This is a genomic window from Streptomyces cyaneochromogenes, assembly GCF_003963535.1.
Taxonomy (GTDB): Bacteria; Actinomycetota; Actinomycetes; order Streptomycetales; family Streptomycetaceae; genus Streptomyces; species Streptomyces shaanxiensis.
On sequence record NZ_CP034539.1, the window covers coordinates 9,298,636 to 9,356,306 of the forward strand.

29 protein-coding genes and 1 pseudogene (1 of these 30 running past the window's edge) are annotated in these 57,671 nt (G+C 71.6%); 21 read left to right on the forward strand and 9 right to left on the reverse strand.

The features are described 5' to 3' along the window. The 3 genes from EJ357_RS41955 to EJ357_RS41965 all read right to left on the reverse strand — a co-directional run. Positions 1-361 carry the 5' portion of an Rv1733c family protein gene (locus EJ357_RS41955; protein ID WP_126397232.1) on the reverse strand. 245 nt of this gene lie to the left of the window's left edge, so the window shows 361 of its 606 coding nt (coding positions 1-361); it begins with the start codon at positions 359-361; the stop codon falls past the left edge of the window. Positions 362-541: 180 nt separating this feature from the next. Continuing rightward, positions 542-1,369, reverse strand: a complete 828-nt coding sequence (locus EJ357_RS41960) for an MOSC domain-containing protein (protein WP_126397235.1) — start codon at positions 1,367-1,369, stop codon at positions 542-544. A gap of 44 nt (positions 1,370-1,413) precedes the next feature. Then, positions 1,414-1,848 carry a DUF6643 family protein gene (locus tag EJ357_RS41965; RefSeq protein ID WP_126397237.1) on the reverse strand — a complete coding sequence of 145 codons (435 nt, stop codon included), beginning with the start codon at positions 1,846-1,848 and terminating at the stop codon, positions 1,414-1,416. Positions 1,849-2,147: 299 nt separating this feature from the next. Here EJ357_RS41965 and EJ357_RS41970 point away from each other — a divergent pair, with 299 nt between their 5' ends. Continuing rightward, positions 2,148-3,428: a TerD family protein gene (locus EJ357_RS41970; RefSeq protein ID WP_126400756.1), complete on the forward strand. Its 1,281-nt coding sequence runs from the start codon at positions 2,148-2,150 to the stop codon at positions 3,426-3,428. A 40-nt stretch (positions 3,429-3,468) separates the two neighbouring features. On the opposite strand, the gene EJ357_RS41975 is transcribed toward EJ357_RS41970, so the two are convergent. Then, positions 3,469-4,662, reverse strand: coding sequence for a glycosyltransferase (locus EJ357_RS41975; protein WP_126400759.1), 1,194 nt, complete (start codon positions 4,660-4,662; stop codon positions 3,469-3,471). Positions 4,663-4,701: 39 nt separating this feature from the next. Here EJ357_RS41975 and EJ357_RS41980 point away from each other — a divergent pair, with 39 nt between their 5' ends. Together EJ357_RS41980 and EJ357_RS41985 are read left to right on the forward strand one after the other, a co-directional pair. Further along, on the forward strand, positions 4,702-5,487 hold the full coding sequence (locus EJ357_RS41980; protein ID WP_126397239.1) for a glutamate racemase: 786 nt from the start codon (positions 4,702-4,704) through the stop codon (positions 5,485-5,487). A 105-nt stretch (positions 5,488-5,592) separates the two neighbouring features. Next, complete coding sequence (locus tag EJ357_RS41985; RefSeq protein ID WP_126397241.1) at positions 5,593-6,135, forward strand: hypothetical protein; 543 nt, start codon at positions 5,593-5,595, stop codon at positions 6,133-6,135. Between the two features lie 132 nt (positions 6,136-6,267). Here the strand turns inward: EJ357_RS41985 and EJ357_RS41990 are convergent, their stop codons facing one another. Next, on the reverse strand, positions 6,268-7,335 hold the full coding sequence (locus EJ357_RS41990; protein ID WP_126397243.1) for an O-antigen ligase family protein: 1,068 nt from the start codon (positions 7,333-7,335) through the stop codon (positions 6,268-6,270). 336 nt (positions 7,336-7,671) lie between these two features. Between EJ357_RS41990 and lnt the strand changes: the two genes are divergently transcribed. From lnt to EJ357_RS42010, 4 genes are all read left to right on the forward strand, one after another. Next, on the forward strand, positions 7,672-9,282 hold the full coding sequence (lnt, locus tag EJ357_RS41995) for an apolipoprotein N-acyltransferase (protein ID WP_126397245.1): 1,611 nt from the start codon (positions 7,672-7,674) through the stop codon (positions 9,280-9,282). Between the two features lie 67 nt (positions 9,283-9,349). Continuing rightward, on the forward strand, positions 9,350-9,829 hold the full coding sequence (locus EJ357_RS42000) for an NUDIX hydrolase (RefSeq protein ID WP_126397247.1): 480 nt from the start codon (positions 9,350-9,352) through the stop codon (positions 9,827-9,829). Between the two features lie 54 nt (positions 9,830-9,883). Further along, positions 9,884-10,693, forward strand: coding sequence for a 3-hydroxybutyrate dehydrogenase (locus EJ357_RS42005; RefSeq protein ID WP_126397249.1), 810 nt, complete (start codon positions 9,884-9,886; stop codon positions 10,691-10,693). Positions 10,694-10,775: 82 nt separating this feature from the next. Then, positions 10,776-12,719, forward strand: coding sequence for a helix-turn-helix domain-containing protein (locus EJ357_RS42010; protein WP_126397251.1), 1,944 nt, complete (start codon positions 10,776-10,778; stop codon positions 12,717-12,719). A gap of 58 nt (positions 12,720-12,777) precedes the next feature. On the opposite strand, the gene EJ357_RS42015 is transcribed toward EJ357_RS42010, so the two are convergent. After that, positions 12,778-14,163, reverse strand: coding sequence for an MFS transporter (locus tag EJ357_RS42015; protein WP_126397253.1), 1,386 nt, complete (start codon positions 14,161-14,163; stop codon positions 12,778-12,780). Between the two features lie 318 nt (positions 14,164-14,481). On the opposite strand from EJ357_RS42015, the pseudogene EJ357_RS42020 reads away from it, so the two are divergent. After that, positions 14,482-14,742: pseudogene (locus tag EJ357_RS42020) on the forward strand (integrase core domain-containing protein); the annotation flags it as partial. Positions 14,743-16,193: 1,451 nt separating this feature from the next. Here the strand turns inward: EJ357_RS42020 and EJ357_RS42035 are convergent. Continuing rightward, complete coding sequence (locus tag EJ357_RS42035) at positions 16,194-17,270, reverse strand: mannose-binding protein (RefSeq protein WP_126400765.1); 1,077 nt, start codon at positions 17,268-17,270, stop codon at positions 16,194-16,196. Positions 17,271-17,755: 485 nt separating this feature from the next. On the opposite strand from EJ357_RS42035, the gene EJ357_RS42040 reads away from it, so the two are divergent. The 4 genes from EJ357_RS42040 to EJ357_RS42055 all read left to right on the forward strand — a co-directional run bounded on the left by EJ357_RS42040 (position 17,756) and on the right by EJ357_RS42055 (position 24,382). Continuing rightward, a complete protein-coding gene (locus EJ357_RS42040; RefSeq protein ID WP_126397257.1) occupies positions 17,756-18,508 on the forward strand; it encodes a type VII secretion system-associated protein in 753 nt (250 codons plus the stop codon). Further along, positions 18,505-19,701 carry an RICIN domain-containing protein gene (locus EJ357_RS42045; protein WP_126397259.1) on the forward strand — a complete coding sequence of 399 codons (1,197 nt, stop codon included), beginning with the start codon at positions 18,505-18,507 and terminating at the stop codon, positions 19,699-19,701. The genes EJ357_RS42040 and EJ357_RS42045 overlap by 4 nt, the downstream gene beginning before the upstream one ends. A gap of 158 nt (positions 19,702-19,859) precedes the next feature. Then, complete coding sequence (locus tag EJ357_RS42050) at positions 19,860-23,174, forward strand: right-handed parallel beta-helix repeat-containing protein (protein ID WP_126397262.1); 3,315 nt, start codon at positions 19,860-19,862, stop codon at positions 23,172-23,174. After that, the gene (locus tag EJ357_RS42055; RefSeq protein ID WP_126397264.1) at positions 23,171-24,382 is read left to right on the forward strand and encodes a S8 family serine peptidase; all 1,212 of its coding nucleotides are present in this window, start codon (positions 23,171-23,173) and stop codon (positions 24,380-24,382) included. Before EJ357_RS42050 ends, EJ357_RS42055 begins: the two co-directional genes overlap by 4 nt. Positions 24,383-25,131: 749 nt before the next feature. Here EJ357_RS42055 and eccCa read toward each other — a convergent pair. After that, positions 25,132-29,115 carry a type VII secretion protein EccCa gene (eccCa, locus tag EJ357_RS42060; protein WP_126397266.1) on the reverse strand — a complete coding sequence of 1,328 codons (3,984 nt, stop codon included), beginning with the start codon at positions 29,113-29,115 and terminating at the stop codon, positions 25,132-25,134. 457 nt (positions 29,116-29,572) lie between these two features. Between eccCa and eccD the strand changes: the two genes are divergently transcribed. Next, positions 29,573-30,979 carry a type VII secretion integral membrane protein EccD gene (eccD, locus tag EJ357_RS42065; RefSeq protein WP_126397268.1) on the forward strand — a complete coding sequence of 469 codons (1,407 nt, stop codon included), beginning with the start codon at positions 29,573-29,575 and terminating at the stop codon, positions 30,977-30,979. A gap of 40 nt (positions 30,980-31,019) precedes the next feature. Further along, positions 31,020-32,585, forward strand: a complete 1,566-nt coding sequence (eccB, locus tag EJ357_RS42070; RefSeq protein ID WP_126397270.1) for a type VII secretion protein EccB — start codon at positions 31,020-31,022, stop codon at positions 32,583-32,585. Positions 32,586-32,704: 119 nt separating this feature from the next. Here the strand turns inward: eccB and EJ357_RS42075 are convergent, their stop codons facing one another. Next, positions 32,705-32,989, reverse strand: coding sequence for a hypothetical protein (locus EJ357_RS42075; RefSeq protein ID WP_175647721.1), 285 nt, complete (start codon positions 32,987-32,989; stop codon positions 32,705-32,707). Between the two features lie 64 nt (positions 32,990-33,053). Here EJ357_RS42075 and EJ357_RS42080 point away from each other — a divergent pair, with 64 nt between their 5' ends. The 7 genes from EJ357_RS42080 to EJ357_RS42110 all read left to right on the forward strand — a co-directional run bounded on the left by EJ357_RS42080 (position 33,054) and on the right by EJ357_RS42110 (position 57,408). Continuing rightward, positions 33,054-33,389 carry a hypothetical protein gene (locus tag EJ357_RS42080; RefSeq protein ID WP_126397274.1) on the forward strand — a complete coding sequence of 112 codons (336 nt, stop codon included), beginning with the start codon at positions 33,054-33,056 and terminating at the stop codon, positions 33,387-33,389. 88 nt (positions 33,390-33,477) lie between these two features. Continuing rightward, a complete protein-coding gene (locus tag EJ357_RS42085; RefSeq protein ID WP_126397276.1) occupies positions 33,478-33,786 on the forward strand; it encodes a WXG100 family type VII secretion target in 309 nt (102 codons plus the stop codon). Between the two features lie 195 nt (positions 33,787-33,981). Beyond that, entirely contained in the window at positions 33,982-34,446 is a 465-nt protein-coding gene (locus EJ357_RS42090) for a type VII secretion system-associated protein (RefSeq protein ID WP_126397279.1), read from the forward strand. Between the two features lie 30 nt (positions 34,447-34,476). Further along, on the forward strand, positions 34,477-37,785 hold the full coding sequence (locus EJ357_RS42095) for an AAWKG family protein (protein ID WP_126397281.1): 3,309 nt from the start codon (positions 34,477-34,479) through the stop codon (positions 37,783-37,785). 160 nt (positions 37,786-37,945) lie between these two features. Continuing rightward, complete coding sequence (locus EJ357_RS42100; RefSeq protein WP_126397283.1) at positions 37,946-38,410, forward strand: YbaB/EbfC family nucleoid-associated protein; 465 nt, start codon at positions 37,946-37,948, stop codon at positions 38,408-38,410. A gap of 2 nt (positions 38,411-38,412) precedes the next feature. Then, positions 38,413-38,784: a hypothetical protein gene (locus EJ357_RS42105; RefSeq protein ID WP_126397285.1), complete on the forward strand. Its 372-nt coding sequence runs from the start codon at positions 38,413-38,415 to the stop codon at positions 38,782-38,784. 81 nt (positions 38,785-38,865) lie between these two features. Beyond that, positions 38,866-57,408 carry a WXG100-like domain-containing protein gene (locus tag EJ357_RS42110; protein WP_126397287.1) on the forward strand — a complete coding sequence of 6,181 codons (18,543 nt, stop codon included), beginning with the start codon at positions 38,866-38,868 and terminating at the stop codon, positions 57,406-57,408. The last annotated feature ends 263 nt before the right edge of the window (positions 57,409-57,671 follow it).

Below are 57,671 nucleotides of genomic sequence, written 5' to 3' on the forward strand. Positions count from 1 at the left end.
GCTGGGGGGAGTCCAGGCTCGTCATGACCGCTGCCCGGTGGGCGCTGCCGTCCGGTGCGGTCCAGTCGGCGACGACGCGGGTGCGCATGTCCCGGCCGGTGGAGGCCTCCGGGTCCACGTCCAGCTGGGAGCCCCCCGCCTTGCGGACCACGGTCGCCGTCACCAGGTGCCGGGACGCGCGCTGTTCTCGGACGGACTTCTGCAGGGTGCCCTGGGCGAGGCCGCCGATCAGTGAGCCGGCCAAGGGAGCGACGACCAGGATCAGCAGCAGGGCGCCGAGGGCGACCCAGGCCTCGAGCAGATCGGTCGTACGGCGCAGCGGATTGTGCCGCCAGCGCCAGAGTCCGCTGATCGCCCGCATCGTCCGGCCACCCCCTTCCCGCTCCGTGATAACCCGTGGCAGAGCCGTTCATCCGAGGGCCCGGTGAAGAGAGAGCGAAATCACCTGCGCCCGGGACCTCTCATGAACTTCTCACGCACAGCCCAACGAGCGGGCCCCCGGCCCCGGTTCCCGCATGTCGTCGCTCCGGCGGGATCCTTCTCAGTCGAGGATGGTGACCGGGTCGCCGACCCGGATCGTGCCGCGGGACAGCGGCACCAGGTTCTGGCCGAACACCAGCTTGCCGTCGAGGCGCCGGTGCCTGCCCAGGGTGTGCAGGGGCTCCCTGCCGCGATCGGCGGTGCCCTGGTCGGTCGTGGTCACCACGCACCGGCCGCACTTCTTCGGGACGCGGAAGGCGACCTCGCCGATGGCGACCCGTGACCAGCCGTCCTCGGCCCAGGCCGCGGTGCCCGACACGACCACATTGGGCCGGAAACGGTTCATCGGCAGCGGGCCCTCGCCGGCGTGATCACCCTGAGCGATCAGGGAGTTGAGGGCGTCGAGCGAGCCTGCCGTGGTGAGCAGCAGCGGATAACCGTCGGCGAAGGAGACCGTCTCGCCCGGCAGCGCGTACTCCGGGTCGACCGGGCGGCGCGTGGCGGGGTCGTCCATGTGCGCGAGGCGCACGTCCACGCCGAGGAAGTCACTGAACCAGGCATGCGCGGCGTCGTCCTCGGCGAGAACCGCCTCGACCTTGTCCCGGAAGATCTCCACCGGCACCGTGCCGACCCGCCGGGGTACGGGCACCGTCAGGGGATCCATGCCGGGCGCGGACAGCCGAACGCCGCCACCGGGCAGAAGCTCGGCGGCGGCCAGCGCGAGGCGCGGTCGCTGGCGCTGCGTCACGACCTTTCCCCCGTCGTCGATCAGCGCCCAGCGTCGGTCTCCGGCCAGCCCCCAGGGCTCCACGACGACCTCCCGGGGCGCGATGCCCCGGCATGCCTTGACCGGATGAAGGTGAATCGACTGCAGTTTCGCGTGCCCCATGAGGTCATCGTGCCAGGTGGCGCCGACAGCCCGGGGCACACGGGTCAGTAGCCGCGGTACTGCTGGTTGTTGTACGGGTCCTGGTAGGGAGCCGCGGCGGGGCGGGGAGCCGCGGGGCGCATCGCCTCGTAGCCCGTGCCGCCGGGCGCCACCGGCCGAGGCTGCTGAGCCTGCGGACCCGGATAGCCGCGCGGAGCGGCCGCCTGCTGCGGGATGTACGCAGCGGGTGCCTGCTGTAGCGGAGCGGGCTGCTGCGTCTGCGGATAACCGTAGGAGGGCTGGGAGGGGGCCGCCGGGAGGGCCGGCAGGGCCGTGGGCAGCGCGGGCAGGTTGCCGCCCGGCATGTCGTACGCGGCGGGCACCCGGATCGGTGCGATCTGCGGGGTGCCACGCTCGGCCACGAGCGAGTCGTAGATCGGGGTGTCCGGGAAGGAGGCGGAGTAGTAGCCGCCGCCATAAGTGGAGCGGGGGGAGGTCATGGCGCATACGTTAAGCCCACGATGTGCTGGTTGGGGAGACCGATAAGAGGGTTGTTTTATGTGCCCGCAGTGACGGCGGATCCCCAATGCGAGCGAACTTGTCAAAAAGGGACGCCAATCCGCGTTCGGATCGTGTAAATGCCGAGTTCCGAGCGGGTTACCGGCGGTTGGCCACCGGTCTTCCTGTGCTCCACGTGGGAGTTAGCTGTCGCGGGGAATAGGTTGACTCTGTAGAAGAACCCAATGGGCGGCCGGGACATGCCTGGCGCGGTGATCCGTAAGTGGGGGCGTGCATGTCAATGCCGAAGGGGTCGAATGCACCTGTGCCGACGACGGCACTGAGGGTCGAATTGGGCTGGCGCTCCGGAACGGGTGTGCCCGACGCGGACGCCTCGGCGCTGTTGCTGGTCAGTGGAAAGGTGCGCTCCGACGGGGACTTCGTCTTCTACAACCAGCCCGAGCACTCCTCCGGCGCCGTCCGGCACGAGGGCAAGCGGGACGCCGGCGGCCGGGTGACCGACACCCTGCTCGTCGACCTCGCGCGCGTGGAGCCCGCGATCGAGACCGTCATCCTCGCCGCCTCCGCGGACGGCGGCACGTTCGGCCAGGTGCCGGACCTCTGCATCGAGGTGAAGGACGCCGCTCAGGGCACCGTCGTCGCTCGTTTCGACAGTATGGGCGCCGGCGTGGAAACCGCTTTCGTGCTCGGTGAGTTCTACCGCCGCCAGGGCGCCTGGAAGTTCCGCGCCGTCGGCCAGGGCTACAGCAGCGGCCTCGAGGGCCTCGCCACCGACTACGGCATCACCGTCGACGAGCCCCAGCAGGCGGCCCCCGCCGCGCCGCCCACGGCCCCACCGGTCACGCCCCCGGCGACCATGCCCCCACCCATGGCCCCGCCCGCCGTGCCGCCGGTTCCGCCGCCCGTTACCCAGGCGCCGCCCGTCAGGCTGAGCAAGGTGACGCTCACCAAGACGGCCCCCTCCGTCTCGCTGACCAAGCAGGGCGGCACCTCGGGCGCCATGCGCGTGAACCTCAACTGGCAGGTGCGCAAGCAGTTCTCGGGCTGGGCGAGCAAGCTGGGCCGCCCGGTCGCCATGCACAACGACCTCGACCTCGACCTGTGCGCCCTGTACGAGCTCGCCGACGGCAGCAAGGGCGTCGTCCAGTCCCTGGGCAACGCCTACGGCGCCCTGCGGCAGCCGCCGTACATCCACCTCGACGGCGACGACCGCACCGGCGCGGTGTCCAGCGGCGAGAACCTCACCATCAACCTCGACCACCAGCGGGCCATCCGGCGCATCCTGATCTTCGTGACCATCTACGAGGGGGCGCGTTCCTTCGCCGACCTGCACGCCACGGTCACGCTCACGCCGCAGTTCGGCGCCCCGATCGATTTCTCGCTCGACGAGTGCACGGTGCCCTCGACGGTGTGCGCGCTCGCCCTGATCACCAACACCGGCAGCGACCTCGTCGTCCAGCGCGAGGCCCGCTACCTGGTGCCCGAGCGCGGAGTGAGCCCGCAGCGCACGGTCGACCACGCCTACGGGTGGGGCATGAACTGGACGCCCGGCCGCAAATAGCCCGAGCGCACATCGTCTGATCGTCTGAGAGGGCGGCTGATCAGCCCTCGTCGGGCACGGCGTCCGGACGCGTGTAGGTGCGCCCCTTCCAGGCCGCCCCGCGCCCCCGGTAGTGCTGCACCGCGGAGTCGACCGTCATGAGGAGATAGAGGAACGCGGTGAACGGCAGCAGCGGAGCGAGCCACAGCGGCTGGCTGTAGTAGCGGAGAATGGGCACGTACGTCCCTGCCATCACCAGCCATGCGAGACCGCCGGCGGCCGCGGTCACCCAGTCCCCGCCGACCGCCCCCGTGATCACGGCGGCGGGCGGGACCAGATACACCAGCGCGAGCCCGGCGACCGTCCCGGCGAGCACGAGCGGGTTGTGCCGCAACTGCGCGTACGCGCTGCGCGAGACCATCCGCCACAGGTCGCCCAGCCGCGGATACGGGCGCACGCTGTCCACCCCCTCGGCCAGCCCCAGCCAGATGTGACCGCCGCTGCCTTTGACCGCCCGCGCGAGCGCCACGTCGTCGATGACCGCGTGCCGGATGGCGTCCGGGATCCGCGCCCGCTCCGCGGCCTCCGTGCGCAGCAGGACGCAGCCGCCCGCCGCGGCCGCCGTGCGCGTTCCCTTCCTGCCGATCCGGCGGAACGGATACAGCTGCGCGAAGAAGTACACGAAGGCCGGCACGACCAGCCGCTCCCACAGGCTCTCCACCCGCAGCCGGGCCATCTGCGAGGTGACGTCGAATCCGCCGGTGCGCGCGGCGGCGACCAGTTCCCGCAGGCTGTCGGGCGCGTGCGCGATGTCGGCGTCCGTCAGCAGGAGGTACTCGGGCTCACGCGCGCGTGCCAGGCCGATGCCGTGCCGCACCGCCCAGAGCTTGCCCGTCCAGCCCGCGGGCGGCTCGCCGGGGGAGTCCACCGTCAGGGGAAGCCCGCCGTGCCGCCGCGCGAGGTCGCGCGCCAGATCCCCGGTGCCGTCCGAACTGCCGTCGTCGACGAGGAAGATCTCCGCGCGTCCCGGATAGTCCTGGGCGAGCAGCGACGGCAGGCTCGCGGGCAGCACCGCGGCCTCGTCGCGTGCCGGTACGACGACGCCGACCGACGGCCAGTCGACCGGTTCCGTGCGATGCGGCAGTCTGACGTCCGTACGCCAGAAGAAGCCCTGGCAGAGCAGCAGCCACAGCCAGGCGGCGAGTGATCCGGTGGCGGTCCACGCGATGGCGCTCACGCGCGCAGTCTGCCCCACGGGAGCGGCCCGCAAGGGCCCATCGTCTATCGTGGCCGGGTGAAGATCGCGCTGATGGACTCCGGAATCGGATTGCTGGCGGCAACCGCCGCGGTACGGCGACTGCGTCCCGACGCAGATCTCGTGCTCTCCCTCGACCCGGACGGCATGCCCTGGGGCCCGAGGACCTTCGAGGACCTCACCCAGCGCGCCGTGGACGTCGCGGACGCCGCCGCCGCGCACCGGCCCGACGCTCTGATCATCGGCTGCAACACCGCGACCGTGCACGCCCTGCCCACCCTCCGCGCCCGCCTCGAACCCGCCATTCCGGTCATCGGTACGGTCCCGGCGATCAAGCCGGCCGCGGCCGGCGGTGGCCCCTTCGCGATCTGGGCCACGCCCGCCACCACCGGCAGCCCTTACCAGAGGAACCTCATAAAGGACTTCGCCGACGGCGTGAGCGTCACCGAGGTGCCGTGCTTCGGGCTGGCCGAGGCGGTCGAGCACGCGGACGAGACCGCGATCGAGGCCGCCGTCGCGGCAGCCGCCGCACTGACCCCCGAGGACGTGACGACCGTCGTCCTGGGCTGCACGCACTACGAGCTCGTCGCCGACCGCATCCGCACGGCCGTCCAGCGCCCCGGCTTCCCGCCCCTCGTGCTGCACGGCTCCGCCGGAGCGGTCGCCGCGCAGGCGCTGCGCCGCCTCGGCGAGCAGCCTGCACCCGGCGCCGCACCGAACGGCACCCTGACGGTCCTGCTGAGCGGCCGCGAGGGCCCCCTGCCCGCGCCCGCTCTCGCCTACGAGGAAGGCCGTCTCCTGCAGGCGATCAGCCCCGCACGGTGACCAACGGTCACCAGACGGATGCTGGCGGTCCGGCCTGGACCGGTCGGCGCAGTCACCCTGTGCGACGCGGTACCGGCGCAGCGAAACCTGAGTAGTCTCATAGCTATGAGGGACCATCCCCACGGCGGTAAACCGCACCCCGATGTCTGGACCGGGCGGGCGACCAACCGGGTCCAATGGCTGCTGGCGCTCGTCGGCGCCGCCTGCATGGCGCTCGGGATCGAGCTCGCCGTCGACTCACCGTGGAACGACGGCATCGCCCCGCTCGTCATGGCCGTCGTCGGCTGCATCGCCGCCGGGCTGCTGGTCCTCTTCGGCACTCTGGCCTTCGTGCACGTCGCCCTGAGGGTCGACAAGGAATGCCTCGAGGTGCGCTGCGGCCACATCGGCGTGCCGCGCCGCCGCATCCCCCTCTCCGAGGTCGAGGGCGCCGACTTCGTCGAGCATGTCACTCCGCGCCACTGGGGCGGCTGGGGCTACCGATGGCGGCCCGAGAAGGGCACCGCCGTCGTCGTACGGCGCGGCGAGGGCCTCGTGCTGCGGCTGTGGGACGGCCATACGTTCACGATCACCGTGGACGACGCCGAAGCGGCCGTACGGGTGATCAGGGACCGGCTGCGGGCGCGGGCGCCCGGCGCGGCGCACTGAGCCGTCAAGGGGCGCTGCCCGTCAGGGTGGTGTGAGGCCGTCAGGGCGGACTCACTACAAGGGTCCGGTTGTCACTGTGGGGGAGCGCCACGGGAATCATGTCCGACGGCGGACACTGCGCCGCAGATCGGCTCATGGCGCCAGTCGGTCGCCACGCGCGCGTGCGTCGATCTCGCGCTCCGACGATCCGTCGGCGAGCGGCCGCGCCGTGGCCAGCCCGGCCAGCAGTCCGGCGCCCACCGACACCGAGGTGAAGCTGAGCGCGTTGCCGACGGCGGCGATCGCCGCCACCGCCGTCAGGGCGGCGCCCGCGGTCAGGGCGACCGGGGTGGGGCGCGCGGTACGCCACAGCGCGAACAGCATCCAGCAGAAGGCGGCCGCCAGCAGGATCACGCCGGCGACTCCCTGTTCCGCCGCCTGTTGCAGGGGTGCCGAGTGCGGCTTGCCGTCGGGCAGCGCCGCGTCGGTGACCGTCGTACTGAGCTCCCCGAAGCGTCCCGGACCCACGCCCACGGCGAGGTCCTCGTGCGCCAGGTCCAGGGCGTCCCGCCACAGCTGGATCCGGTGCTGTGTCAGCTGACCCTCCAGCCAGGAGGCGAATCCGTCGGGCACCGCGTTCGCGGCGACCGCCCAGGTCAGGCCGGTGACCGCGGTCGCGGCCAGCGCCAGTCCGGCGATGCCGACGCCGCGATGGCGCAGGTGCCCGGCGGCGAGCGAGCACAGTATGACGGCGGTGCAGGTGACGAAGCCGGTGGTCGAGCCGAGGACGGCCGCCGTCACCGCGATTCCGAGTGCCAGCGCGCGCAGGGCCAGGCGCAGGAGAGCTGCCGAGGCGGCCCAAGCGGCGCAACAGGCGGCACCGACGGCGAGGGTCAGCACGGCGGCGGTGGCCCCGGCCTGTCCGAGCGGGGCGACGATCTGCGGCCCGGGGGACAGCTGCGGGACGGTCAGCGTCAGGCCCACTCCGGCCAGCGCCCCGGCGCAGGGCGCGGCGACCGGCAGGAGCGCCCCGCTGATCCGGCCCGCGGCGTAACCGGCGGCCACGGCGAGGATCGCCAACAAGACACCCTCGGGACGGCCGCCGGTCACGGCAGCCGAGATCAACGACCACGTGGCGCAGGCCCCCAGCACGACCACGCCCGCAGCGTCAGAAACGTTTCGTCTGTCGCTGTCCTCACCTGGACCAACCGCAGACGTCATCCCCGTGACATCCACCCCGCCCCCCGAACCTGGTCCCCCGACCTGTGACGGACCCCGGCCACCCGGACCTGATCGGCCGGTACGACTGAGGCTCCGGCATACCGTAACGGCTTATGGCCGGTTTGTGGACGTGTCGTGCAGGAACGATGAGGCAGGGGCGGGCGGAGGGGGGCGGGAGGCCCGGAGGTTCGGAGGCCCGCGCGCAGTGGAGCCTCGCCGTGGAACCGTTGGGGCATACGCCCACGTGGGGCCTGCGTCGCCTGGGGCCGGCGTCTCAAGATCGCTGCCGTCGGACCGCGCTGTCGGTGCTGAGGCCGACCGCCGTACACTCCCGGAGTGACCGTCACCGCAACTTCCGTGGGCGAGTCGGACCAGCTGCAGCCGCAGATCGCGCCCGCCTCGCGCGCGGCACGGCTCGTGCGCCTGGTTCCGGCCCTCGCCGCGGCGCTCTCCGGAGTGCTGCTCTACGTCAGCTTCCCGCCGCGCACCCTGTGGTGGCTGTCCCTGCCGGCCTTCGCCGTCTTCGGCTGGGTGCTGCGCGGCCGCAGTTGGAAGGCGGGTCTGGGCCTCGGCTATCTCTTCGGCCTCGGCTTCCTGCTGCCGCTGCTGGTGTGGACCGGAGTGGAGGTCGGGCCGGGCCCGTGGCTGGCGCTGGTCGTGATCGAGGCGGTCTTCGTGGCACTGGTGGGCGCGGGAGTCGCCGCGGTGTCGAAGCTGCCGGGCTGGCCGGTGTGGGCGGCGGCACTGTGGATCGCCGGAGAGGCGGCACGCGCGCGTGCGCCGTTCAACGGCTTCCCCTGGGGCAAGATCGCGTTCGGCCAGGCCGACGGCGTCTTCCTGCCGCTCGCCGCGGTGGGCGGCACCCCGGTGCTCGGCTTCGCGGTCGTCCTGTGTGGCTTCGGCCTCTACGAGGTCGTACGTCTGGCCGTGGAGCACAGGCGCACCCGGGCCGTACGGCGGTCCGCCGCGGCCGTGGCCCTGCTGAGCGTGGCCGTACCGGTCGTGGGTGCCGTGGCCGCGCGGCCACTGGTCAGCGACAAGGCCGAGAACGGCACCGCGACCGTCGCGGTCATCCAGGGCAACGTCCCGCGCGCGGGACTGGACTTCAACGCCCAGCGGCGCGCCGTGCTGGACTATCACGCACGGGAGACCGAGCGGCTGGCCGCCGAGGTCAAGGCGGGCAAGGTCGCCCAGCCCGACTTCGTGCTGTGGCCCGAGAACTCCTCCGACATCGACCCCTTCGCCAACCCCGACGCGCGCACCGTCATCGACGGAGCCGCCAAGGCCATCGGTGTGCCCATCTCCGTGGGCGGTGTCGTGGAGCGGGACGGCAAGCTGCTCAACGAGCAGATCCTCTGGGACCCGGTCAAGGGACCGGTCGACACCTACGACAAGCGTCAGATCCAGCCGTTCGGCGAGTACCTGCCGCTGCGCTCGCTCGTCGGGGCGATCAACGAGAACTGGACCTCGATGGTCCGCAAGGACTTCAGCCGCGGCAGCGAGCCGGGCGTGTTCACCATGGACGGCGCCAAGGTCGGCCTCGTCACCTGCTACGAGGCGGCCTTCGACTGGACCGTCCGCTCCGAGGTCGTCGACGGCGCGCAGATGATCTCCGTACCGAGCAACAACGCGACCTTCGACCGCAGCGAGATGACCTACCAGCAGCTCGCCATGTCCCGGGTCCGCGCCGTCGAGCACAGCCGCACCGTCACCGTTCCGGTGACCAGCGGCGTCAGCGCGATCATCATGCCGGACGGCAGGATCACCCAGAAGACCGGCATGTTCGTGGCCGACTCGCTGGTCCAGAAGGTGCCGCTGCGCTCCTCCGAGACCCCCGCCACGCGGCTCGGCATCCTGCCGGAGATCGCCCTGCTGCTGGTCGCTGCCGGCGGACTCGGCTGGGCGATCGGTGCGGGCGTGCGCGGGCGGCGCGCCGCCGAGGTGTAGCCGTACGCCGGTGGCAACGCCCCCGAACTCGCCGGGGCGTTGCCACCGGCCCGTTAGGGTCGGAGTCATGGCTACTCCTGACTTCATTCGTACGATCCGGGCCTCCGCCGGTCACCAACTGCTGTGGCTTCCCGGGGTCAGTGCCGTCGTCTTCGACGACGAGGGCCGGGTCCTGCTGGGGCAGCGCGCGGACAACGGCAAGTGGACGGTGATCAACGGCATCCCGGAGCCCGGCGAGCAGCCCGCCGTCTGCGCGGTGCGGGAGGTGTACGAGGAGACCGGTGTCCGGTGTGTCGCCGAGCGGGTCGTCCTCGTCAGGTCCGGGAACGAGGTCACCTACCCCAATGGCGACACGTGCCAGTTCATGGACATCACCTTCCGCTGCCGGGCCGTCGGTGGCGAGGCACAGGTGAACGACGACGAATCCCTGCAGGTCGGGTGGTACGACGTGGACGCGCTGCCCGCGATGGACGAACGTCAGCTGTTCCGGATCAAGCAGGCACTGTCCGATGAACCCACGTGGTTCGAACCTATGACTTCGGGCTGAAGTATGGGCTGAGCCCATATGTGGGCAGGCGAGGGTGCTGCCTAGGGTCGAGCCATGACCCCGCCCAGCGCTATCCCGCCCCAAGGCTCCTCCAGCACTCCCGCGCTCGACCTCGGCGGCCGCACGGCCCTTGTCACCGGTGCTGCCGGTGGCATCGGCCGTGCCTGTGCGCTTCGGCTCGCTGCCGCCGGGGCCAAGGTGAGAGCGGTCGACCGGGACGGCGCGGGCCTGGAAACACTGGCCGAAGGAGCCCGGACCCTCGCGGGGGCGGTCGAGCCGCACGTCCTGGACCTCACCGACCTGGACGCCGCCGAACTCGCGGCCGCCGGTACCGACATCCTCGTCAACAACGCCGGCCTGCAGCTGGTGCGCCCCATCGAGGAGTTCCCGCCCGACGTCTTCCACACGGTGCTCACCGTGATGCTGGAAGCGCCCTTCCGGCTCATCCGTGGCGCCCTGCCCCATATGTATGGGCAGGGCTGGGGTCGGATCGTCAATGTGTCCTCGGTCCATGGGTTGCGCGCATCGGCATTCAAGTCGGCCTATGTGGCGGCCAAACATGGTCTGGAGGGACTCTCCAAGACCGCCGCCCTGGAGGGAGCGCCTCATGGCGTCACCTCGAACTGTGTGAACCCCGCCTATGTGCGCACCCCGCTGGTCGAGAAGCAGCTCGCCGACCAGGCCCGGGCGCACGGCATCCCCGAGGAGCGGGTGCTGTCCGAGGTGCTGCTGCAGGACAGCGCGGTCAAGCGGCTCATCGAACCCGAGGAGGTCGCCGAGGCCGTGGCGTACCTGTGCGGTCCGCAGGCGTCCTTCGTGACCGGCACCTCACTCGTACTCGACGGTGGCTGGACCGCTCACTGAACGTGGTGCGTCGAACTTCGGTCGACTTCCGGGTTATCCACAGGGCTGACGGGCTGGCGGTGCGATGAGCAATCCTGTGGGCATGTCCCGCGATCACCTGCAGTCCGCCGAGCGTTCCGCCCCTGCCGGGGCGTCCCCCAGCAGTGTCGAGGCGCCGTTCCTCGAACTGCTGGCCCGGGGCGCGTCCGTCGACGCCTACGAACAGCCGGTGCTGCTCGCCCGCGCCGAGGGCAGAGCGGCCGAGCGGATCGTCGCCCTCGAACAGGCCAAGCTGCTCGCGCTGCGGGTGCGCTCGGAGCTCGAGGGGCGGCGCAGGCGGGAGGCCGAGCTGTCGGCGCTCTTCGAGACGGCCCACGACCTGGCGGGCCTGCGGGATCTGGACGCCGTGCTGCAGGCGATCGTGCAGCGCGCCCGGTCGCTGCTCGGCACGGACGTCGCCTATCTCAGCCTGAACGACCCGGCCAGAGGCGACACCTATATGCGGGTGACCGAGGGCTCGGTCGCCGCCCGGTTCCAGCAGCTGCGGCTCGGCATGGGCGAGGGCCTCGGTGGCCTCGTCGCGCAGACCGCCCGCCCCTATGTCACCGACGACTACTTCAAGGACGGCCGCTTCCAGCACACCCTCGCCATCGACGCCGGCGTGCGCGACGAGGGGCTGGTCGCCATCCTCGGCGTGCCCCTGATGCTGGGACACCATGTCATCGGCGTCCTCTTCGCGGCGGACCGGCGTGCCCGGGTCTTCGAGCGGGAGCAGATCGCGCTGCTGGGCTCCTTCGCCGCGCTCGCCGCGGCCGCCCTCGACACCGCGAACCTGCTCACCGAGACCCGCTCGGCCCTCGCCGACCTGGAACGGGCCAACGAGATCATCCGGGACCGCAGCGCGGTCATCGAACGGGCCTCGGACGTCCACGACCGGCTCGCCGAACTCGTGCTGCGCGGCGGCGGGGTGCACGACGTCGCCGCCGCTGTCTCCGAAGTCCTCGACGGCACCGTCGAGTTCGCCGACGCCGGCGCCGCACCGGCCGGGGCGGTGGAGGTCTCCCGCGCGGAAGGCCACGCCGTGCGGCACGGCGACGACTGGATCGCCGCAGTGGCCGCGGGCGGCGAACTACTCGGCGCGCTGGTGCTGCGCGGCCATCCCGGGCTCGACCCCGTCGACCAGCGCACACTGGAGCGGGCCGCGATGGTCACCTCCCTGCTCCTCCTCGCCCGGCGTTCCGCCGCCGAGGCCGAACAGCGCGTACGGGGCGAGCTGTTGGACGACCTGCTCGACGCCCGCGACCGCGACCCACGTCTGCTGCGCGAACGCGCGTCACGGCTGGACGCCGACCTCGACGCCACCCATGTCGTCCTCGCCGCCCGCCTCGACTCCGCCCCGGCCGACGCCGACCAGGAGGCGGCCGCCCGCAGACGCCTGTGGTCCGCCGCGTCCCACCTCGCCGCGACCCGGCACGGTCTGGCCGCCGCACGAGACGGCGGCACGGTGCTGCTCCTGCCGCTCGAAGCCGGGGACACGGCCACCGCCCTGGCCCGCCGCACCGCCCGGCACCTCGGCACCGCCGTCCACGAGGCCGTCACGGTCGGCGCCTCCGCCCCGGTCGAGGACCTGGCCGCGCACCCCGACGCGGTGGCCGCCGCCTACGACGAAGGCCTGCGCTGCCTCGACGCCCTGCGCAAGCTCGGCCGCTCCGGAGACGGTGCCGCAGCCGAGGACTTCGGGTTCCTGGGTCTGCTGCTGGCGGGGGACCGGGACATCGCGGGCTTCGTCGGCCGTACGATCGGCCAGGTCGTCGCGTACGACGAACGACGCGGCACCGACCTGCTGCGCACCCTCGACGCGTACTTCGCCTGCGGGATGAGCCCGGCTCGCACCAAGGACGAACTGCACGTCCATGTGAACACGGTCGCCCAGCGCCTGGAGCGCGTCGGCCGCCTCCTCGGCGACGACTGGCAGAGCCCCGCCCGCGCACTGGAGATCCAACTGGCCCTGCGACTGCACCGGTTGTCGGCACCGGCACAGAGCTGACCCCCGCACGCACGGGCGTACGAGGGCCGGTCGCAGGGGCTGGCGTGACAGCCGGAGATCAGACGCTATGCGCGTCCGTCGCCCGCGCCGTGGCGGGCTCGGCGTCGTCGATGGGTTCGGTGTCGGACAGATCCCGGTGGCGGGTCTCCTTGGCGACGCCCACCGCGATCACCGTCAGGACGGCCGCGGCGATGACGTACAGCGCGATCGGGGTGGAGCTGCCGTAGTCGTTCAGCAGCGCGGTGGCGATCAGCGGCGCGGGGGCGCCCGCCGCGACCGAGGCGAACTGGGCGCCGATCGAGGCGCCGGAGTAGCGCATCCGGGTCGCGAACATCTCGGAGAAGAAGGCGGCCTGGGGCGCGTACATGGCGCCGTGCAGCACGAGGCCCACGGTCACGGCGAGGATCAGGTTGCCGAAGCCGCCGGTGTCGATGAGCCGGAAGAACGGGAACATCCACAACCCGACTCCGACCGCGCCCAGCAGATAGACGGGACGTCGGCCGATCCGGTCGGACAGCGCACCCCAGGCCGGGATGACGGCGAAGTGCACCGCCGAGGCGATCAGCACGGAGTTGAGGGCGGTCTGCTTGGAGACGCCGGCCGATGTGGTCGCGTAGACGAGGATGAACGCGGTGATGACGTAGTAACTGATGTTCTCCGCCATGCGCGCACCCATCGCCACCAGGACGTCCCGCCAGTGGTGCCGCAGCACCGAGACGAGCGGCAGCTGCTCGGCGTCGGCCTTGTTCGCCGTCCTACGGGCCGCGGCCTGCGCCAACGCCTGTTGGAAGACAGGCGATTCATCGACAGAGAGACGAATCCACAGACCGACGATCACCAGCACACCGGAGAGCAGGAACGGGATCCGCCAGCCCCAGGTGTTGAAGGCACTGTCCGACAGCACGGCCGTCAGCAGGGACAGCACACCGGTCGCCAGGAGCTGCCCCGCGGGCGCGCCGGTCTGCGGCCACGAGGCCCAGAAGCCGCGCCGCCGCGCGTCCCCGTGCTCGGAAACGAGCAACACGGCTCCGCCCCATTCCCCGCCGAGCGCGAAGCCCTGCACCAGCCGCAGCACGGTCAGCAGCACGGGCGCGGCGGTCCCGATGGTGGCGTGCGTCGGCAGCAGCCCGATCGCGAAGGTCGCCCCACCCATCAGCAACAGGCTCAGCACCAGCAGCTTCTTGCGGCCGAGCCGGTCACCGTAGTGCCCGAAGACGAGCGCGCCGAGCGGCCGGGCGGCGAATCCGACGGCATACGTGAGGAACGACAGGAGGGTGCCGACGAGCGGATCGGAGTCCGGGAAGAACAGCTTGTTGAAGACGAGGGCGGCGGCGGAGCCGTAGAGGAAGAAGTCGTACCACTCGATGGTGGTGCCGATGAGGCTGGCGGCGACGATGCGCCTGAGGTTGCCGGGTGGTGGGGGAGCGGTGGTTCCGGAGGCCATGTGCGCCACTTCCTCGTGTGCGGTGGGGACGGGTACGTGTTCGCACACCGTAGGAACGTGCAGGTCAGGGGCACATGTGGTGGGGCAACATAGTTCGGGGCGTGGCTATGCGTGGGACCACCATGCCCGCTCGTGGACGGGCGGCTGAGAGGCTTGGCGAGGCACGAAATAAGTGCTGTCCGGGAAGCGTAGTTCGGCATGGTTTGACGATGGCGTGCTGACTCCCGTGCTGACTTGGTGCTGACTACGCTCCGTAGAACTCGGGCATCAGGGGTGGATCGGGCCCAGAGCTGCGCTGCGGCAGGCAACTTATTCGCCTGGCGCCAGGCACTTGCCGACCTCGGCGCCACCGGCAAACTCACCCGCGCCTACCGGCCGCAGACCAACGGCAAGGTTGAACGCTTCCACCGCACCCTGCTCGACGAATGGGCCTACCAGCGGCCCTACACCAGCAACACCGAACGCACCGCAGCCCTGGCAGACTTCCTGCACACCTACAACCACCACCGCTGCCACACCGCACTCGGCGGCCAGTCACCCATCACCCGCGTAAACAACCCTGCGGGTCAATACAGCTAGTTGCTGGGCTGTCTGACCTCGCTGACAGACCGGTATACGTACTTGCCGGCGGACGGGATGCCGTGTCAACTCGGGCTACAGTCCTGGCGCATGGACAACCCCATGGGGCGAGATCGCCACCTTCTCCACGGCCGCGCTCAGCGCCGTTGCTACAGCTGGCGCGTGGCTGGCTGCACGCCGCTCTGCGAAGACCGCAGAGACGCTGGCCCGAATTGAGCAGGACCGCTGGCACGCGGAACTGTTGTTGGATGGTCAGGTGTGGGGCCCGCTCCGCTTCACGCACGGGGCCGACGGCGCTGACGCCAACGGGGAGTCTGTCGCCCTGTTCTCCCTGGAAGTAGGTAAGGGACGCCCGTTCAGCATCGAGCGCACCAGGCCGCCCCACTGGCAGGAAGGAAACGATCGGGATGCCCGCTGGCGAGACCAGTGGCTGAACGTGCCCATGCGTCTCGTCTTCACCTGTCGGCGTGAAAGCTTCAAGCCGTGGACGGTGCCCTGCGATGTGGAGGTTCCTGAGGCTCCGCGCGTTCGTTGAGCGGTTAGGCACGCTGGAATGAAGCGCCCCCGGCTCCCTGCCCAGGCGGCGGCTGCGGGGGCATCGACTGCTTGCCGTAGTGCGCTACTGAAGATTGCTCTCAAGCTCGAACCGGTTCAGCAGGCATGAGACCAGAGACTTGCAGTGATCCTGGTTCCACTCTCCTCTGTGAAGCGAGCGATCGCCTGCTCGCCGTGTCCGAAGTGTGCCCTCTGCGGGCGTCGTCGCCGTCTGGATCCGCCCGCCCCACGCGACAGACGCTCGGGCACGACGACGACCGCACCCTGACGTCCGGCAAGCCGGGGCGCCTGGTGAGGGCGTCGCGCAGGTGCGGGACGTCCGCGGCGGCGTCGACGCAGATGTAGCCCCCTGCCGCTGTCCGCGGACGGGCGCCGCGAGATGGCCCGTTCGTCGACGACGAGCACCAGTCCGGTGCGGGCGAGCTTCGGCCCAGGTCTGTGCAGCGCGTTTCATGGGCCTCGCCCAGTCGTCCGGGCTCTGGTGCGCGATGGAGTCCCACAGCCGGTGCTGGACGCGGGCGAGGGCGTCTAGGCCGGCGGGCGGGGCCAGCTCCCATGCCGGGTGCGCGGCGGCCTCATCCTCGGCCTGGCTGGGCGTGTGGCCGTGGGTGATGAGCCACACCAGCCACAGCGCGGGGTCGGTCCAGGCGGCGCCGAGGGACGCCCATGCCCAGTCGACGAACAAGGCGCCGCGGTTCGTCATCAGGACGTTGATTACCGTGTCAAGGTGTTGGTATAGGCCAATCTGGCAGCTCTGCACCGCTCTTGCGCTTCCCCCCGTCGCTGAATCCGCGGTCCTGCAACACCGGTCAGGTGTCAATGACCGGTGTTGCAGGAGGCGTTGACGAGGGAAGCGAAAAGGGACAAGGCGTGACGATATGTCCCGCCGAAGCGCCTCAGGTCGACCAGACCACCGCGCCGTTGTGCACGATCACCACCTTGGCGTCGGCTCGTAGCACCAGCTGGGCGCCCTCATGGCCCCAGGTCTGGGAGGCCCAGATGGGTTGGTCCTCGCCGTTGTGGATGACGAGGTTGCCGTCCTGCTGGAAGATCGCCCGGTGGTTCTGCCCGAATGTCATGGACGCCCAGATGGGCTTGCCCTCCTCGTTGTAGACGACGAGATTGCCGTCGGTCTGCATCACCATCCGGATGCGGTTGGTGGTCCAGGCCTGGTTGACCTCCAGGACACTCGTCGCGTAGACGGTCTCGGTGCTCCAGTTCGGCTTCGGGGTCGCCGCGGGCTTGGGCGCCGGCTTCGCCCTGGGCTTCGACTCGGCCGTGCGGCTCGGACTGGGCTTCGGCTCGGGCGCCGCGGGCACGGGGACCGTGACCTTCGGCGGCCCGCTCTTCTTCGCCTTCTTCGGGGACGGACTGGGCTTCGACGCCACGTAGTCTTCGAGTGCGGCGGGGGCGGAGGTCGGGTTGAGGACGGTGTCGGAGCCCTCCGCGGCCAGCCCCTTTGCTGAGTCGGGAGGCCCGTCGTCCTTCGCGCTTCCCGCCAGGAACAGGGGTATGGCTATCAGCGCGGCGCCGGCGATCGCGGCCCCCGCCAGGACCGGCTTGCGGGGTCGTCCGCTGCCGACGCCGGTGTCGGTCCTGACGCCCGGAGGCGTCGTACCGACGGCCGCCGCGACGGCGACGCGCTCCTCGGACGTCTCAGGGGTTGCGGCTGCTGCTGCGGGTGTGGACTGGGACGGGGTGACCGTGGTCTCCTCGGCACCGGTGGTGCCGGACTCCGCCTCCGTGGTCCCGGAGTCCGAACCGGAGTGGCCGGACGCCGAACCGGTGGTGCCGGACGCCGAAGCAGTGGACCCGGAGGTGGAACCGGTGGTCCCGGACTCCGCCTCGGGGGCCGGGGTTCGGCTCGGCTCCGCTTCGTCCGGTGCGGAGGGATCGGCCGGTAAACCGGCCTCCCCTACGCGGGCGGCGGCCGCCTCCGCGTTCGCGCCGTTGGTGGGGTGCTGGGGGGACATGCGGTACTCCTCCTCGGTGGCGGAGCTGTCGGTGGCGGGCGGGACCCGCACAGTGGCCGGCTGGACGAACGCCGGGAGGTCCGGCGGGCGTTGGGCGAGCGCCGCGCCGGGGTGGACCTGGTACGGCCCTGCCCCGGTCGTCGAGGTGTACAAGACCCGCCGCGGTGGCGGCCGCGGGCGGATCAGACGCCCTTCCGAGCTGCGTGGTCTTCCCGCGTGGCCCAACTTAGCCCGTACCGGGGGCGATCAGTCGTACCACCCGCCCCAACTCTCCCGTCGCTTTGTCCGCTCCCGCCGTGCTGCGCCCGGAAAGTCCCTCACCCGGTCAGCAAACGGGCACGTGAACACCTGATTCGGGCCCTGCTCTGCCCGCAACGGGCTTGACTGTTGTGGCATTCTGATGGCTCCCCGATCTGATCAGTGTCGGCGCGTGCGCACGCCGTCGGCACCCAAGTGTTCGTACAGAGCGAAGAGTTCAGGTGGAGATGCGGCCCGGACAACGGCAAGAGGGCGGGCCTGACAGCCGGCTCGCGGCGCCCGACGGCTCCGGCCCGGCCGCCGTCGACTCATCCGACGCCGACGACGCCGGGCCCACCGACGTCCCCGAGATACCCGAGGCCGTACGGGCCGCCGCCCGCCGTGCACCCGGCCACTGGATCGGCGTGGTGGACCCGGAGTGGACGCAGGAGCGGACGCCGCCGGAGTGGGCGGTACTGGGGGAGTGGCAGTCGGACGAGAGCGGCGGGGTCGGGGACTACCGTCCCAACCCCGCGTACCGGCCGTCGGCTCGGGTGCTCGGCTGGCCTGAGCCCACTGACCCGGTGGACGCGGCGGCGCAGCGGGCCGCCACCGGCTACGGCTCGGTGGACGAGGCGCTCGAGGCTCTCGCCGAAGCGGAGATCACCGTGGTGCGCGGACCGGACGGCGGGCCGCTCACGGCTGTCGGGCTGGACGGGGCGCCCGTGGTGCTGTTGTTCACCTCCCCGGCACACGAGTTCATGTCCGGGGCACTTCGGCATGACACCGTTCCGGCACGGGAGTTGGCCCGTTCACTGCGCGGCTCGGACACCCTGCTGATGGTCAACGCCGGTGCCGCGGCCCCCTTGCTCGTCCCGGCGGACGGACTCCTCGATCCCGTGCGCGAGCCGGGAGCCGAGCAGGCACCCGCTGCCCGCTCCGAGGACCGGACGCACAGCTCTTCTGAACCCTGGCCCCACACCACAGGGAGGACGCCGTGACGCGTTCGGTCCAGCCCAACCCCAGCTCCCCGAAGGCGGAGTCCGGTTCCGGCGGCGAGGAGGCAGCCGCGACCGCTGCCGCCGTCGCGGAGCCCCAGTCCGAGGCCGCGCCGGAGCCGAGCGAGGCGAAGACCGGGGCTCGGGCCGAGGAGACGGCCGCCACGGCCGAACCCGTCACGGAGGGCCGGACCGCTACCGAGCCCGAGGGCGAGACCGGTCCCGAATCCGGCGCAGCGCCCGGCAGTCAGTCCGCGTCCGATGCCGCGTCCGAGTCGGACTCCGAAGCCGACCCCGGTGCCGCCGCGGCGGCCAAGAGCCGGCTCCCCGCACTCGTGCGGACCATGACCGCGACCGCCATCGACCGGCCCCAGCAGCAGCCCGGTCACGTGGGTCGGCCGGGCAAGGCGGTGCTGGCCGGGGCGGCCGTCGCGGGGGCTCTGCTCGTGTCGGTGCCGTTCCTCGTCCTCACCGGGGACGACGACAAGAGCTCCAAGGTGGCGCCGGCGGGAGGAACCGTCCTCGGCGGTGGTGAGCAGGAGGCGCCGGGCGACTTCGTGGTGACCAAACCCGACACCGGCACCCCGTCCGACGGCGAGAAGAACTCCGCCAAGCCCGACAAGCCCGTGCACAAGGCCCCCGCGGGTGGCGCGGCGCAGGGCTCGGGCAAGGACACGCCGAAGCAGGACACCGGCAGCAAGGACACGTCCAAGGCGGACTCGGGTGAGCAGGACCAGCCCGCGAAGTCCGGGGGCGACAAGGCGTCCGGCGGCGACGACCAGCCCGCGAACCCCGGCTCGGGCGTGACGTTCAGTGCCCCGGTCTCCCTGCGCAGCCATCTCTCCGGCCGCTGCGTCGATGTCCCGTACTCCGACTTCGGCGACGGCAAGAAGCTGTTCGTGTGGGAGTGCAACGGCAGCGAGGCGCAGAAGTGGCAGTTCGCCTCCGACGGCACCATTCGCATCAAGGGCCTGTGCCTGGACGTGGCCAACGCGAACTACAGCGACGGCACCCCCATCCAGATCGCCCGGTGCAGTGGCAACGCCGCCCAGAAGTTCGTCCTCAACGAGCGCCACGACCTGGTCAACACCGTCGTCGGCAAGTGCGTCGACATCAAGGACAACAACACGGACAACGGGGCCTGGCTGCAACTGTGGACCTGCGCCGGCACCGACAACCAGAAGTGGAGCGTCTGACCGCCCGCCGGACGCCTTCAGGCCGAGACCAAGCACTCCCGGCATCAGCCCGCCCCGACAGCGGGGCATGATGGCACCGTCGGCTCGCCGACATCACGCGCACCCGACGTACCGGGGGCGCCCCGCAGAAGACGCCGCCCTAGCAAGGAGGTTGGTGCGTGTCGCGCCAGGTACTCACGGTCGGTCCGGGGGACCGGGACCGCTACCGGACGATCGGTGAGGCACTCTCGGCTGCCCGTACCGGCGCGCTCATCAGCGTCCGGCCAGGGACGTACGCGGAGAACCTGGTGATCCACACCCGGGTCACCCTCACCGCCGCCGAGGGCCGGGGCACGGTCGAGATCCGGCCACGTTCGGGCAGCGTGCTCGCCCTGCGCGCCGACGCCGTGATGCTCTCCGAGCTGACCCTGCGCGGGGGCGACGCCGAGCTTCCGGCCGTGGACGTGCGACGCGGGCAGGCCGCGCTCGACGGCTGCGAGATCGTCGGCGCCGCCTGGACCGCGATGCTGGCCGGAGGCACCGGGTCGCTCGCGCTGCGGGACTGCCGGGTGAGCAACCCGCAGGGCGCGGGAATCGTGGTCACCTCGACCACTCCCACCACCGTGGAGTCCTGCACCCTTGAGCACCTGGGCACCAGCGGGCTGGTCCTCGCCGAGCAGGGCGAGGCCCGCCTGCGCGGCTGCACCGTGCGCGCCGCCCGCGGCAACGGCCTGCTCGCCAACGGCGAGTCCACCGGCAGTGTCGAGGACTGCGACATCTCCTCCACCGACAAGCCCTCCATCGCCCTGGAGCAGAACAGCTCCCTCACGGTGATCCGGACCGTGGTGCACGACACCAGCACCGGAGTGCATCTGAGCAGCTCGGGCCGTACGACGCTGGAGGACGTCCGCGTCACGGGCGCCTCCGGCAACGGGATCGCGCTGGCCGCGGGCACCGACCCGGTGCTGCGCCGCTGCCGCGTCTCGCGCACTCGCGGCCACGGCGTGCTGGTCACCGACCGGGCGCGCGGCACCTTCGAGGACTGCTGGGTCGACGGCGCACAGGGCGCGGCGCTGCGGGTCGCCGGGGCCGCGTCCCCGGCGCTGACCGGCCTGACGGTCCGCGACTGCGAACACACCGGACTGCTCCTGGAGGAGGACTCGGCGCCCGAGCTGGACCGCCTGGAGGTGATCGGCGGCTCGCCCGCGATCGCGGTGCGCGGCGGCGCCAACCCGCTGCTGCGCCGGTCCCGGCTGGTGGAGCCCGGCGGCGACGGCATCGTGGCAGGCAAGGACGCCCGCGGCCGCGCCGAGGACTGCGAGATCGTACGGCCGAAGGGCGCGGGCGTACGCGCGGGCTCCGGCAGCACCCTCTACCTCGCCGGCGGCGGCGTCTCCGACACCGCGACCAACGGCCTGGTCGTCGACGACGGAGGCAACGTCACCGTCCGCGACTTCCGCATCGAGATATCCGGCGAGGAAGGCGTCGTGGTCGAGGCGGGCGGCGAACTGACCGCCAACCGCACCACGGTGCACGCCGCCCAGGGCCACGGCTTCCTGCTCCGCGAGGGCGCGCTCGCCTCCCTCAGCGGCTGCGAGGTCTCCGGCGGCGCCCAGGACGGCTTCCGCGTGGAGTCCACCGCGCCGGTCTCGCTGGTGAACTGCCTCGCCCGGGAGAACGAGGGCGGCGGCCTGGTGCAGACCACGCCCGGCGAACGGCTCGCCGTGGACGGCCTGAAGAGCACCGGCAACGGCAAGCGGGACGCCTGGGGCAGCGGCAGCGCCGAGAACACCGACCCGGCCGGCTCCGGCGCCGCGGACGCGCCCCCGCCGGACCGCGAGGACGGCCCGCTCGGCGCGCTCAACGCGCTGATCGGCCTGGAGAACGTCAAGCAGCAGGTGCGCACCCTGGTCAACCTGACCCAGCTCGCCCAGCGCCGCGAGCAACTCGGCATGTCCGCCCCGCCGATGAGCCGGCACCTGATCTTCGCCGGTCCGCCCGGCACCGGTAAGACCACCGTCGCCCGCCTCTACGGGGCGATCCTGGCCGAACTGGGCTCGCTGCGCAGCGGGCACCTCGTCGAGGTCTCCCGCGCCGACCTGGTCGCACAGGTCGTCGGCGGCACCGCGATCAAGACCACCGAGACCTTCGAACGGGCCCTCGGCGGCGTCCTGTTCATCGACGAGGCGTACACACTGACCGCGGACAGCGGCCACGGCGGCGCCGACTTCGGCCGCGAGGCCGTGGACACGCTGCTCAAGCTGATGGAGGACCACCGCGACGACGTGGTGGTGGTCGCGGCCGGCTACTCCCGCGAGATGGAGTCCTTCCTCGGCTCCAACCCCGGCCTCGCCTCCCGCTTCTCCCGCACCGTCGAGTTCGAGAACTACTCCGTGCCCGAACTGGTCGCCATCATGGAGAACATGTGCGCCCAGCACCAGTACGAACTGGGCGAGGGCACCGCGCAGGCGCTGGCCGCGCACTTCGAGGCGATGCCCAGGGACGCCGGGTTCGGCAACGGCCGTGCCGCGCGCGGGGTGTTCGAGGAGATGGTGGACCGGCAGGCGGTCCGTCTCGCCTCCCTGCCCCAGGTCGGCGAGCACGATCTGCAGCTGCTGCTCCCGGAGGACGTCTCCGCCACCGCCGCAGCCAAGGCCACCGAGTCCGCCGTACCGGACGACGACCCGCTGACCCGCCTCGGCGACATGATCGGCCTGGCCGAGGTGAAGCGCGACGTCGCCGACCTGGTCAACCTCATCACCACCGCCCGCCACCGGGCCGCCGCCGGGCTGCCGGTGCCCTCACTCAGCCACCACCTGGTCTTCACCGGTCCGCCCGGCACCGGCAAGACCACCGTCGCGCGCCTCTACGGCGAGATCCTGACGCAGCTCGGGATCCTGCAGCGGGGCCAGTTGGTGGAGGCGGCCCGCGCCGACCTGGTCGGCCGCTACATCGGCCACACCGCCCAGCTCACCCGCGAGGTCTTCGAACGGGCCCGAGGCGGTGTGCTGTTCATCGACGAGGCCTACACCCTCACCCCGCAGGGCAGCGGTGCCGACTTCGGCCAGGAGGCCGTGGACACCCTGCTGAAGCTGATGGAGGACCACCGCGACGAGGTGGTCGTCATCGTCGCCGGGTACACCGACGAGATGGAGCGCTTCCTCGCCTCCAACCCCGGCCTGTCCTCCCGCTTCCCGCGCCGGATCTCCTTCGCCGACTACTCCTCCGAGGAACTGGTCACCATCGTGCGCGCACAGGCCGCGAGCATGGGCTATGAGTGCGGACCCGGCACCGGCCCGGTGCTCAAGGCGTACTTCGACGCGCTGCCCCGGGACCGCTCGTTCGGCAACGCGCGGCTGGCCCGGCAGGTGGTCGAGTCGATGGTCACCCGCCAGGCGGGGCGGCTCAGTTCGCTGGCCGCGCCCACGCTGGACGACCTGCGCATCCTCATCCCCGAGGACGTCGCCGCGGCCCCCAAGGGGGTCGGACTGTGACCGCGTACACCCGTGGGGCCGCCCGTCTGCTGTCCGGGGCCGGCCTCGCCGCCGCCCTGCTGCTGCCCGCGGCCGTGCCGGCCCATACGGCCGACGGTGGGAAGGGCCAGGAGCTTCCCGCGATGCCCTCCGCGCTCGACGCGGACGCGGACTGCACCCCCGCCTCCCGGGAGACGGCTCAGAAGCAGGACTGGTCACGCCAGCGCCTCGACCTGGACCGGCTGCGCGGGCACGGCACCGGTGAGGGGGTCACCGTCGCCCTGATCGACACGGGCGTCGACCCTGATGCCTCGGGCCTCGACGGCCGGGTCACCGCCAGTGGTACCGCCGCCGACGACTGCGTCGGGCACGGCACCTTCCTGGCCGGGCTCATCGCCGGGACCGGCGGGGACAGCGCGCGTCTCGCCGGAGTCGCCCCGGGCGCCAGGATCCTGGCCCTGCGGGGTACCGACACCCGCGGTGAGGCGAGCGCCTCGCTGGTCGCGCAGGCAGTGCGCGAGGCGACCGAAGCCGGGGCCGACGTCATCGCCGTCACCGTGGCCCTGCCACGCCGGGACGCGACACTGACCCGGGCGGTCACCGAGGCCCGCGGCGCGGGCGCCGTCGTGGTCGCCGCAGCCACCCCGGACCCGCCGTCACGGGGCACCGACGAGATCCCGTCCCGCCTGTACTGGCCGGCCGGTGAACCGGGCGTACTCTCGGTCGCCGACATGCTGCCCGGCGGCGCCCGCCCGGACAACGCCCTGCCCACCACGGGCATCGACCTGGCCGCCCCCGGCGCCGGGGTGGTCTCCGGCGGCCCGAGAGGCGACGGCCACTACCTCGGCGCCGGCGCGTCGGCGGCCGCCGCCTACGCGGCCGGGGCCGCCGCGATGGTCCGCGCCGCCCACCCGGACGACTCGGCCGACGCCGTCACCGGCCGTCTGACCGCCACGGCCTATCCCGCCGACATCCCGCAGCTCGACGCCTACGCCGCCGTGACCACGGTCCTGGGCGACTCGGGGGCTTCCTCCGGCACCGAGCGCGCCGCGGAACCGCTGTCCGTCCGTGACACCTCCTCCGCCGACCGCGCGACCGGCCGCGCCACCCTCTTCGTCATCCTCGGCTCCGCCGCCGTACTCACGGTCCTGTGGGCCGCGTTCACCCTTCCCCGCGCCCGAGCCCGCGGCTGGCGCCCGGCGAGGGCGGGCGGTACGCCGGAGGACTGAGCCGAGCCTGGGGGCGGGCGCTGACGGTTGTGCGCCCGGCGGGTGCTCGCTTGTACCGGATGCCGACGGCTGCGCACTCGGCACCGGCGACCGCTCTCGGGAGACCCCTCGGACGGACTGGGCTCGTGTCGGCTGCGCACCTGGTGCGTGCGGCGGATCCCGGGGGTGTCTGCGGTGGGCTCCAAGACGGCGAGGGTTCGTGCCGGCCGCGCACCCGGTGCATGCGGCTGGTCTGGGAGGTGCCCGCGGTCGGCCCGCAGACGTTGATGGTTTGTGCCGACTGCACAGTCGGCAGAGCGGCCGGTCCCAGAATGTCCATGCGGTCGGCTCTCCTGCGGGGACGGCTGCTGGCGGATCCACGGGCTGCGCATCTGCCCGGCCCACGTGCGCCTGGCCCCCTCGGGCGGCGTGGGCTTGTGTCGGCTGCACAGCCGGTGCAAGCAGTCGGTCTCGGAGGCGCCCGCGGTCGGCCCCCAGACGGTGGCGGCTCGTGTCGGCGGCGCACCGCGACGCGTACGGCTGGTCGCGGAGGCGCCTGCGGTCGAGCCCCAGACGGTGAGGGCTCCCGCCGGCTGCACAGCCGCCCCAAGCGGCCGGTCCCAGAACGCACCCGCGGTCGGCTCTCCGGCAGGGACGGGTGCCGCCGGATTCGCGGCTGTCCACCTGCCCGCCCACGCCGCCCCTCCCGCAAAGCCGACGGCGGGGGCCACCCCGAGATGGCCCCCGCCGTATCTCACCGTGTCGTGGTGTCACTCCTCCTGGCCGCGGCTCGTCTCCACCAGTGCCGTCTGCATCAGCCGTGACCGGCGGCGGGCGATGTGCTGGGCGCGGCCGGGTGGGAGGTTGAGGGGCTTGGCGTTGCCGAAGAGGCGGCCTTCCGTGGGCGGGCAGGAGAGCAGGATCGCGGGGTTGTTCGCCTCGTCCAGGCGTCGGATGAGGGAGTCGCTGAGGCCCCGGCCCGCGCCCATCGCGCTGCGGGCGACGATCAGGTGCAGGCCCATTTCGTAGCCGAGGGTCAGATGTTCGAAGAGCGGCTCGAAGGGGCTCTGGAAGGAGTTGCCTGTGACCATGTCGTAGTCGTCGACCAGGATGAACAGACGCGGTCCCGTCCACCAGTCGCACTTGCGCATCCGGGCCGGGGCGATGTCCGCACCCGGGACACGGGTCTTCAGCGCGCGGGCCGCGCCGTCGATGGTCTCCGTCAGGTTGTCCAGGGAGATCACGTGCCCGATGCGGTACTCCGCCGGGATGGCGTCCACCAGTGTGCGCCGGTAGTCCACCGCGATGATCTTCGCCTCGTTGGGGGCGTACCGGGCGGTGATGCCCTCGGTGATGCGGCGCAGCAGGTTGGTCTTGCCGCTCTCCGTGTCGCCGACCACGATCAGGTGCGGGGTGCGGCTGAAGTCGTGCCACACCGGCTCCAGGGCGTCCTGGTCGATACCGAGCGGGAGCCGCATGCCGCCGCCCTCGGTGGGCTCGGGCGCCGGGAGTTCGGCGACCGGCAGCCGGTGCGGCAGCATCCGGATCTGCGGGGCGGCCGGCCCGGACCAGTGCTTGGAGACTTCGCTGACCAAGTGGGCGACACCCTCGCCGAGGTCGTCGAGGGAACCGCTGCCGTCCAGGCGGGGGAGCCCGGCCAGGAAGTGCATCTTGCTGTCGGCGGTGATTCCCCGGCCGCCGCTGCGCGGCACCGAGCGGGCCTTGCGGGTGTCGATCTCCGAGTCCATCGGGTCACCCATCCGCAACTCGAGGCGGGTCGCGGCCTGGTCGCGGACCTGCGCGGACAGCTCCACCCAGCGGGTGGTGGTGATGAGCAGATGGATGCCGTAGTTCAGGCCGCGGGCGGCGAGTTCGTTGAACTTCGGGACCAGTTCGTCGTAGTCCTGACGGACCGTGGACCAGCCGTCGACCACCATGAACACGTCGCCGAACGGCTCGTCGGGGAACTCCCCGGCGGCCCGGCGACGGCGGTAGGACTGCATGGAGTCGAGGGTGTGGTCGACGAAGAACTGCTCGCGGCGCGCGAGGAGCGTCATCACCTCGGCGACGGCCCGGTGCACCCGCTCCGGGTTGAGGCGCGCGGCGACACCGCCGACGTGGGGGAGCCCCGCGAGCTGCGAGAGACCGCCACCGCCGAAGTCGAGGCAGAAGAACTGGATCTCGGCGGGCGTGTGGGTGAGGGCGAGGCCGGCGATCAGGGTGCGGGCGAGAGTGGACTTGCCGCTCTGTGAGCCGCCCGCGATGGCGACATGGCCGCCAGCCCCCGAGAGGTCCACGATCAGCGGGTCGCGGCGCTGCTCGAAGGGCTTGTCCACCAGGCCGACCGGAACCCGCAGCTTGCCGTTGCCGGACCAACCGCCTGCGGTGAGGCCGCGCTCGGGGTCGGGCGCGATACCCGGCAGCAGGGCGTCCAGCGGGGACGGCTCGTCCAGCGGCGGCAGCCACACCTGGTGGGCGGCGGGACCCGAGTCGCGCAGCCGGTCGAGGGCCACGTCCAGCAGGGTCTCCTCGTCGCCGGTCTCCTCGGTCTCCGGCTCCGGCTCGGGCGCGGCCTCGAGCGTGCGCGGCACGACCCAGCCGCTGGTCCACGGCACCACCTGACTGGCCACCCGGGCCTGTACCACCGCGCCGGTACGGCGCCGGTACGTCCCGGAGGAGTAGGCGGCGCGGAACCGGGTCAGCGCCTCCACACCGGACTTGAGGTAGCCGCTGCCGGGCTGGGCAGGCAGTTCGTAGGCGTCCGGCACACCGAGCACGCCACGGCTCTCCATGGCGGAGAAGGTACGCAGGCCGACCCGGTAGGACAGGTGGCTCTCCAGCTGGTGCATTCGGCCCTCGTCCAGGCGCTGCGAGGCCAGCAGCAGATGCACACCCAGGGAGCGGCCGAGGCGGCCGATCATCACGAACAGGTCCATGAACTCCCGGTGCGTCGCGAGGAGTTCACTGAACTCGTCGACCACCACGAACAGGCTGGGCAGCGGCCTGAGATCCGCCCCGCCGGCGCGGGCCCGCTCGTACTCCAGGGCGGAGGTGTAGTTGCCGGCCGCGCGCAACAGTTCCTGGCGGCGGATGAGTTCGCCGTGCAGGGCGTCCTGCATGCGTTCCACCAGGGCGACCTCGTCGGCGAGGTTGGTGATGACGGCGGACGTGTGCGGCAGCTCCTCCAGGCCGAGGAAGGTGGCACCGCCCTTGAAGTCGACCAGGACGAAGTTGAGGGTCTCGGAGGAGTTGGTCAGCGCCAGGCCCAGGACGAGGGTGCGCAGGAGCTCGCTCTTGCCGGAGCCGGTGGCTCCGATCAGCATGCCGTGCGGGCCCATGCCGCCCTGCGCCGACTCCTTGATGTCCAGCTCCACCGGACGGCCGTCCACGCCGACCGCGATCGGTACCCGCAGCCGCGCGGAGCCGGTGTTCCGGGCGAAGAGGGCCTTCGGGTCGTGCCGGTGCAGGTCGGGGATGCCGAGCAGGGTGGTCAGCTCCACGTCCGCGTCCAGCGGCTGCGCGATGTCGCTGCCCAGGCTGATCCGGCGGGAGGCGAGCAGCCGGGCCAGCGACTCGGCGCCGAGCAGGCCGAGCCGGTCCGGCCGGCCGAGCGGCACCGAGCGCTCCTTGCGGCTGCGGTCGGTGCGCACCAGGTTCACCAGGTCCGGTCCGACGGTCAGCCGCAGCGTGTTGCGGCCGGGCCGCCAGCGCAGCGCGCCGGACACGTCCAGGACCACGGCGTTGCGGTAGCCGTGGCCCTCCCAGCGGTGGCCCTCGGGGACGGTGATGCCGTCGAGGACGACGACCGTGTACGGCTCGTCACGCCCCGGTCGGGCATCGGGGTCGAAGCCGGGGCGTTCGGCGAACTCGGCGCCGAGCAGGTCGTCCAGCTCGGTGAGGTCGGCGGTGATCCGGCGAACCTGGCCGGCGCCGTCCTCCTCGTGCGGATGCAGCGCGTGCGGCAGCCACTTCACCCACTCCCAGTCGGCCCGCCGCTCGTCACTGACGCACAGGGCGATCCACAGCTCCTCGGGCGCGTGGAACACCGCGAGCTGCCCGAGCGCGGCGCGCACCAGAGCGCGTACGGCGTCGGGGCCGCCCTCCTCCGACGTGGCGCCGGACTCTTCGCCCGACGTCTCCTCGGGCCGCACCATGACCCGCGCCGAGGAGCGCAGATAGAGCCCGAGGGGCTGTTCGGGAATGGTGGAGTAGGCGCGGATGAAGCGGCGCAGGGCATGCGCGCAGAGCGGTTCGAGGTCCTCCACCGGGCGGGTGGAGACGGGGTTCAGGGTGAGCGCGAGCTGCTGTTCGCCGATCGCGAGCCGGACCTCGCCGAAGTCCTCGTCGGCCGGGCGGCGTTCCCACAGCCGTGAGGTGCGGGCCAGCGAACGCAGCGACGAGGGTTCCGGGTGGCGCCAGGCGAGCGCCCGCTGCTGCTCGACGATGGTGGCCCGGACCCGTTTGCGCATCTGCGCCAAATAGCGGAGGTAGTCGCGGCGTTCGCCCTTCAGGCGCTGCTTGCGTTCGCTGGAGCGGCGCATCAGTTGACCCAGCAGCATGGCGGCGGCCGACAGCGCCATGACGCCCAGCGCCAGATACATGAAGACGCCGTTGCCACCGCCCGGACGCATGAACATCAGCATCATCGACACCGACATCAGCGCCATCGGCAGGTAGGTCCAGATCGCCGAGGTGTCGGGGACCGTCTCGGCCAGGACCGGTGGCTCCTGGAGGGTCAATTGCCCTTCGGGCATCTCGGGTCCGCGCCTGCGGGCCGGCCGGCGAAACAGCACCACACTCAAGGAACAGAACCTCCGGTTTCACTGGCTTTCCGGCCCGCGCCGAATACCGGTACACACCCGGTAACGGGAAAGACCGCACCGCGCTCATTTTCCCGGGACCCGGGTACGCGGTGAACGCCGGATGAATGTTGTGAGCCAACAGCGGGGAACTCTCAACTCCCCCACCATTCAGCCGCATACCGGACAAGGAGTCCGGTCCCCAGCACGATCCGGCGAGCGTAGGCAGTAGTCTGCATTCACGTAGCGCGACCTGTCCACGCGGGAGGGGTGGTTGCCGCGGTGAGCGGAGTCAATTCCCCTGTCCGAACCCCCTGTTCTGGCTCGTGGGGACCTTCCGTACTCTTCGCACTGCCCCTCTCATGGGGAAAGTCCTCCTGCAAACCCTCCAAGGAAGACGAGAGTTCAGCTGATGACCGACAGCGCGGTGGCCGAACTGTGCCGCCTGACCGTACGCGCGCCGAGCGTCTCCGTCGATCTGGCCGTGCCCGCCGACGTTCCGGTCGCCGATCTGCTGCCCACGCTGCTGCGCTATGTCGGCGAGGAGGCCGAGGAGGCCGGACTCGACCATGCCGGCTGGGTGCTGCAGCGGCTCGGTGACGCCCCGCTCGACGAGGAGACGACCCTCGCGCGGGCCGGACTCGCCGACGGGGACGTGCTCTATCTGCGCGCGCACACCGAGGCGCTGCCCGAGGCGCGGCTCGACGACCTGGTGGACGGGATAGCCGACACCGCGGGCCGACGGCTGCACACCTGGCACCCCGAGGCGGCCCGCGGGCTGCTGGTCGGCACCACGGTGGCGACCGTGCTGGCCGCCCTGGTACTGGTCTTCCGGCCGGGAGTCACCGGCCCCGGCTCCCTGAAGGCCGCCTGCGCGGCCGTGGCGGGGATCCTCCTGCTCGCGGGCGCGGGCACCGCCAGCCGCGCGGTCGGCGACCGTCTCTCCGCGACCGCGCTCGGCCTGCTCGTCGCGCCCTGCCTGGCGCTGGCCGGCTGGGTGCTGCCCGGCGGCGATCTGACCGGCCCGGACGCGGCGCAGGTCGCCGGTGCGCGCCTGCTCGCGGCGGGTGCCGCGGGCGCCGGCGGCGCGGTCCTCGCGCTGGCCGCCACAGCGGTCGGCGCCCCCGCCCTGCTGGCCACCGCGGTCGTCTCGGTGGCCACCGCGATCGCCGGCGCCCTGATCGGGTACTCCGGCCTGGACGTGCAGGCCGCGGTCGCGCTGGTGGCGACGGTGATCGTCCTCGCGGCCGGAACCGTGGCACCGTTCGCCTTCAAGCTGGCCGGGATGCGCATGCCCTCCCTGCCGTCCTCCGCCAGCCAGCTCCAGGAGGGCATCGAGCCCTACGCGGGCGACGAGGTCGCCGAGCGCACCGAGTTGGCCGGGCGCTGGGTCACCGCGCTCTTCGCCGTCAGCGGCGTCATCTCCGCGGCCGCCCTGGCCGTCCTCACCCACCACCCGGACCTGCCCGAGGTGGTGACCTCGGTCGCGCTGAGCCTGCTGCTGCTCCTGCACTCCCGCGGCCTGGTGCACATCGGGCAGCGGCTGACCCTGGCGGTGCCCGGCATCTGGGGGCTGCTGCTGCTCGCCCGCGCCTGGGCGGTGGACAGCGATGGCGACGGGCGCCTGGTGGTCTTCGCGGTACTGCTCGGCGCGGCGGCGGCCCTGGTGATCGCCGCCTGGACGGTGCCCGGCCGACGGATGCTGCCGTACTGGGGCCGGGCCGCGGAGATCGCGCACACCGGCATCGCGGTGGCGCTGCTGCCGCTGAGCCTGTGGGTGGCGGGACTCTTCGGCTGGCTGCGCGGCCTGTTCGGCTGAGCACACCCGCACTGCTGCAAGAGAACGAGTAGGAGAGGCCGTGCAGTCCAAACGCGACCAGGTACACGCCCACAGTTTCATGATGGGCAGGCTCAGTTCGGGCCTGCTGATGGCCGACCCGGACGCCCCCGAGAGCCCGCTCGGGCGCACCACACGCGGCGTGGCCTTCGGCATGCTGGTCACCGTCCTGATCGGCGCGGGCGCCACCGTGTACGGTCTGCTGCGCCCCGGTGGCAACGACGCCTGGCGAGACGGTGAGCACCTGGTGGTCAACCGCGACACCGGCGCCCGCTACCTGTGGACCGGCACCGACGGCGTACTGCACCCCGTGCGCAACTACGCCTCGGCGCGGCTGATCGGCGGCTCCGACCTGGAGACCGTGGACGTCGGCACCGCTTCCCTGCGCGACGTCCCGGTGGGCGCCCCCGCCGGTATCCCCGGCGTCCCCGACACCGTGCCCGAGCCCGGCCAACTCGACGCCGGCGCCTGGCACATGTGCGTCACCGGTCCCGACGGGGCGCTGCCGGACACCTCCGGTGCCGTGGCGAGGACCGGCGTGGAGGAGCCGGGGGCGACGACCGTGGTGGCCGGGTCGCCGCTGGACTCCCGCGGTGTCGACGGCGACCGCGCCGTGCTGGTGCGCGGGCCGGACGACACCGAGTACCTGGTGTGGCGGGGCAGCAGGCTGCCGCTGGACCGTGAATCCGACGCCCGAAACGCCCTCGGCTACGGCTCCGAGCAGCCGATGCGGGTCTCGGCGGCCTTCCTCGACGCACTGGCGCCCGGTCCCGTCCTGAAGCCGCCCGCGGTGCCGGAGCGTGGTGCGGAAGGCCCCGTGCTCGGCGGTGAGGCCAGCCGGATCGGCCAGCTGTTCAAGGTCAGCGTCCCGGGCGGCGACAGCACGTACCACCTGCTGACCAAGGACGGTCTGGTGCCGCTGACCCGGCTCGGCGCCGCCCTGGTGCTGGGTGACCCGGCCACCCAGAAGGACGCATACGAGGGACGCTCGCCCGAGGTGCGCACCGTCGGTGCCGACGCGCTGCGCGAGCACCGGGCCGCGGACCAGGACCCCACCGCGTCCGCGGAGTTGCCGGACGCGCCCCCCGTCCCGCAGTCCGCACCGCGCGGCACCGCGCTCTGCGCGCAGGTGGACGGCGACAACGGCGGCGTCCGGATCAGGTCGGTGCTGGTGCCGCTGGCCGACCTCGCCCCGGTGGCGGTGTCCGAGGGCACCGCTCAACCGATGCGGCAGGCCTGCGTCCCCACCGACGCCACGGTGGTCAGGCCCGGCAGGGGCGCCCTGGTCCGGGCCCTGCACGCCAGCGGCGCCGCGCACGCCGGCACGACCTATCTGGTGGCGGAGAACGGCGTGAAGTACCGCGTCTCCAGCAAGAACTCGCTGGCCGCACTCGGATACGGGGCCGCGGACATCGGCTCGGTCCCGGCGCCGCTGCTCGCGGCCCTCCCGACCGGCGCGGACCTCGACCAGGCCGCTGCCACGGGCGCCACGAAGCCCAGGGTGACGGCTCCGCAGTGCGATGCCGCTGAAGACCGGCAGCAGGGCGAGGAAAGCGCCGTACCGAACAAGGCGGACACCGCGCGCTGATTACGACAATCGGCGCCGATGAAAAGGAAAAGGGCGCGACAACAGAGAGATTGAGCCAAACTCGGCGCTGGTGATGTGACGTCTGCCAAGCCGTTACGGGATCGAGCGCGGAGAGAACCTCAAACAAAGCTCAGATATTTCGGTCGACCGTGTCCGCGGAATCCGGTGGAAAGCGCTTGTAATGCCAGACGCGGCGCTTCCTGCTGCCCGTTCGGCAGCTGCGCGTGCCCGCTTTCCGCCCGCATCGCGTCGCCCGGCGGACGATGCACCTCCGCCCGCCCCGCCCCGATCGGGAAGGCTTGTTCATTTCCCTGAAACCCCGACACAACTCCCTTGCCACGCAAGAATTCTGAGGTGAGCTGACCGAACCTCAAATCTTTCCCTGATCGCGTTGCGCGGAACACCGGCTTCTCTTTAGCCTCAGCGAGCAACGTACGACGAGACAGGCCTGAACGAAGGGAGCGTGACATGGCGGACAGCGCCGCGAGGAAAGCGGACTATGCCAAGGGCTTGGGGGGTGTCTCCTCCCTGGAGTCGGCCCGGAGCCAGGTCGAGAAGATCCAGAACAACGTGGCGGAGATCGCGGCACGTTCGGGCGTCGGCGGCGACGAGGGCCAGGCCCTGCTGAAGCTCTTCCGCAGCTGGAACGCCGAGGCGCAGAAGGTCGTCATCCAGATCAGCAAGATGGTCGACGCGCTCCAGGAGAACGTGACCTCTGCCAACCGCCTGGCGAAGGAGAACCAGGATCTGACCGAGATCCTCAACAGCAAGACCAGCCAGGGCGTCTTCGAAGCGCTGCTCTGACCGATCCGCAGCACCGGCCCCGTCACGGCGCGGCCGGACCCCTTGAGCTTCCCGGGCCCAGGCGCCCGGCCGTACGAGAGGAGACGTCATGGCCGACGGCATCATCGACGTGCAGTACCCCGTGGTCCGCAACGCCATCGAGGAACTGATGGCTCAGACCCAGCAGATCATCACGACCCTCAACAACCTGGAGGACGAGCTGAAGCCGCTCGTCAACTCCTGGGAGGGCTCGGACCAGGAGACCTACCGCCAGGTCCAGGCGGAGTGGGACCAGGCCACCAAGAACATGGCCAAGCTGCTCGGGGACAACGGCGAGCTGATCCAGACCATCCACGACAACCACTCCCGTGACGAGCGCAAGAGCGCCGACAACTGGGGGAGCGTGCGGGCCCGCTAGGGCCTGGCCGCAGAAGAGTCCTCAGGAGTCCCGGGGAGGCCGTGCCGGGCGCCACTTACGCGGGCGGCACTCTCCGGACCGTCCCGGTGTGCCCCAGCGGCATGCGGGCGCGCCGGCCGGGCCGTCGTCCGTCCCCCCGGGGCGCCCGCCGGGCCCCCTATCCCCGTCCGGCACCAAGCGGCAGGAGAGCGTCCCATGGCCGGTGAGAAGGCCGACGTCAAGCATTTCGACCTCAAGCAGATGGAGTACTTCCGGGACAACGAGGTACAGCCCGTCCACACCGCCGCGAAGAAGCACAAGGAGCAGGGCGACGGGTCCCACATCCGCCCGCTCGGCCACCTCATCGACGGGCACACCACACCGGACAACCTCGCCCAGGACAAGCAACTCCTGCGCATCGGCAGGATGGTCACCGAACCCCTGGTCTCGGGACCGAAGCTGATCGAGGACATCCGCACCGCGGCAACGGCCATCGACAAGCTGCTCGGCGATCAGATGGACCTCTTCAAGGAGTTGAAGGAGGCCCTCACCGAGACCATCGAAGAGGCCAACAAGACCAAGGACAAGAACCTCGACGCGATCGACGCGCAGACACTGCTGCAGACCTTCGACGAGGTCGACACCCTGACCGCCGGCACCACCGGCGAAGACGAGTCCTGACCAGCCGTACAGAATCTGAAAGGGCGCCAGGTGGCCGATCGGTACGATCCCAACTCCGGTGCGAACCTCGACAAGTTCGACAACGCCGGCGATCCGTCGGGCGACACCTGGGCCACCCTGGTCACCCACATCACCGGCTATCCGGTCCCGGACCGCAACACCGTCTTCGACACGCTCCGTTCCGAACACGGCGGCAAGCTCTTCCGGATGGACATCAAGGAGCGCAGCCTCAGCCTGCTCGTCAAGGACTCCGGCTTCCTGACGAACAAGGGCGAGGACTACGACATCTGGTTCTTCGACAGCGGCAAGAAGCGGTCCATCCTGCAGGCCCGGATCGTCTTCGAGGGCCGGGTGAAGGACGGCGACAACATCATCTTCGCCGGTCCGGGCTCGGACAACGTCCATGACGCGCAGGTCCGTGAGGGCAACGAGTTCACGGACTACAACAAGGACAAGATGAGCACCATCCCGCTCGCCCGGTACATGAACGGGCCGCGGGCTGCGCTCCTCGCCCTGCTGGGCGGCAACACCCAGGACGCCCGGTTCAGCAACCTGGGCGTGCCCGGGGCCGACGTGGTGGACCTGAACTCCTTCAACACCACGGGCGAGTCCTTCGACTTCGCCGCCAAGTTCTTCAGGGACCACGCGGTGGTGCTGAAGGACTGGGAGGACCGTTTCGGCCGGGACGACGCCAGCTGGAAGGGCGAGGCCGCGGAGGTCTTCCGCAGCCTGCTGAAGAAGATCCGCGAGAACTACGACAACTACGTCGAGACCTTCGACTCCAGCCCCGGCTCCGGCGACGAGACCGGAACCGGCGGCACCGTGTACTCCAAGGCCCTCTCGCTGGGCCGCAAGTACCTGGAGGACGCGGCGACCAAGCTGCTGGAAGCGTGGCTGGCCTGGGCCAAGTCCCCGTACTACGACCCGCACCAGGTGCTGCGCTACGTGCTGGACGACCTCGCCCAGTGGGTCGACGCGAACAACGTCGCCAAGACGGACATCAAGTCGTACACCTCCCGCTACACGACCTCCGTCAGCCACAGCCCGCACGGCGACTTCACCCAGGTGCACCCGGAGTACGGCGACCTCACTGACATCGCCAACTGGAAGAAGGTCGGCGACAAGGCCGTCAAGATCTGGAGCCAGGGCGTCAACGAGTACCTGGGCAAGCCCGCCGCCACGGTGCAGTCGAACCTGAACAACCACTTCCTCGACCTGGGCGACGACTTCTCCGACAACGTGCCCAAGCCGAAGTCGACCAGCACCGCCTCGGAGGAGTACGAGGAGCGCAGGGCCGACGAGGAGCGGGAGGAGATCAACCGGCAGAACGAGGAGAACCGCAGGTACCAGGACGAGCTGCGCGCGGAGCAGGAGCGGCAGCGCGAGGAGGACCGCAAGTACCAGGAGGAACTCCGCGAGGAGCAGCGAAGGCAGCGGGAGGAGGACAAGAAGTACCAGGACGAGCTGCGCGAGGAACAGAACCGCCAGCGCGAGGAGGACAAGAAACTCCAGGACGAGCTGCGCAACGAGCAGAACCAGCAGCGGGACGAGGACAAGAAGTACCAGGACGAGCTGCGCGAGGAGCAGCGGCGTGAGCAGGAGGAGGCCCAGCGCATCGCCAAGGAGCAGGCTCAGTCCGTGCAGGAGAGCCTCGGCGGTCTCAACGATCCCAACGCCGTCACCGAGCAGAACCTCGGCAACATCGACCAACTGCTGAACCCGACCACGTCCACCGAGAGCCTGGGCGACCTCGAACCCACGAGCAGCCAGCAGTTCTTCGCGACCGACCCGCCCCCGGTCACCTCGAACCTGGGCAGCCTCGGTGGGCTGAACAGCGGACCGGGCGGGACGAACAACAACGCCGCGGGCGCCGCCAACGACGCGATCACCGAGAACCTCGGCAGCCTCGGCGGCCTGAACAGCGGCGGCGGCTCCCTCAAGTCCCCGACCGGCAGCACCACCCAACTCGACGGCGGCAAGCTCACCACCGACTTCCCGGACGGCAGCAGCACCTCCTTCGACCCGGACAGCGGGGTCCTCACCACCACCCACCCGGACGGCAGCGTCACCACGCAGAACCTGGGCGACGGCACCCGGGTGACCAACCCGGACGGCTCGGTCACCTCCCTCGGCGACGACGGCAAGCTGACCACCACGTTCCCCGACGGCACCGTTCAGACCGTCGACCCCACAACCGGGCAGACCACCACCACCGCCCCGGACGGCACCACGACCACCCAGGACCTCGGCAATCTCGGCAACCTCAACGGCCAGGACAGGCTCGGAGACCTCGGCGACATCAACGCCGACCTGCCCACCGAGTCGATCGGTGACCTGGGCAACCTCGGGAACCTCAACAGCGACGGGTCCGGCCTTCCGACTCCGACGGGTGGCAGCACTCAGCTCACCGGCGGCGACATCTCCACCGAGTTCCCGGACGGCAGCAGCATCGAGTTCGACCCGGACAGCGGGCTGCTCACCAGCACCAACCCGGACGGCACCACCACGACCACCGACCTCACCCACGGCGCGACGGTGACCAACCCGGACGGCTCCGTCACCCGCCTCGACAACGGCCAGCTGACCACCGAGTTCCCGGACGGCAGCAAGCAGGTCATCGACCCGGACACAGGCATCGCCACCGTCACCGACCCGCAGGGCAGGACCGAGACGGTCAACCTGCACGATCTCAACTCGCGTGGCGACGTGGACAGTTCGGGCCTGCTCGACGACCTCGGCAAGCTGGACGGCATCGGCGGTGGCGGCGGTAGCGGTGACGGCACCACCACCCGGGACATGGCGCTGTCCGACCTGGGCCTCGGCGGCGGCGCGGGCGGCGGGGCCTCCGGCGGCGGCCTGACCGGGGACGGTTCCCTCTCGTCCGACCTCTCCGGCGGTGGCGGACTCGGTGCCGAGCCCCTTTCGGACGGTGCCGCCGACAGCCTGGGCACCCCGCTCGCTCCCGCCGCCACGGCCGGGACCCCTGGCGCGCCCGGCATGCCCGGCAGCCCCGGTATGCCGATGGGCGGCGGGGGCATGGGCGGCATGGGCGCGGGCGGCGACAAGGGCAACGGCGAGCGGGTGCGCGCCGTCCTGGTCGACGCGGCCGAGGAGAGCGAGCGCCGCAACCGACGGCGGCGCAGCCCCTGGAACCGCCAGGAGGACGACGACACCTTCCTGGCGCCGGCCTCCCGGGTGGCGACCACCGGCGGCGAATCCCCCGAGGAGGAGACGGAGCCGGGCCGCAGGGCCACCAGCAGCTCCGCCGACTACCTGGAGGAGGACGCGGACGTCTGGGGCACCGAAGAGGGCGGTACGCCGGCCGTCATCGGACGGTGAGCACCGTACGGCTCCTCAGGTGACCACCCCGAGCGGAGACGAACACCACCTGCCCCCGGCTTCCGCAGCGGGGGCTCACCAGGCAAGATCAGCAGGGCAGTTGGGGGACCGGCAACCACGGCCGGGCGTACGGAGACAGACCCAGAAGGCAGGAGCGGGCGTGACGGAACCGCTGGAGAAGCGCCTCGAGAAGGCCATGGCCGAACTCCAGGCCGCCCAGGAGGCGATCGCGCGCACCGAGCGTGAGCTGCGGCAGGCGTCGTTCGCGGTGCTCTCGTCCGACCGCGCCGTCCGCGCCACCGTGGGCCCGCAGGGCGAGCTGTCCGGGATCGAGTTCCTGGAGAACAAGTACCGCGACATGTCGCCCCAGGAGCTGGCCGCCAGTGTCCTGGAGGCGGCGAACGCGGCGCGCCTGAAGATGAACCGGCATGTGATGAAGGCGATGGCACCCTTCGCCGAGCCCAGCAGCAACGTACCGGAGCTGAAGGGCTTCGAGCTGGACTGGGAGCGGATCTTCGGCCCCGAGGTGCTGCGTGACGATGCCGAAGACACCGCGCACGGGACGCGCGACGGCCAGGCCACCCCGGCCTGGCGGGACGCGCTCGGCGAGGACGGGGAGGACTGACCATGGGACAGCGCTACTACGTCGACCCGAACCGCATCGAGGCCCTGGCCAGGCAGCTGGAGGAGATCGGCACCCTGGCCAAGGGCATCACCGAGGAGTTCCTCGACGAGCTGGCGCCCACCGTCTCCTGGCCCGGCACGGAGGGTGAGTTCGCCGAGAAGGCCAGGCCACAGGAGCAGAAGGAGCGGCAGACCACCAAGGAGACGATGATGTCCATCCGCGACGCGGTCGTGGGCATCACCGACGCCACGGTCAGCCAGGTCCGCATGATGAAGGGCACCCGCGACCGCAACATCGAGGACGTCGAGCGGGCCAACAGCTTCATCGAGACCAACGGGTTGAACGGCGACACGGGCGGGCATGGCCGCCGCTGACCTCCGCACCGCCGACCGCTCCCGCACCACGCCGGGAGCGGCTGCTCTTTCCTGCCCGCACGGCCCCCAGGACGGCTCCCGATGAGCATCAAGGCGTCGCCCGAGGTCAACGCGATGATCTTCATCCTCACCGGGGAGAAGCTCATCGACGCCGACGAGGACCTCGCCTACGAGAGCCGCCAGCCCTACTCCGGACTGGGACGCAAGCTGGACAAGATGTCCGCACTGATCGACAAGTCGATCCACGACATCGCCGAGGTCATGCCGGACGACCTGTCCAAGTCGTACGCCAAGGCGATGGGCATGCTCATCGACGACGGCGGCAAGAACTACCTGCGCGACTTCGCCGAGCAGCTCGACAAGATCGCCGAGGGCCGGCGCAAGACCTCCATGGACATCATGGAGTCCAAGTGGCAGGTCATCGCCGAGGTCATCCGGCTGCTCATCGAGATCGCTCTCTACCTGGCGATGTCCTTCTTCACCGGCGGTGCCTCGGCCAGCCAGATCATGATGGCCAAGCTGCGCAGCCGGTTCGTCATCCTCACCACGCTCACCCATCTGCTCCAGCGGCTGCACATCGCGCCCTCGCTGACCGAGGCGTTCGCCGAGGCGTTCACCACCTTCGCGGTGCGCCTCGCGATGATGAACTTCGCCCCGGACGGCCGCCGCCCCGACGGCTTCGACTGGGACGACATCCTGAAGTCCGCCGCGTTCGGCGCCGCCGCCGGCTTCCTCACCAGCATCTTCGACGACTTCGCGAAGAAGATCGTCAAGAGCTACGACAACAACTACCTCAAGAACGGGCCCGACCTCGACTTCAAGCCCATCCCCAACCCCAACCTGCGCAACACCCCCGACCTCGACCACAAGAACAACACCCCCAACCCCAAGCCCAACCCCGATCCCGACCCGGGCCCCGGCCCGAACGACCGGCCCGACCCCACCCCCAGCCCCAACGGGAACGGTCCGAACCTCACCAACAACACGCCGGTCACCTTCAGGGACGGACCGCTGTCCTTCCGCAACAACCCCGACCTGTGGCGCAACAACCAACTCCTGCGCAACAACGCCGACCGGCCGGGCGCGCTGGCCGGGCACTACGGGCTCAAGGGCACGGCCGACTTCATCGCCGCCGGCGCCGGCGAGTCCCTCGCCGAGATCCTGATCAAGGGCGCCTTCGAGGGCGACTGGTCCACCAACTGGTCCACCTTCGTCGGCGCGGGAATCAGCAGTCAGGTCGAGTCCACGCTCTCCGACACCGCCCTGAACAGCGGCGCCGAACTGCGCCACGTCATCGACAAGATGCGCAACCAGCCGCCGACGGTCTCCTCCGGTGACACCTCGGACTCCGGGGATAACCGCGACTCCGACACGCGGAACTCCACCGACTCCTCGCGCACTGAGGACAGCGACAGCCCCGACCGCACCGGCGGTCCCTCGACCACGGACCTCACCGGCGGCGCCGGCTCCACCAGCACGTCGCCTCAACCCGGCTTCGCCGAGAACCCGCCGCCGTACTCGACTCAGGACCCGCCGTCCTACATCACCCAGGACCCTCCGTCGTACTCGCCGGGCTCACTGCCCGTGACCTCCGCGGAGAACGCCCTGTGGCAGCAGGTCCACAACGGCCCTGCCGATGTCCGCGAGCAGGCCCTGCGCGACCTCGCCGACCTGCGCGGCACCCCGCCGCCCGGCAACACCGAGATCGACGTCCGCGACACCGTGCACAACAACCTGTCGCAACGGCCCGAGGTCCGGGTGGTGCCCGCCGGGAACGGCCCGGCCGTCGAGGTAGACGCCGACAACGTCCGCCGCGCGCTGGACGGCTTCGGCACGCCGGTCACCGTGGACAGCGACGTCCAGAACTCGCCGGACCTGGATCTGGCAGCCGAGCAGGACGGCCGTACGGCCCCGGTGCCGGGACAGGTGAACAACGGTCCCGTCACCGCGGGCGGTTCACAGAACGTGTCCGCTCCAGGAACGGGCACGGGGGCGGGCACGGGCGTTCGGCCGGGGGGCGCCCCCGTCTCCAACGGCGCCAACCCGGGTCCGTCCACCGCGCAGCCGCCGCAGACGTCGCAGCCACAGGGCACCCGTACGCCCGACGGCTCGCAGACAACGGCGGACGACTCCACGCAGACCTCGCAGTCGCCGGAGACCACGTCCTGGCCGGAGACTCCCTCTTCTGCGGACACCACGGTCTCGCCTGAGGTCACTTCATCCCCCGAGACCACTTCCTCTCCCGGGACTTCGGACTCCACCGAGAGCGTCTCCACCCCGGCCCCCGACATCACCACTGATCCGCCGAAGGTGAGCACGACCGGCTCGTACGCCGCTGCCAGCGACACCGCCGACACCAGCGGCACAACCCACGCACCGCCCCTGACCATCGTCGTCTCGGAGACACCACCCCCGGTGGAGGGGAACCCCGAGGCGGCCGAGCTGCTGGACCGGGCCGGGGCCGACCGGGCCGTGGTGCTCGGGCCGCCGGTCACGCCGGACGGGGCGAGCCGCCCGGTTCGCGCCGCCGTCGAACTCACCCGCGAGGGACCGGGCGCCCCGGTTCGCGTCCGCCCGCTGGCCGGCCCTCCGCCCATCGTGACACCGGACGGCGACACCGTCACCACGGTCACCACGGTCACCACCGAGACCGCCTTCCCCGGCGCGGACGTCCTGATGCCGCTCGCCGACGCCCTGGGCCCGGCACCGAGCCCCGCCACCGAGAGCTCGGCCACGCCGCCCGCGAAGGTGCTCACCGAGTCCACAACTCCCGTATACGACAACGGAGTCGACCCCGACTTCAAAGTCACGACCGTCACCCGCCCCACCACCACCGTCACCGTCGAACCCCCCGCGGCCAAATTCGACACCCTGTCCCGCCCCTGGACCGAAACAGCCACCGACCTGCACCTGGAGTCGGGCGACAGCAACGGAACCGGCGGTCACGCACCCGGTCCCGGCGGCGGACGCGGGCCCGGGAACGACGGCACCCCGCCGCCACCACCCCCGTCCCCTACGCCCGACACCCCCGTGGCGGTACCCACCGTGCCGCCCCCGCCGCCGGGACGTATCGTCGTGCGCCCCGCCAGCGACGGCAACGGCCCCACGCGGCCGGCCCGCGAGCCGGCCGTCACCACCCTCGACGGCCACACGGTGCCCCTCGCGCAGCTGCGGCGTCTGGTGCCGGACACGTCCGTGAAGCCCCAACCCGGGCGTGCCGTACAGACGTTGACCATCTCGCAGAGCCCCGCCGAGGACGGTACGTCGCACAGCGCGGCCCGCCAGGCCCTGCTCGGCCAGGACACCTTCCGCGGTGTGCGCACCACTTCGCGTCCCGTCGGCCCGGAGACCGGCACCGCCCAGTCCCCGCCGCGTACGGTGTTCACCGGCCCGCCGACCGCACTGCCCGGTTCGGGCACCGAGCGGGGCGCCGACTACTTCACGGGGCACGGCACCCCTCGTACCGTCACGCTCGGCACCGACGACGTGGCACGCCCCACCGTGAAGGTCAGCGGTGTGCAGCTCGGCGAGGTGCTCAAGTCGTGGGCGCAGGACGGTGATCAGGACCGGCCGCTCGTGCTGTTCTCCTGCGAGACCGGCCGCCAGCCGCAGGTGGCCGGGCTGCCGGTGGCCCAGCACGTGGCGAACCGCACCGGGCGGCCCGTGTACGCGCCGACCACCGAGGTGGGCACGGCCCGGGACGGCAATGGTGACATCCGCCCGGTGCTGACCGAGGGTCCGGACGGGCCGGGACGCTGGCGGCTGTTCACCCCGGAGCCCGACGGCGCCGACCTGGACGGCCTGGCTCGCGACGTCGGCCTGCACACGGGCCCGGAACCCGCCGACGCCTTCGCCCGGGCCCGGACCCTCCAGCAGGTCCGCACCCTGCGCGACGCCCTCGGCACGGACGCCGAACAGCAGCCGGGGAACCGGGAGTTGCTCGCCGGGCTCGCCTACGTGGACGGCTTGCGCTGGCTCAGCCCGGACACCGCCGCCCGCTACGGCGACGGCCGCATGACCCCCGACCTGCTGCGCCGGATGGTCACCGACTGGTCCGGCGCCGACGTCGACCCGGCGACCGGCCCCACCGTCGAGCAGTACACCGACTTCCTGCGCGCCGCGGGCGAGTTGCGCTCCACGGCGGGGCCCGACACCACGCTCGACGCCCTGCTGCCCCCGCCGCCGCCCGCTCTGCCGCCGAACACCCTTGTCTCGCCGGAGGACGTGCGCGGTCTTTCCTACGCGCCGTCCGCGCAGATCACCTGGTCGCTCTCCGACACCCCGCTGCCGCTGTCCGAGCTGGGGCTCAGCCCCGAGGACACCGCTGAACTCGCCCGCCGCAGGCCCGACCTGTCGCCCCCGCCGAGCCGCCCGGAGAGCCTCGCCGAAGACCTGCTCGTGCTGAGCAACGGCGCCACGACGCCCGGCCCGGCGGACACCGTGCGGGCGGACGGCCGGAACTTCAGACGACTCGACACCCCGGGCGGCGGGAACTGCCTCTTCCGGGCACTGCTCGACAGCGCCCGCAGTCAGGACGTCCCGCCCGCGTGGGCCGCGCGGAACGTCGCCGGGCTGCGCACCATGCTGCGCGACCGGATCACCGGGTCCGAACTCGCCGCCGCGGCGGCCGAGGCCACCCCGGACCCGGTGCTCGCCGTGGTGGACGACCTGCGGATGACCGCCCTCGCGGGGGTGCGCAACCCCGACGCGCGCAGCCGGATCACCGAGCGCTGGAACCGCATCGCACAGTCCGTCGTCACCCACGGCGACGCCCGCCAGTGGCGGCGCATCCTCCGCGACAGCGGCTACCCGCACCTCGCCGTCGTGGCGCCGACTCCCGCCGACGCTCGGAGGATCGGCACCGAGGGACTCGTCGCCGCCGCGGCCGAACACTCGCAGCTGTGGTCCTCTCCCTTCGCCGACCTGCTCCCGCAGGCGCTGGCGCACACCCTCGACCTCGACCTGCGCCTCGTCCAGCCCGACCCGCACTCCTCGGCGAACACCCTCGTCACCACCCTCCACCCGGGCGGACGGGGAGGCACGCTGCACCTGGCCTACAACGGCAACGACCACTACGACGCCCTGGTCCCGGCGACGGCCCCGCTGACCCCCGTACCGGACACCGACAACACCACCCCGGCCACGCAGGACCCGGCCACCGCACCGCCGGACGATGCCGACCCGTTCAGCGAGTGGCTGCGCGGCATGGGCGGGATCACCGATCTCGACCGCCCCGACACCGAGACCTCCGACCGGGGCGACCGGGTGCCGCTGGAGACCCAGCTCGACCGGTACCGCCCGCCCCGCCTGCTGACCGGCCCGGACGCCCCGCCACCGGGCCCGGCACCGCGCACCGTCACCTTCGAGGACGGCAGCCGGCTCCCCACCGTCCTGATCAGCCCGGACGCCGATCCGGACGACGGGAACCCGGACTCCCGCACGGCTGACCTGACCGGCCTCTTCAACGGCCCCGGCGTCCTCACCCTGCGCTCACCCGAGCAGGTCGCCCAGGAGATCCTCGGGAACCTGCCGAAGAAGCTGCGCTCACAGTTCGACGAGGCGGAACTGCTGCGCCTGCTGACCGACCAGCCCGGCGCCTTCACCGCCCCGCGCGGCGCGCGCTTCGTGGGCCGGGAGAAGTCCGGGGTCGGCCACGAGATGATCGTCGAGGCCATCCCGTACCACCGCTGGGAACGCTTCGCCGACGTGGACGGCGGCACCACCCGCCTGGACACCATGCGGCGCGGACAGGCCGGCACGGGCGGCGGCCGCAGCGTCGGCTACGGTCGTCGGATCGCCGCCGCGCTGAGCATGGGCCCGCCCCTCAACTGGCTTCTGAAGATCGGCGTCTCGCTCGGCTGGACCCGCCGTACCGACTACTACCAGGGCACCCAGGCGTACCACCAGACCGAGTACCGCGCCCACGAGGGCTCGCACCTGCACCTGGACGACGTCCACTACCGGGTGCGCGTGGAGCGGGTCACCGAGGCGCCGAGCAACACCCCCGACTCGCCCGGGCCGGGCCCCGATTGGCAGCGCAGATCCGTTCACACCGCCGAGTTCGCCATGCGCGACGGGCTCAGCTGGCGGCTGCCGGACGACCTCACCGTGCCCTTCAAGGGGCCCCGACGGGCGCCCGAGACGCTCACCTTCCCGGACGGGGTCGAGCCGAGGGTCTCCGACACCACCGGACTGCATCTGCCGGACCCGCCGGAGGACATCGCTCTCGCCATCTCCGGTGCACGGCCCGGCAGTTCGGCACACCGCACGCTCGTCTCCTACGTCCGTCCGGGGCGGCTGCTCGCCCTGTTCGGTCGCTTCTCCGGGCCGGTCAGCGGACCCGAACTGACCCGGGGGAGCGGACAGCACCCGCTGGGGCACCTCGTCGTCGAGCGGTCGATCCCGCACCGGGCCACCCTGGTCGCCGAGTCGGTCAAGGCGGAGCTGCGCGACCTCACCCAGACCACGTACCAGAACGAGCGAGGCCACGTCCGCGACACCCGCTTCGGCGTCCAGGTCACCGCCGGCCCCAACTACACCCTCGTCGGCCCGGAGACCGACGTACGTCTCCAGGGCGGGCCGCTCGTCCGTGGGGACCTCAGCGCCGGGCGGGGCCACTACCTCGGCACCGACGCGGCCCGCAAGACCACCGGCCGGGTCCGCAACCACCCGGTCGCGCTCTACCGGGTGGAGCGCACCCTGATGGTGCGCAAGGCCGGCGAGCCGCCCTCCGCGGCCCGCCCGGTCCGGGTGGTCAGCCTGGACTGGATCTCCACCCAGGACGCCCGAAGGCTCGCGGGCTGGGACAGCCGTACGCCCGGCCAGACCGGCCCGAACCCGGACGCCGAGCCGCCGGTGCCCTGGTACCTCACCCGGGAGGACCCCGTCCACCTTAGCGGCCAGGTCCGCGCCGAGGGCTTCCGCCCCGACCGCCCGCAGGATGCCGTACCGAACCAGGATCCGGGCCAGGATCAGCACCAGGACCCCCAGCAGCACCAGGAAGGGCAACCCACCCCCCAGGACCCCCTGCGCACCTTCGCCGACGCCGTCCTCGACACCCTGCACCGCTCGTACCCGTCGCTGTTCGTCCCGCCGCTGATGCTGCGGCACCCGCGACTGGCGAAGTTCTGGTACGGCGACGGGCGGATGCGGACCGCGCTGCACAACGACCGCCAAGTCCGCGAGGCCCTCAACCGGCCCAGCCTGGCGCAGAGCCTGGACGACCTGACCACCACCGGCATCCCGGTCACCCTCACCGAGGACGGCAAGGTGCGCCGCGGCCACCACACGCTGATCCTGCGGGCGAGGCTCACCGACCGGCGGTTCGAGACCACCATGAGCGAACGCTCGCTGCGCAACGCGGTCATCGGCACCGAGGTCTCCGGCCAGGGGCAGCAGGCGTCCAGCACGCTCTCCGGCGGTGTCGAGCTGGGCATCTCGCCCCGCGACCACGACAAGGTGCCCGAAGTCGGACTGCCGCGCCAGACCGGCAACGTGTCCGTGGGCGCCCGCTACGCCAAGACCGACCAGAAGGCCACCCGCAACACGGTCGCGGTCAACCACGACCACCTGATGTTCCAGAACGGCGCCGACCTCTACAGCTACCAGGTGGAGCTGGGCGCCACCTTCGAGGGTCATCGCCGCCCGCGCGGCTGGGCCAGGCTCGCCTCGGTCGGCCTCCTCGGCGCCGGCGTCTTCGTCAGCAAGGCCGAGGAGCGCCCGCTGTTCGCCCGGGGGAGCGAGACGGTGGGCCGGGTGGAGCTGGCCGTACCCATGGCGCACGGCTCCGACCGCCACGCCCCCGCCGACCCGACGCCCACCGGGACGGCACCGGCCACCGACCCCGCCCCGCAGCGGCTCTCCTCCACGGAGGCCGACCAACTCCTCGACGGCACCCGCCCGTTGCCGAGGTCGGACTCGGCCGACCGACGGCTCGTCCGGAAGCTGCTGAGCGCCCCGCACGTGGTGCTCAGCACCGAGGGCGGCACCCAACGCCAACAGCTGATGCAGGACACCGCCGACCGTGCCTCGGGCACCTCCTGGCACGTCAGCGCGCCCGGTGCCCCGGTGCGCAGTGCGCTGCGCCGCGCGATGGCGAACCTCCACGTCGCCGGTCAACTCGGGCAGTATCTGGGGCCGTTCGGCTCCCGGATCACCGGACTCAACGGCGCCGGGCCCTTCCAGACGCACCACGTGAAGGCCGCGGTCCGCGGCGAGCTGGACAACCTCCGCGTCAAGAGCGACCCGAAGCCGGCCACACTCGAAGCCACCATCGGCAACGAGCACCGCATCGCCGGCAGCGCAAGCACCGTCTCGCGCACCACCGTCGGTGTCCAGGGCGCCGACATGCCGCTGCAGCAGGCCCCCGGCCAACCGGCGGTGGTCGGCTCCTACTCGACCGCCCTCCAGTACGCCTGGGGCAAGGGCCGCAGCGTCGCGCAAACCCTCACCCGGGGACGCAACACCACGCTCGCCTACGGCGGGCGGATGTACCTGGTGGTCGCCGACGCCGCCGAGACCGTCGCCGTACGGGACAACTGGACCGCCGCGATGGGTGCGATCGGCACCAAGGCCGGGGCCAGGATCAGCTCCGCCGCCGGGCGGCTGTCCGAGCGCCTCGGCCGAGGCCTCGCCCCGCGCCGGGCCGCCGCCGCGCTCCAACGGGTCCGAGACGCGGTGATGTTCCACCTGCCGATGCAGGACGTCATCGAGGCCGGGCTCGCCCCCGACGGCCTGGGCACCACCACCCCGCGCAACCTCGGTGGCGGCTACCGCCTGCCCCCCTTCCTGCGCGGCCGCCGCTTCCCAAGCCACCCCAGCGGACAGCTCGACGCGAGCCACGCCGCGCAGCAGCTGACGGGACGGCTCAAGAAGATCGGAGTGCCCTCGCACGACCGGGAGCAGGTGCTCCAGCGGCTCTCCCCGGACTTCCTGCGCGCCCACCTGCACGAGCTGACGACCGACGGGATGACCCTGCCGGTCCGCTACCGCACCTGGACCAGTCCGACCCAGCTGCCGGTCGGCGGCAGCCCCGGACAGCTGCGGTTCAAGCTGACGCCGATCACCACAACCGTGGAACGGCTGCGCACCGGCTACGAGTTGGAGGACTACCGCACCACCGCCCGCGACGACTCCGGCGCCTCCTCCCAGGACCGCGGCGGCGACGTGACCCTCGGCGTCGGCCAACGCGCGGCGGACAGCGGCGTCCTCCTCGCCAACCCCTCGCTCCAGGGCACCGCCGCCAAGGGACAGTCGAGCACCCGGACCGACACCACCGGCAACACCTCGATGCCGAACATCGCCACCACCCAGGCGCACGCCGAGATCGTCACCAGCTATGTCCTGACCGTCACGATGACGGACGCGACCGGCCAGACGCTTTCCCCGCGCGCCGTCGCGTCGGTCGGCACCCTCAACGAGATCGTTCCGGCCGGCCTGCTCACCCCCATCGGCGACGGCGCCGACGGCGCGCTCACCGAGGAGGACGTGCCCGAACCGGAGCGCGCGGTACGGATTCTGACGGCAGGTCAGGCCCGACCCGAGGGCATCGCCGCCTGGCGCGGCGGCGACACCGACGCCTCTGATGTGCTGCCTTTCGACGACCGCATCGGCTCCGGCATCCTCGCCGTGGACATCCGAGGCGCCGCCAACGTGCAGGACGCCCTGACCCTCGCCACCGCCCGCGCCGACGGCTTCGGCGACGGCGACCTGGGCAAGAGGCACACCGGCAACTCCCTCACCGAACGCGTCCGCATGGCCCGCTTCACGCCGCTGACCGGCCTCGGTACCGCCCCCGCCCAGGCCCAGCAGGAGGCCACCAGCCAGGTCGGCCTGACCGCCGGCTTCCGCGAGGCGCTCACCGCGAACGGCTCACCGCTGCCCGCCCAGGCCTCCGCCCGCCTGTTCGGCCAGTCACACACCGCCGACTCCCGCCTCTACGCGAAGATGCACCGCGGCGGCGCCAGGCTGCTCGCCGTCGAGAGCAAGCCGCGCATGGAGGCCATGCAGCGCTCGAAGACCTCCGACGCGCTGGAGGCCGGCATCACCGACAGCGTCGAGGGCGTGGTCGGCACCGCGCCGCTGGCCGGCAACAGCAACGCGGGTGTCATGAACCCGGGCGCCTCGGTCCCGATCGGCGGCGCGACCGACGGCACCGCGCTCAAGGGCACCGCGGACACCACCCTCGGCACCCACCTCAAGGTCGTCACCGACCGCAGCATGCTCTTCGCCGTGCCGGTGAGCTGGCTGTCGGTGGCCGAGGTGGACCACGGGATCACCGACAGCCGCCCGCTGCACGCGCTCGGCAAGGCCAAGCGGGGCCCGCGCGCCGCCGAGGCGGAGACCACCGCCCTGGTCTGGCTGCGCGAGGACATCGCCCGCGACTACGGCCTCCTGGACGACACCTCGTTCCCCGACGAGGTCAGCAAGGCCTGGGACGACCTGGCCAAGGCGGCGGGCGACCTCGCCGCGGCCGAGAAGAACTACTACGACGCCCGGGCGCGGGCCCGGGAGACATGGCTGGACCTGAGCGCGGAGGAACAGGCCGCACTCGGCGACGACAACCCCGACCAGGCGACCGTCCTGCCGCAGGCCATGGCGCAGTCCCCGGCCGTCGCCGCCTGGCAGGCCGCCCGCGAGGAGGTCCGCCGCTGGGAGGGGCACACCGACGCCGCCGCCGCGGACCACCACCGGCTGCACCTCGCGGCCTCCCGAGCCACCGCCCACCACCAGGGCCGGGCCGCGGTCCCGGTGCCGGACAGCCCGCAGGAGTACACCGAGCCGGACTGGCGCTCCGAGGCGCCCGAGCCGTACACGATCACCGACGGCACCGACTCCGCCCCGCGCACCCTCACCTCGCCGGACGGCACCACCGTGCGCGACGTGCACGACATGCCGCACGACGGCGCCTCGTTCTTCCACGCGCTCATCGCCGTCGCCCAGGACCGCGGCCGGCTGCCCCACCTGATCGGCACCGACCTCGCGGCCCGGTTCACCGCCACCCCCGGCGACCCGGCGATCACCGAGCGGGCCGTCCGAGCCGCCCGCAACCGCCTCGCCTGGGAACTGGGCCAGGACGGCAACGAGGACCTGCTCGACTCCCTCGCCCTGGACGCCGAGGACACCTTCACCCAGGACGAACTCGACTTCGCGCAGGTACGGTTGAGGCCCGCCCAGCAAGCCGAGTTCGACGCCCTCGGCCGTCTCCCGCTGACGTTCTGGCCGACCCCCGCGCAGCGGGTGGGCCTCGCCACCGCGGCCATGCTCCGCCCGTTCACCAGCGAGCCGCAGCCGGACGGCACCGGCCGACCGGACGGCGATCCGGCCCCGCCCGAGCGCCGCGCCGGCGACCACGGCGGCGCCGACCTGCTGCCCGCCCTCGCCGCCCGGGTCCTCGGCACCCCGGTCACCGTCGTGACCGGTGAGGGCCGCGAGCAGAGCTTCCTCCCGCACGGGACGGATCCGGCCGCCGTCAACCCGGCCACGGATCCGGTCCTCTTCGCCGCCGACGGCTTCTTCCACGCCACCCTGCCACCCGGCACCCCGCCTCCAGTCGCCACGGCGCTACCGGCCACGGCCGACACCGATACGGACTCCGGGACTTCGGGCAGCGCCGGCACTGAGACCGCCCCCACGCACCGCAGCCACACCACCCCGCCCTGGCACCCGCCCGCCGAGAGCACCGGCCCCCGCTACGTTCTCGACCGCGAGAGCGTCCTCACCGCACCGGACGGCGCCACCTACACCCAGGGCACCCCCACCGGCCGTGGCAACGGCTTCTTCGGCGCGCTCTCCTCCGCGCTGCACCACGCTGCCCAACAGCCCGGCCTGGACCGCCACGAGGCGAATCGACTGCGCCTGCGCGCCGAGGCACCGCCCACCCGGCTGATGCGCCTGGGCGGCCTGCCCGGCACCCGCGCCGAACGCGACTCACTCTTCACGCCCCCGCCCCTCACCCTCCGCCCGGGCGCGCCCCCGCCGAGCCAGGACGCCCGCGACGGGCACCTTCGGCGCTACCTCGCCGATGCCCCCTGGACCTCCGGGGCCGACCGTGCGGTGGCCGAGTGGGCCGCCGCGGCGACCGGCACCACCGTCACCCTGGTCGAGGAGAACGGCACCGCCCACACCTACCCCGGCCCGTCCGGCGAAGCCGGCCCGCACCTCCGGCTCCGCCGCCGCGGCGGCGACTTCGTCCCGCTGATCCTGCGCACGCCGGCACCCGAGCCGGCCCCGCCCGTGCGGGACCAGGACCCGGCCGCCATCCCGTTGCCCGAGTCCCCGCCCGGCAGCCCCCTCCCTGGCCTGCAGGGCGAGGAGGAGGCGTACGAACTGAGCACACTGTCCGGAGCCGACGAGGCGACGGACGCAGGTGCGGACTCGGACGTCGAGATGGACCTGGACTCCGACTCGGAGAGCGAGCAGGAGGCCGTCCGGACCAGCCCCGAGTACGAGTTCGCCGCCGAGTTCGCCGACCTGCTGGACGAGCCCGAACTGCGGGCCGACGCCCTGCTGAACGTGGTGACGCGCCGCAACGAACGACTCGGCGGCTTCCCGGACGTCGCGTTCGACAGCGCGTTCACCGAGCACGCGGGCATCGGCGTGCCCGAGGCCCTGGACGCGGCGGAGCAGGCCGGCAGGCTGGCGTCCGAGGAGTACGACCAGCTCCGGGAGGCGCTCGGACTCGGAACCGGCACCCCCTTCACCCAGACGCGCCCGCCGGGCACCTCCCAGCGAGACCGCGAAGTGACGCTGCGCATGCTGGACCGAGTGGCCCGCATGGTGAAGGAAGTGCTCCGGAAACCGGACCGCCAGGCGGACGCCCAGGTCACCCCGCACATCGCCGTCGGACTGCTGCCGGACGGCTCGCTCGGCATCGCCGGCAACACCGGCACGAAGGCGCTCACGGCGGACGAAGCGGCCCTGGTGGAGGACGAACTGCGCTGGTTCGTCTCCGGCCAGGAGCCGGGCGGCACCGGGCGGCAGCGGGAACTGGAGAAGTGGTCCCGGGACGAGGAGTCGCACCGGCAGTGGTCGGCGCGGCTGGACCAGGGGCAGCGCGAGCTCGACCAGCGCTCCCAGGAGCAGGCGCAGTTGAGAGCACAGTTGGAGGAGAGGTACGAATCGGGCGACTGGGACGACGGCCTTCAGCAGCAGTGGGACACCCTGCTGGAGGAGGAAGCGGCTGCCCAGCAGGAACAGCAGCGCCTCACGACGGAGCGGCAGCAGTGGCGCCGGGACGAGCGGTGGCTCGCACGCAGACGGCCCGGTGTCGCACGGGACATGCGGGATCGCACGAAACTGCGCGCCCTGGCCACCGGCTGGTACCGGCTCTACCACCCGGACTCACCCGAACTCGACCTGGTCAAGCGGGCGTTGGCGAGGCCCCGCATCCTCAACGTGGCCGGCCGGGACGGCACCCCGGCGGCCGGATCGTACGGCTCCGAGCACGGCGAGCTGACCCTCCTCGGGCACTGGGTCGAGCACTGGGAGAACAACCCGGGCGACCCGAACGCCCCCCAGACGCTGAACCTGGGCGGATTCAAGATGGCCTGCGCTTCCTGCGACCTCGCCTACCAAGCCGTCAACGAACACATCGGCAACCCCCTCGGCCACCAGGTGCAGGCGTCGGGCACTCACGGCATGTTCTTCCCCGGCTGGCGCATGCCGCAGTGGATGCGCGAGCGGCCCCAGCTGCTGCAGCACATCAGGGACAACGCGGAGAACATAGGCGCGTACCTGGACCAGAACGGGGTGCTCCAGGGCGCCAGGACGGCGAACGCGAACGAGCAGTATCCCGCCGGCTCCTCGTCGGAATACGAGTCGGGCGAGGACGAGATGGACACGGACACCGTGCCCGTCTCTACGGCACCGGGCACGGACGCGGTAGGGCCGCGCCTCCCGCAATCCCCGACACCCACACCGACGGACCCCACCGCCACTACACCCGCCCCAAGAGGCCCGCGCGACAGCCGCCCCCGCTTCGTGGTGCGCTCCGGCTTCGACGCGCGCCGGTTCTCCTTCGGCGGCGAGCCGGTCACCGACCTCACGGTGCGTCTGGCGCTACGGGGCCCGGAGGACGAGGTCGCATACGTACGCAGGCAGCTCGACGCAGGCGTGCGGGAGTTGCTGAACAGCCCTGCCTACCGCCTGCCCAACGGTGACCGCCTGCACGTCACCGTCGAGCACGTCGACCCGGCCGACGCGCCTCACCTGACGGTGGACTTGGCGGGCCGGGACAGGGCCATGGTCCAGACGACGTGGTGGGCGGACGCCGACCCGGTTCACCTGGTGCACGAGCTGACGCACCAGTTGGGTCTGCGGGACGAGTACCGGGATGCCGACTCCCCGCACCGCCCCCACATCTCGGGCAGCCTGCTGGGCGATCTGAACGAGCCGCCGGAGGATTCTTCCCTGGCTGTGGCCGGTTTGCGTGGCCGTCATCTCGACCTCCTGGCCGCCCAGATCGGCGATGTGAAGCCACAGCCTGAGCAGGACGACCAGTCCTGGGAGTCGGCGCGCTCTGCTTCCACACCGGTGCCTCGTAGGTCGGTGTGGGTGGATCCGGTCTCCCTGCCCAGGTCGACCGAGTCCGATGTCCCGGCTCGTATGCTGCCGGACGCGGAGACCATTACCCCCTTCAAGTCGGGGAACTTCGAGTTCACGAATTTGAAGCACACGAATGAGAAGTACCGTGACAAGGCGGTCCGGATCATTGATCTGTTGCGGAAGCACGACACGATCGCGGATTACATAGGCAATCGTCCCTGCCGCATAACCCTGCACCTGCGCACCACGGAGACCCCGGCCGACGTGACGGATCGCGGCGAGGACGGGGTCGAGATCAATCTTGCGAGTTACTACTTCGAGAAGTACGACATCGGCTATGTGATGGGCATGTTGGCGCATGAGATCGGCCTGCATCCCCTGGCCTCGCGGAACATGAACATTCCGGATGAGGAGTTGATGTTCGAGGGTGTTCCGCTGACCGTGCCAGGGCTGGCGGATCTGAAATCGCCGCGGACGATGAGTACGGAGGGTGCGGGGCAGGCCGATCACATCATGGCGGCCTTCCCGAGCAGTACCCGGCACGGGATCTACCGGGACATCGTGGTGAAGATGGCGGGCGTGTTGGCGCAGGATGCCCGGACCGGGGAGGAGGGTGCCAAGGCCAAGGACGTCACCGATCTGATCGACACCTATCTCATGGATCTGGCGACGATTGCGGTCACGAACGACCGTCGCAAGGACGCGGCGTGGGAACCCCGGAATACGGCGAGGGTCTATAACGCGTACAAGGCAATGTTTGTGGCGCAGTTGGCGGAGGACAGCCCGGTGCGTGCGCTGTTGCCGGCGGACAAGAGCTGGTACAACGTGACCGGCAATTTCCTGGGTCTGGGTTCCAGCTTTACGTTCAACAACCAAGGCGACAGCATCCAGACCGGCACCGACCCGGGCGAGGCGCGCCCACGGCTGCCTCAGCCCAGCCCCGACACCGTGCCGCGGCAGAACCCCGAGCCGAAGCCGCAGGGTCGGCTCGACCGCCGTCCTCGGTACGTCGTTCGCTCCGGCTTCGACGCCCGCCGGTTCTCCTACGACGGTGAGCCGGTCACCGACCTCACCGTCCGCGTCGCCCTTCGAGGCGCCGATGCGACGCAGGTGTACGACCGACTCACGGCAGGTGTGCACGAGTTCCTGAACAACCCCGGCCACCAACTCCCCAACGGCGACCGCCTGCACGTCACCGTCGAACTGGTGCAGCCTTCGGACTCGCCTCACCTGACCGTGGACCTCACCGGACGAGACCGGGCCATGGACCAGACGACGTGGTGGACGGACGCCAGCCCGGTCCAACTCGCCCACGAACTCACTCACCAGTTGGGCTTGCGGGACGAGTACCGGGACGCCGACTCCCCGCACCGCCCGCAGATCCCGGGCAGCCTGCTCGGCGCCCTGGACGAGCAACCCGAGGACTCCTCCCTCGCGGCTGCCGGTCTGCGTGGCCGACACCTCGACCTCTTGGCCGCCCACATCGGCGATGTGACCCCGCAGCCCCAGCCCGACGACCAGACCTGGAACGCGGCCCGAACGAGCACCACACCGGTGCCTCGCCAGTCCGTCTGGGTGGACCCGGTCTCCCTACCCCGGCCGGCTGAATCCGGGACCGAAGTCCCGGCCCGTACGCGACAGGACGGGACACCGCAGGAGGGGACCCTCACTCCCTTCAAGTCGGGGAACTTCGAGTTCACGAATCTGAAGCACACGAACGAGAAGTACCGCGACAAGGCCATCCGGATCATCGAGCTGCTGGGGGATCACCCGACGATCCGCGACTACATCGGCAACCGTCTCTGCCGTATCACTCTCCACGTGCGGACCACGGAGACGCCGGCCGACGTGATCGACCGTGGCGAGGACGGGGTCGAGATCAATCTTGCGAGCTACTACTTCGAGAAGTACGACATCGGCTACATCATGGGCATGCTGGCTCACGAGATCGGCCTGCACCCGCTCGCCTCCCGGAACCCGAACATCCCGGACGAGGAGGCCATGTTCGCCGGCGTTCCGCTCCCGGTGCCTGGACTCGCCGATCTGAAGACGCCGCGCACCATGAACACCGACAGCGCAGGCCAGGCCGACCACATCATGGCGGCCTTCCCCAGCAGCACCCGGCACGGGATCTACCGGGACATCGTCCTGAGGATGGCCGACATGCTGGCCCGCGCCGCGCGATCCGGCGCGGAGGGAGCCAAGGCAAGGGACGTCACCGACCTGATCGACTGCTACCTCATGGATGTCGCCTCGATCGCGATCACCAGCGACTACCGGATGAACGCGGCCAAGGAGCCCGGCAACACCGCCAAGGTCTACAACGCCTACAAGGCCCTGCTCGCCCAGCACATGGCCGAGGACAGCCCCGCCCGCCCCCTCCTGCCTGCGGACAAGGGGTTGTTCGGCGTCGTACGGGACTTCGCCACACTCGCCACCAGCCTCGCGACCAACAACCGCGGCGACAGCATCCAGCAGCCCATCACGACCGAAGAGGCCCGCCCACGGCTCCCGCAGCAGACCGAGGGGCCCGCACAGCAAACCCCCGCGGCGACACCTCGGTTGCGTGGCCCGCGCGACGATCGCCCCCGTTTCGTGGTGCGGTCGGGCTTCGACGCACGGCGGTTCTCGTTCGGTGGCGAGCCGGTGACCGACCTCACGGTGCGTCTGGCGCTACGGGGGCCGGCGGACCAGGTCGCACACGTACGGAGTCAGCTCGACGCGGGCGTGCGGGAGTTGCTGAACAGCCCTGCCTACCGCCTGCCCAACGGCGACCGCCTGCACGTCACCGTCGAGCACGTCGACCCGGCCGACGACCCGCACTTGACCGTGGACCTCGTGGGCCGGGACCGGGCGATGGATCAGAACACCTGGTGGGCGGACGCCGACCCGGTCCACCTCGCCCACGAACTCACTCACCAGTTGGGCCTGCGCGACGAGTACCGGGACGCCGACTCCCCGCACCGCCCGCACATCCCGGGCAGCCTGCTCGGCGCCCTGGACGAGCAGCCCGAGGACTCCTCTCTCGCGGCTGCCGGTCTGCGTGGCCGACACCTCGACCTCCTGGCCGCCCACATCGGAGACGTGACCCCACAGCCCCAGCAGGACGAGCAGACTTGGGCCGCGGCCCGCGCCGCGACAACGCCCGTCCCGCGCCAGTCGGTGTGGGTAGACCCAGTGTCCCTGCCCCGGTCCACCGAGTCCGGGACCGATGTCCCGGCCCGCATGCCGCAGGACGCGACGACCGTCACCCCCTTCAAGTCGGGGAACTTCGAGTTCACGAACCTGAAGCACACCAACGAGACCTACCGCGACAAGGCCGTCCACATCATCGAGCTGCTTCGCAAGCACGACACGATCCGCGAGTACATCGGCAACCGCCCCTGCCGCGTCACCCTGCGCCTGCGCACGACGGAGACGCCGGCCGACGTGATCGACCGTGGCGACGACGGTGTGGACATCAACCTGGCCAGCTACTACTTCGAGAAGTACGACATCGGCTACATCATGGGCATGCTGGCTCACGAGATCGGCCTGCACCCGCTCGCCTCCCGAAACACGAACATCCCGGACGAGGAGTCGATGTTCGAGGGCGTTCCGCTGGCCGTGCCCGGCCTGACGGACCTGAGGACGCCGCGCACCATGAGCACCGAAGGCGCGGGCCAGGCCGACCACATCATGGCCGCCTTCCCCAGCAGCACCCGGCACGGGATCTACCGGGACATCGTTGTGGGGATGGCACAGATCCTGGCCGAGGACGCGGTGAACGGGGAGGACAACGCAACGTCCAAGGACGTCACTGACCTGATCGACTGCTATCTGATGGACCTCGCCTCGATCGCCGTCACCAACGACCACCGGATGAACGCGGCGAAGGAGCCCGGCTACACGGCCAGGGTGTTCAACGCCTACAAGGCGGCGTTCCTCGCCCAGTTGGCGGACGACTCTCCCGTGCGGACCCTGCTGCCGTCGGACAAGAGCATGTTCGGCGTGATCAACGATTTCCGCCGCATCGGCACCTACATCGCGATCAACAACCGCGGCGACAGCATCCAGCAGAGCGACGACCAAGCATCCTGAGCCCACCCGGGGATCGGCGGCCGTAGTCGTTCCTGATCACAGGGGAGCGTGCAGGGTGGCCCTGGAGGCGCAGTCGGCGTAGCTCGGCCGGGAGTTCGGCCATTCGCCCGGCGAGGCGATTTCGCACGCGGGGCCCACGCGGTGATGCTGGTGCATGCCCGCGTCAAACTGCGGACGGGCGGGTGCCGTGGCACGTCCACGAGTGGCGTGGCCTGGTCTCCAAGTGGGAGAGCCGCGTCGGCGTGGGGACCATGGAGCAGGTC

Coding starts and splice junctions, on each gene's coding strand:
- EJ357_RS42005 (WP_126397249.1), top strand. CDS start 9,884: ATGACCCCGCCCAGCGCTATCCCGCCCCAAGGCTCCTCCAGCACTCCC.
- EJ357_RS42015 (WP_126397253.1), bottom strand. CDS start 14,163: ATGGCCTCCGGAACCACCGCTCCCCCACCACCCGGCAACCTCAGGCGC.
- EJ357_RS41965 (WP_126397237.1), bottom strand. CDS start 1,848: ATGACCTCCCCCCGCTCCACTTATGGCGGCGGCTACTACTCCGCCTCC.
- eccCa (WP_126397266.1), bottom strand. CDS start 29,115: ATGCCCGAAGGGCAATTGACCCTCCAGGAGCCACCGGTCCTGGCCGAG.
- EJ357_RS41985 (WP_126397241.1), top strand. CDS start 5,593: ATGAGGGACCATCCCCACGGCGGTAAACCGCACCCCGATGTCTGGACC.
- EJ357_RS42105 (WP_126397285.1), top strand. CDS start 38,413: ATGGGACAGCGCTACTACGTCGACCCGAACCGCATCGAGGCCCTGGCC.
- EJ357_RS42035 (WP_126400765.1), bottom strand. CDS start 17,270: ATGTCCCCCCAGCACCCCACCAACGGCGCGAACGCGGAGGCGGCCGCC.
- EJ357_RS41960 (WP_126397235.1), bottom strand. CDS start 1,369: ATGGGGCACGCGAAACTGCAGTCGATTCACCTTCATCCGGTCAAGGCA.
- eccD (WP_126397268.1), top strand. CDS start 29,573: ATGACCGACAGCGCGGTGGCCGAACTGTGCCGCCTGACCGTACGCGCG.
- EJ357_RS42085 (WP_126397276.1), top strand. CDS start 33,478: ATGGCCGACGGCATCATCGACGTGCAGTACCCCGTGGTCCGCAACGCC.
- EJ357_RS42080 (WP_126397274.1), top strand. CDS start 33,054: ATGGCGGACAGCGCCGCGAGGAAAGCGGACTATGCCAAGGGCTTGGGG.
- EJ357_RS42040 (WP_126397257.1), top strand. CDS start 17,756: ATGCGGCCCGGACAACGGCAAGAGGGCGGGCCTGACAGCCGGCTCGCG.
- EJ357_RS42010 (WP_126397251.1), top strand. CDS start 10,776: ATGTCCCGCGATCACCTGCAGTCCGCCGAGCGTTCCGCCCCTGCCGGG.
- EJ357_RS42090 (WP_126397279.1), top strand. CDS start 33,982: ATGGCCGGTGAGAAGGCCGACGTCAAGCATTTCGACCTCAAGCAGATG.
- EJ357_RS41990 (WP_126397243.1), bottom strand. CDS start 7,335: ATGACGTCTGCGGTTGGTCCAGGTGAGGACAGCGACAGACGAAACGTT.
- EJ357_RS42110 (WP_126397287.1), top strand. CDS start 38,866: ATGAGCATCAAGGCGTCGCCCGAGGTCAACGCGATGATCTTCATCCTC.
- EJ357_RS42000 (WP_126397247.1), top strand. CDS start 9,350: ATGGCTACTCCTGACTTCATTCGTACGATCCGGGCCTCCGCCGGTCAC.
- EJ357_RS41970 (WP_126400756.1), top strand. CDS start 2,148: ATGCCGAAGGGGTCGAATGCACCTGTGCCGACGACGGCACTGAGGGTC.